Annotated in this window: 35 protein-coding genes (1 of these 35 running past the window's edge); 22 read left to right on the forward strand and 13 right to left on the reverse strand. The window is 42.7% G+C overall.

What is annotated here, in order from left to right:
- The 4 genes in view from CH373_RS09105 to CH373_RS09120 are tightly spaced (at most 19 nt apart) and all read left to right on the forward strand, a layout consistent with a single transcriptional unit that may run on beyond the window.
- Positions 1-630, forward strand: partial view of an ABC transporter ATP-binding protein gene (locus CH373_RS09105; RefSeq protein WP_100713933.1) — the 3' portion only. It extends 36 nt beyond the left edge of the window; only the last 630 of its 666 coding nucleotides appear in the window; the start codon falls outside the window, past its left edge; the stop codon is at positions 628-630.
- Complete coding sequence (locus tag CH373_RS09110; RefSeq protein ID WP_100713934.1) at positions 627-1,547, forward strand: ROK family protein; 921 nt, start codon at positions 627-629, stop codon at positions 1,545-1,547. Before CH373_RS09105 ends, CH373_RS09110 begins: the two co-directional genes overlap by 4 nt.
- Positions 1,544-1,894, forward strand: coding sequence for a histidine triad nucleotide-binding protein (locus tag CH373_RS09115; protein ID WP_100713935.1), 351 nt, complete (start codon positions 1,544-1,546; stop codon positions 1,892-1,894). Before CH373_RS09110 ends, CH373_RS09115 begins: the two co-directional genes overlap by 4 nt.
- Before the next feature lie 19 nt (positions 1,895-1,913).
- Complete coding sequence (locus tag CH373_RS09120) at positions 1,914-2,879, forward strand: lysylphosphatidylglycerol synthase transmembrane domain-containing protein (protein WP_100713936.1); 966 nt, start codon at positions 1,914-1,916, stop codon at positions 2,877-2,879.
- 77 nt (positions 2,880-2,956) lie between these two features.
- Here CH373_RS09120 and CH373_RS09125 read toward each other — a convergent pair whose 3' ends face one another.
- Positions 2,957-3,370 (reverse strand): LA_2478/LA_2722/LA_4182 family protein, encoded by a 414-nt coding sequence (locus CH373_RS09125; protein ID WP_100713937.1) that lies wholly within the window; start codon positions 3,368-3,370, stop codon positions 2,957-2,959.
- 577 nt (positions 3,371-3,947) lie between these two features.
- Here CH373_RS09125 and CH373_RS09130 point away from each other — a divergent pair.
- Both CH373_RS09130 and CH373_RS09135 read left to right on the forward strand, forming a co-directional pair.
- Positions 3,948-4,247: a hypothetical protein gene (locus CH373_RS09130; protein ID WP_100713938.1), complete on the forward strand. Its 300-nt coding sequence runs from the start codon at positions 3,948-3,950 to the stop codon at positions 4,245-4,247.
- Between the two features lie 143 nt (positions 4,248-4,390).
- A complete protein-coding gene (locus tag CH373_RS09135; protein ID WP_100713939.1) occupies positions 4,391-5,677 on the forward strand; it encodes a beta-ketoacyl-[acyl-carrier-protein] synthase family protein in 1,287 nt (428 codons plus the stop codon).
- 7 nt (positions 5,678-5,684) lie between these two features.
- On the opposite strand, the gene CH373_RS09140 is transcribed toward CH373_RS09135, so the two are convergent.
- The 4 genes from CH373_RS09140 to CH373_RS09155 all read right to left on the reverse strand — a co-directional run bounded on the left by CH373_RS09140 (position 5,685) and on the right by CH373_RS09155 (position 8,701).
- The gene (locus CH373_RS09140; protein WP_100713940.1) at positions 5,685-6,446 is read right to left on the reverse strand and encodes a PP2C family protein-serine/threonine phosphatase; all 762 of its coding nucleotides are present in this window, start codon (positions 6,444-6,446) and stop codon (positions 5,685-5,687) included.
- A 136-nt stretch (positions 6,447-6,582) separates the two neighbouring features.
- Positions 6,583-7,344 carry an SDR family NAD(P)-dependent oxidoreductase gene (locus CH373_RS09145; RefSeq protein WP_100713987.1) on the reverse strand — a complete coding sequence of 254 codons (762 nt, stop codon included), beginning with the start codon at positions 7,342-7,344 and terminating at the stop codon, positions 6,583-6,585.
- 23 nt (positions 7,345-7,367) lie between these two features.
- A complete protein-coding gene (locus CH373_RS09150; RefSeq protein ID WP_100713941.1) occupies positions 7,368-8,255 on the reverse strand; it encodes an acyl-CoA thioesterase in 888 nt (295 codons plus the stop codon).
- The gene (locus CH373_RS09155; RefSeq protein ID WP_207761468.1) at positions 8,252-8,701 is read right to left on the reverse strand and encodes an acyl-CoA thioesterase; all 450 of its coding nucleotides are present in this window, start codon (positions 8,699-8,701) and stop codon (positions 8,252-8,254) included. Before CH373_RS09155 ends, CH373_RS09150 begins: the two co-directional genes overlap by 4 nt.
- A gap of 325 nt (positions 8,702-9,026) precedes the next feature.
- Between CH373_RS09155 and CH373_RS09165 the strand changes: the two genes are divergently transcribed.
- The 5 genes from CH373_RS09165 to CH373_RS09185 all read left to right on the forward strand — a co-directional run bounded on the left by CH373_RS09165 (position 9,027) and on the right by CH373_RS09185 (position 18,309).
- Entirely contained in the window at positions 9,027-10,841 is a 1,815-nt protein-coding gene (locus tag CH373_RS09165; RefSeq protein ID WP_100713943.1) for a CoA-transferase, read from the forward strand.
- A 78-nt stretch (positions 10,842-10,919) separates the two neighbouring features.
- Positions 10,920-11,897, forward strand: a complete 978-nt coding sequence (locus tag CH373_RS09170; RefSeq protein WP_100713944.1) for a ketoacyl-ACP synthase III — start codon at positions 10,920-10,922, stop codon at positions 11,895-11,897.
- A gap of 77 nt (positions 11,898-11,974) precedes the next feature.
- A complete protein-coding gene (locus tag CH373_RS09175; RefSeq protein WP_100713945.1) occupies positions 11,975-17,347 on the forward strand; it encodes a protein kinase domain-containing protein in 5,373 nt (1,790 codons plus the stop codon).
- A 30-nt stretch (positions 17,348-17,377) separates the two neighbouring features.
- Positions 17,378-17,932 (forward strand): SiaB family protein kinase, encoded by a 555-nt coding sequence (locus tag CH373_RS09180; protein WP_100713946.1) that lies wholly within the window; start codon positions 17,378-17,380, stop codon positions 17,930-17,932.
- A gap of 2 nt (positions 17,933-17,934) precedes the next feature.
- Positions 17,935-18,309, forward strand: a complete 375-nt coding sequence (locus CH373_RS09185) for a DUF1987 domain-containing protein (RefSeq protein ID WP_100713947.1) — start codon at positions 17,935-17,937, stop codon at positions 18,307-18,309.
- Positions 18,310-18,345: 36 nt separating this feature from the next.
- Here the strand turns inward: CH373_RS09185 and CH373_RS09190 are convergent, their stop codons facing one another.
- Together CH373_RS09190 and CH373_RS09195 are read right to left on the reverse strand one after the other, a co-directional pair.
- Positions 18,346-18,804 carry a VOC family protein gene (locus tag CH373_RS09190; RefSeq protein ID WP_100713948.1) on the reverse strand — a complete coding sequence of 153 codons (459 nt, stop codon included), beginning with the start codon at positions 18,802-18,804 and terminating at the stop codon, positions 18,346-18,348.
- A 115-nt stretch (positions 18,805-18,919) separates the two neighbouring features.
- On the reverse strand, positions 18,920-20,002 hold the full coding sequence (locus tag CH373_RS09195; protein ID WP_100713949.1) for an endonuclease/exonuclease/phosphatase family protein: 1,083 nt from the start codon (positions 20,000-20,002) through the stop codon (positions 18,920-18,922).
- A 169-nt stretch (positions 20,003-20,171) separates the two neighbouring features.
- Here CH373_RS09195 and CH373_RS09200 point away from each other — a divergent pair, with 169 nt between their 5' ends.
- Positions 20,172-21,191, forward strand: a complete 1,020-nt coding sequence (locus CH373_RS09200) for a hypothetical protein (RefSeq protein ID WP_100713950.1) — start codon at positions 20,172-20,174, stop codon at positions 21,189-21,191.
- A 25-nt stretch (positions 21,192-21,216) separates the two neighbouring features.
- Here the strand turns inward: CH373_RS09200 and CH373_RS18745 are convergent, their stop codons facing one another.
- The 3 genes from CH373_RS18745 to CH373_RS09215 all read right to left on the reverse strand — a co-directional run bounded on the left by CH373_RS18745 (position 21,217) and on the right by CH373_RS09215 (position 23,191).
- A complete protein-coding gene (locus CH373_RS18745) occupies positions 21,217-21,402 on the reverse strand; it encodes a hypothetical protein (RefSeq protein WP_100713951.1) in 186 nt (61 codons plus the stop codon).
- 41 nt (positions 21,403-21,443) lie between these two features.
- Positions 21,444-21,791: a hypothetical protein gene (locus CH373_RS09210; protein ID WP_125169982.1), complete on the reverse strand. Its 348-nt coding sequence runs from the start codon at positions 21,789-21,791 to the stop codon at positions 21,444-21,446.
- A gap of 467 nt (positions 21,792-22,258) precedes the next feature.
- Positions 22,259-23,191, reverse strand: coding sequence for an alpha/beta hydrolase (locus CH373_RS09215; protein WP_100713953.1), 933 nt, complete (start codon positions 23,189-23,191; stop codon positions 22,259-22,261).
- Between the two features lie 177 nt (positions 23,192-23,368).
- Between CH373_RS09215 and CH373_RS09220 the strand changes: the two genes are divergently transcribed.
- Genes CH373_RS09220 through CH373_RS09230 form a run of 3 tightly spaced genes read left to right on the forward strand, consistent with a single transcriptional unit; the run spans position 23,369 to position 26,806 of the window.
- On the forward strand, positions 23,369-24,754 hold the full coding sequence (locus CH373_RS09220) for an MFS transporter (protein ID WP_100713954.1): 1,386 nt from the start codon (positions 23,369-23,371) through the stop codon (positions 24,752-24,754).
- Positions 24,755-24,763: 9 nt separating this feature from the next.
- Entirely contained in the window at positions 24,764-25,471 is a 708-nt protein-coding gene (gene mtnC / locus CH373_RS09225; RefSeq protein ID WP_100713989.1) for an acireductone synthase, read from the forward strand.
- Positions 25,472-25,525: 54 nt separating this feature from the next.
- Positions 25,526-26,806: a tetratricopeptide repeat protein gene (locus tag CH373_RS09230; protein ID WP_100713955.1), complete on the forward strand. Its 1,281-nt coding sequence runs from the start codon at positions 25,526-25,528 to the stop codon at positions 26,804-26,806.
- A gap of 8 nt (positions 26,807-26,814) precedes the next feature.
- Here CH373_RS09230 and CH373_RS09235 read toward each other — a convergent pair whose 3' ends face one another.
- The gene (locus tag CH373_RS09235) at positions 26,815-27,582 is read right to left on the reverse strand and encodes an ankyrin repeat domain-containing protein (protein ID WP_100713956.1); all 768 of its coding nucleotides are present in this window, start codon (positions 27,580-27,582) and stop codon (positions 26,815-26,817) included.
- Positions 27,583-27,965: 383 nt separating this feature from the next.
- Here CH373_RS09235 and CH373_RS09240 point away from each other — a divergent pair, with 383 nt between their 5' ends.
- From CH373_RS09240 to CH373_RS09255, 4 genes are all read left to right on the forward strand, one after another.
- Complete coding sequence (locus tag CH373_RS09240; RefSeq protein WP_100713957.1) at positions 27,966-29,297, forward strand: TolC family protein; 1,332 nt, start codon at positions 27,966-27,968, stop codon at positions 29,295-29,297.
- 161 nt (positions 29,298-29,458) lie between these two features.
- Complete coding sequence (locus tag CH373_RS09245) at positions 29,459-30,613, forward strand: heavy metal-binding domain-containing protein (RefSeq protein WP_243393330.1); 1,155 nt, start codon at positions 29,459-29,461, stop codon at positions 30,611-30,613.
- 19 nt (positions 30,614-30,632) lie between these two features.
- Complete coding sequence (locus CH373_RS09250) at positions 30,633-34,325, forward strand: efflux RND transporter permease subunit (protein WP_100713959.1); 3,693 nt, start codon at positions 30,633-30,635, stop codon at positions 34,323-34,325.
- A 2-nt stretch (positions 34,326-34,327) separates the two neighbouring features.
- Positions 34,328-37,009 carry a cation-translocating P-type ATPase gene (locus tag CH373_RS09255; RefSeq protein ID WP_100713960.1) on the forward strand — a complete coding sequence of 894 codons (2,682 nt, stop codon included), beginning with the start codon at positions 34,328-34,330 and terminating at the stop codon, positions 37,007-37,009.
- 28 nt (positions 37,010-37,037) lie between these two features.
- Here the strand turns inward: CH373_RS09255 and CH373_RS09260 are convergent, their stop codons facing one another.
- Positions 37,038-38,399: a phenylacetate--CoA ligase family protein gene (locus tag CH373_RS09260; protein WP_100713961.1), complete on the reverse strand. Its 1,362-nt coding sequence runs from the start codon at positions 38,397-38,399 to the stop codon at positions 37,038-37,040.
- A gap of 533 nt (positions 38,400-38,932) precedes the next feature.
- Here CH373_RS09260 and CH373_RS09265 point away from each other — a divergent pair.
- Together CH373_RS09265 and CH373_RS09270 are read left to right on the forward strand one after the other, a co-directional pair.
- Entirely contained in the window at positions 38,933-40,255 is a 1,323-nt protein-coding gene (locus tag CH373_RS09265) for a glycosyltransferase family 4 protein (RefSeq protein WP_100713962.1), read from the forward strand.
- On the forward strand, positions 40,252-41,493 hold the full coding sequence (locus CH373_RS09270; RefSeq protein ID WP_100713963.1) for a glycoside hydrolase family 57 protein: 1,242 nt from the start codon (positions 40,252-40,254) through the stop codon (positions 41,491-41,493). Before CH373_RS09265 ends, CH373_RS09270 begins: the two co-directional genes overlap by 4 nt.
- A 21-nt stretch (positions 41,494-41,514) precedes the next feature.
- On the opposite strand, the gene CH373_RS09275 is transcribed toward CH373_RS09270, so the two are convergent.
- On the reverse strand, positions 41,515-44,019 hold the full coding sequence (locus CH373_RS09275) for a glycogen/starch/alpha-glucan phosphorylase (RefSeq protein WP_100713990.1): 2,505 nt from the start codon (positions 44,017-44,019) through the stop codon (positions 41,515-41,517).
- A 279-nt stretch (positions 44,020-44,298) separates the two neighbouring features.
- On the opposite strand from CH373_RS09275, the gene CH373_RS09280 reads away from it, so the two are divergent.
- The coding region (locus CH373_RS09280; RefSeq protein WP_243393332.1) for an alpha-amylase family glycosyl hydrolase at positions 44,299-45,241 on the forward strand (943 nt) is incomplete at its 3' end.

Here is a 45,241-nt window from a genome sequence, read left to right on the forward strand (position 1 = left end):
GGCGCGATAAAGGCCGTAAACTCGGTCTCTTTTGATATCAACCAGTCCGATTATGTCGCGATTGTAGGCCCTTCTGGATCTGGAAAAACTACTCTTTTATCTATGATTACTGGAATCATCTCCAGTACGATTGGGGAAATTTCCTTCGATACGTTACGTTTATCCAATATGAGTACATCGCAACTCGCGGAGTTTAGAGCCCGAAACATCGGAGTGATTTTTCAATTTTCGGAGCTGGTTTCTCACCTCACTGTCGAAGAGAACATCTTGCTACCCGCTCTTCTGGTGAAAAAATTCTCCGAACAGGAATATCTCGAAAAATGCAACTATCTGCTATCCAGTTTGAAGCTGGAATCAATCCGCAATATTACTCCTACAAAACTTTCGGGGGGACAGATTCAGATGACTGCAATTGCGAGAGCACTCATCAACGAACCCGAAATACTTTTGGCGGACGAACCCTCCGGTGATCTAGACCCGGAAAATAGCGAACTAGTTCGAAATTTACTTTCTGATTTCAATTCCAGAGGACTCACCATACTTCTCGTAACTCACGACATGAATCTGGCCTTTGACGCAAAGACGATTTATGAAATGAGAGAAGGCAGCTTTACAAGAGTCGTTAAATGAATTCATTTCTGGGTGTGGACATAGGCGCCACGAGTATCAAAGCCTCGCTCTCCGACAGCGAGGGGAAAATCTACGACCAATCCTCTGCTCCTACCGGACCAAACACGGACAACGGAAGTTTTTTAGATTCTTTGGAAAAGTTGATCGAGAATCTGGTACAGAACAAACAAAAGACCCATCCTGATTTAGAATTATCAGGAATTGGAATAGGAAGCCCCGGACCCATCGACAGAGAATCCGGAATTCTCATCTCCTCTGCGAATCTACCCAAATTGAAACAGGTAAGAGTCGTAGACAGGTTAAAAGAAAAATTTAGACTTCCGGTATATTACGACAACGACGCAAACTGCGCAGCTCTCGGAGAGTACTGGTTTGGCCCAGGAAAAGGCTCCCCGAATTTATTAGTATTAACTTTGGGAACCGGACTTGGCGGAGGCTGGATTTACGAAGGTAAGTTATTTGAAGGATATAAAGGAAATGGAATGGAGGTAGGTCATACTACCTTAAAGCCAGCCGGAGCTTTATGCGGTTGCGGGCAAAGAGGATGTGCAGAAGCTTACTTTAGCGCGAGCGGTTTTTCCGCAAGAATGTACGAAAGGTCCGGCGGAAAGATAGAGAACGCAGAAGAATTTTTCGATCTGGTTACAAAAGGAGATCCGAATGCAAAAGAAACCCTGGAAGAAGGTGTACGGATTTTAGCGGAACTTTTGAGAAATATGATTCATACGATCAATCCTGAATGCATCGTTCTTTCCGGGGGCTTATCCGGATCCTATCACTTATTCGGAAAACAGCTTGAAAATAGGGTGCGTGAAATCATCTTTCCTGTATTCGTCGGTTACACTCGATTTGTAGCCGGAGGATCCGTTACAGGGACTATCGGAGCAGCCAGTCTCTGTATGGGGAAAAATCAATGAACGAAACGAATTGTATCTTTTGTAAAATCATTCGAAAAGAAATTCCGGCTAAGATCGCTTTCGAAAATGAAAATATATTAGCATTTCATGATGTATCTCCTCAGGCGCCGACTCACGTGTTGGTAATCCCTAAAAAACATATTGGTTCTCTGGATGAATTGAACGGGGACGAAAAAAATCTAATCGGCGAAATCTTTTTTCAAATCCAAGAAATGGCGCGAAGTCTTGGAATCAGTAAATCAGGATACAGAATCGTCAATAATACCGGCGCCCAGGGCGGCCAAACAGTTTTTCATTTACACTTCCATGTTTTAGGCGGAAGACAGATGACCTGGCCTCCTGGTTGATGTCAAAAAGGGGATTTTTTTGAAGCGTTACCTTTTCGGAGCCGCGATTAGTCTCACCGCATTAGCTTTCTTATTTTGGAATCTTGATTTATCCGAATTTAGGAGAATTGCAGAAAGATGGGAACCTATCTTTTTAGTTCCATTTTTCTTCGCGATCATTTGGGGACTTTCCCTATTTTCCTGGAGATGGTATCTGTTGCTCGGAAAAAAAGTTCCGCTGAAAACTTCCGTCTTATCCGCGTTTATCGGAGTCGGTGCCAACCAGTTCCTTCCTGCGAGAGGGGGAGATCTATTTAGGTTATATCTTTGTAAACAAGATTCGAACGCAAACTATCCTACTTTGGTGAGCGGACTTTTTATGGAAAAAGTCTTAGACTTCACGTTCATCTTTAGCGCCGGATTAGGAGCGTTTTTCTTACTCGGTTTAAAGAAAGAATCCGAAGGCTTTCCCTTTCTGCTCCCTCTACTGGGAATATTGGCGATACTCGCGAGCCTAGCCTTCGTTCGCTATTTTCACCGTACGATCAATCGATGGGGAGAGAAAATCGCTTCTATATTTAAACTGGAAAGTTTAGTACGGGAAAAAATCTCTCCGCAAATCACTCAGCTCAGCGAATTCTTAACGGCGAAAAATATCTCGAACCACGGAATACTGACGGCTTGCACCTGGATTTTAGGCTACGGAATACATTACACTTTGCTACAGTATTTGATCGGAATTCATCTAAGCCCCTTGGAGACCATCTTTATTATGTTTTGCGGAGCGGTCGGAGTCATGGTGCCCTCTGCGCCTTCCGGTGCAGGAGTCTATCACGCCTCGATTACTTCTGGATTTGTACTTTTGAATCGATCTAGTTCCGAAGGTTTGGTCTATGCTACGACCGTGCATTTAGGCCAGATGACAGCGCTCGGACTACTTACTGCGATTTTATATATCTATTGGGCGAGCAGGAAGTCGAACAAAAGTAATCTTGAGAATTCCTAATTTTTCGCAGAAATAGCGTATAGAATTCTGGTCGTCCGGCAAAGCGAACTTTCAGCCGGACGAATATTCAATTTTAATTATTTACTAAACTCTGATAGTTTTTCACAGCCAGGTATTGCTCCCCCCTTGCTATTTTTAAAGGCTTCGCAAGTGGTCTTTTCCATTGACGCCATGCAGGATTCGAACGCGTCCACCATTTCTGGAGTCACTTTTTCATTCCTTTCTTCTCTTTGCTTTTGGCTCTTGTCGAAGCTCTCTTTCATAAAAGCAGTGCAACTTTCCTTAGATTGCATAAATGCAGGCATCAGGTTTTTATATTCTGGCGGAAGTTTTGCCATCTCGTCTTTTGTACAATCGATCATTTTTGTACACATAACTTCTTGAACTTTTGGTGCAAGTTCCTTCAGCCTTTCTTCGGGCGATTTTGTTTTACAATCTGCTAAAAAACAAAAAGCTACTAACGCAGCCATCGACGCCATTAAGAGTTTCATTTCTATTTCTCCAGTCAAAATTTTCAGGCAAATTTAAAGATGTTTTTTCTCGTGGGAAATCATTTTTTTCCTTTTATTTGGGAATTGCAGGGTGCCCCACCCTGCTTTGGGTGGGGGGCTGGTGGCGGGTACCCCCTCCCCCCGTGAAAAGCCAGATATCAAAAAAGCATCGTTTCTTCAAGCATATCTTTTCCTGCTCAGCTCTGTAGGAGCTCCTACAAGGAAGCATCTTTCTTCCAAGTCGGAACCAGCTACATATCCAAGGCAATGAACAACATGTGAGGAGTACCATCCAATTTCCGAAATTCAAGCTACATCTGTATAATAACTCTCCTCCTCTTTGGAGAGCGAATCGTTATGAACTGCGATACGAATTATTCTCTGTTTCCCAGCAACCGCTTCTGCGAAGTGTCAGAATTTCTATATTCAATATTTGTAACTTTATTTCTCCAACTCGATCTAGACTTTGCCTTTGGTAAAAGCAGCGAGCGACCTTTTCTATCCTCTAGGAAAAGATGCCGTCGCTGTTTTTACTCTTTTTTGACTCATTTTATCACTATGAATTTAGGAGAGCAGCATGAGCGTTTATATTCATAAAATCAGAAATGTGTACATGGTTCGTGCCTCCTACGAGGACCGAAAATTTCATCTGTTTCACACTGTTGTTTTCTATGGAGACCAGACTCCAAGGTTCATGTTTTCTTTATGTAAGGGAGAAGATATTTTTTCCACGACTACCGTAGAAGGAGGAGTTTTGGATGAAGAAGGAGCAGCCAGAGCGACAGGATATTACGGAAAGAGAATTTGCGATCAGTGCACGGCCCATATTACAAATGACACAAGCCTTTTCCTAAACGAATTTGGAGACGAAGTCTGAATTCTTTTCTGCCGGAATTTCAATTCCGATAAGCGAAAAATGTTCCAAAGTGCCCTAAGTTTTTTTCGAGAAACACGATTTAGGAGTTTTTTTTAATTCCATTTTACTAAACTTGTAATACTGTCTATCCTCAGTTTTTGGGCATGGAAAAATCTAAAAACGGAAAAAATTCCCGAGTCGTAATTACCGGCATCGGAGTCATTCTTCCAAATACTTTTAATGTACCTGATTTTTGGACCAACCTAGTCCAGGGCCGGTCCCAGATGGAATTTATCACTAGATTTCCTACGGAGAATTTCCCCGTAAAGGTCGCAGCCGAAATGAATACTTTCGACTGGAAAAAACATCTTCCTAATCTCAGTGAAAAATACGCCAAAAACTATAATACGGAAACTTTCGCTCTTATGGCGGCTCTCGAAGAGGCGAGTAAGGATGCAGGAATCGAAAAAGATTCTTTAAATCCTTCTAAAGTAGGCTTCATAGATTCTTCCTCCCGTGCTTCGCTCGCTTGGTGGGAATTTGCATGGAGGAGATATATCGAGGAGAAAGATCACAATATATTTGATAGATATGCTGTGTTGACCTCGATGGCTTCGAATCCGACCAACTTAACCGCAATCAACGCGAATATTCAGGGATTCGTAACTACGATCTCCGCGGCGTGCGTCGGTGGACATCATGCAATCAGTCTTTGTTACCAAGCGATTCGCAAAGGAAGAGCAGAAGTAATGTACGCAGGCGGCCACGAGTTCCCCTTAATTCAACCACTGATGCTAATGTACTCGGATCCTTTGAGTCGGGTCATGTCTACGGAACATGTTCATCCTAAAAAAGGAATCAAGCCATATGACAAGAAGAGAGACGGCTTTTTACTCGGGGAAGGCGCGATCGTGCTAGTTTTAGAAAGACTGGATCGGGCCTTGCAAAGAGGAGCTAGAATTTATGCGGAGGTTCTCGGTACCTATAGTTACAACGAAGCGGATCACGCTATGAGAATGGATCTTACAGGCAAGAAGGCAGCCGCCGGGCTAAGGCATTTGCTGAAGATTAGTGGACTGCACTTAGGAGAAGTAGATTATTTCTGCGGCCATGGAACTGGAACTCATAATAACGATCTCGCGGAAAGTCGCGCCATCACTCTGTTATACGAGGGCAAACCAAGATTTCACTGGGCGCCCGTTGGGTCCATTAAGCCGATTTACGGTCATACATTCGGCGCCGCCGGAATTGTGAATGTAGCAGCCACTGCACTCATGCTCAGAAACCAGATGATTTGCCCGACAATTAATTTGGACGAACCTGATGTTGAGTGCGATCATGATCATGTAGCAGAAGGTGCCCGCAAGGCAAAGTTGAGATACGCGATATCTATGGCATTCGCGATCGGAAGCCAATCTTCCTTCGTAAGTTTAGCAGGACCTGATATTTAGAATCCGATTACCCGTAAATGTGAATAAGAACCACTGTGTGGTTATCTCTAGTCAATTTTAGATTCGCTTCTTCGGAAAGAATCAAGCATTGTTCCTTCAAACTTCCGTGACCTTTTAGAATTTGCTCCATATGATCGATCGTCAAGACTTCGCTAAGGCCATCCGAACAAAGAAGAATTCTATCACCTTCGTGCAGTTTGCCGGTCAAATCGAACAAGTCGGCTTCCATATCCTTTGTGCCACCGCCGATACAACTAGTTAATAAATTTCTGCCGTAACTAGTTCCAAGCTCCTCGCTGATCGAATGATCCACCGTTATCTTATGTAATCCCTGTTTGTTTAAATGATAAAGCCTGCTATCTCCTATATTAAAAACCCATGATTTTTTTCTTCCGAGCAAACAGCCGACCAAAGTGGTTCCCATTCTTGGCTTTCCGATGGTTTGGCTGTAAGAAATTACTTCTTGATTGATTTTTCGAAATAGGTTTTTCCAACCCGAGGCAGGCAACTCTTCAATAGGCTGGATAGCTCTCTCCATCCAGGCCAACTTTTCCAAGGCAACTCGGCTGGCGATTTCGCCTGCTTCGTGTCCACCTAGTCCATCTGCGAGTGCAAACAATGCGGGACTGACTTCGGTATCAATGCTTCGAATCCCATCTAGTTCTCCATGGACCAATCCGCAGATCAAATCTCCATTTGCGTAAAACGAATCTTCATTATGAGAACGGAAATTTCCTTTATCGGTGATCCCATAATAACGGATTTTCATGACTTGACCTGAGACTCCAGAAAGAACGGTATCGGAATCTTTGAGAAAGATCGACGCAGATTTTTCTTTCTACAAGAAAAAGAAATTATAATACACTCAATTTGATCTGGGAATCAAAACCGGAAAGCGCAGTCAACTATTTCGCGGTGTATCCGCCGTCTACTGGAAGCGCTACCCCAGTAATAAATGATGCCTCATCCGAAGCCAACCAAATTGCTGCTTTGGCAACTTCTCCGGGTTCTGACAATCTATTGATCGGATGTAACCTAGTGATAGCTTTTTCCATCTTTGTTGCATCAGAAGAGGATTTGAACAATCCCTCAAGCATATCGGTTCGGATAAAACCGGGACATATCGCATTCACTCGAATTCCAGTTTCTGCGTATTCCAGAGCCGCAGATTTTGTTAAGCCAATAATCCCATGCTTCGCTGCAGAATAAGGAGCCACTTTCCAATCAGCACCTACGATTCCTGCAACCGATGAAATATTCACGATGGCGCCTTTTCCTCTTTGGAGCAAAAGTGGAATCTGATATTTCATGCAAAGCCAAGTTCCCTTCAAATTTACCGAGATGACCCGGTCCCATACTTTTTCCGGGTATTCGTGCAAATGAGCAGATAGCCCTCCGATTCCGGCATTATTAATCGCGATATCAAGACCGCCGTACAGTTCCACCGCTTTTTGCGTGAATTGTTTTACGTTCGCATCTTCCGAAATATCGCAAGTATAGAACTTGGCCTCTCCTCCTAGAGAATGAGCTTCCTTCTCTACGGCTCTTCCCTCTTCTTCTCTACGTCCGCAAAAAATGACTTTTACACCCTTAAGAGCCAGTTCGAGAACGATGGATTTTCCGATGCCTGCGTTTCCACCAGTTACGATTGCTATTTTATCTTTCATCTCGGAGGAATTTACGTTAGAACTCATATGCTTCGCACCTTACCGCTTCTTATTCTGCCCAAATATTCTTTGAGATGCGCATTGATTTTTGTGAGATCTTCCAACAGAACACTCGGATCGCTTGCGCCTAAATCAGAAATCAAAACTAAGATATAGCGAATCTCTTCCAGATGCACTTTTGCTTTGAGAATATTTCTGATCCTTTCGGAACGCGCCCTGCTCGCCCAGGCTCCTGCGATTCGAATCGGTAGCAAAGATCCTACTTTGTGCAAGTGCGTTAGGATGGAATGATCCACTCTTTGCTTCCAAAGTTCGGAAGTTCGATGTAAGTCCAATACGAAACTATGCGAAAGCCTCCAGACCTCGAGCTTTTGAAATCCAATTTCTGGGCCCCAGCTTTTTTGTACAAAATCGGTTTTGCGCGATTCGGCGTTTCCAATCGGGATCGTTCTCTGGGGCTTTATTTTTTTATAAATAAACTTTTCCTTAAATTCTTTCGGGATAGGAACCACTGCTCTAGTTTTATAATCAAAAAATAATACACGAATTTTTACTAATGCTACCTTGATGGATCTTTTGTTCTTGGACAATCTGAAATATAGATCGAATGATTTTTGTCCTAGTTTATTCAAGGAGACATCGATAATTACTTTATCCTTATATACTAACTCTCCTTGATAAAGGATCGAAGCGTTTGCAAAAATAATACTCATCCCGTGTATATCTAACACAGAGTATCCGAGATACTGAAAGAATTGAAGATGGGCTTCCATAACCAAATCTAAAACACTCGCAAAGGATACGTGAAGATCCATGCTTAGATCGATTCTTCGAATCGGAATTTCTGTGGAAAAATAAGTGAGAGCCGGAAAATCAATTTCCGGATTCCCCGACTTAGATTTGATTTTCATTTACTAAATTTGCTCCGGAAAATCTGCGGGATCTCCAAAGTGCTTTTTGCTTTGTAATCATAAAAGACTAACGAAATCTTAACGAGTGCAACTGCTTGTCCTCCGCTGGATTGCGAGACATGAAAAAATAAGTCGAAAGATTTCCGGCCCAAATTCTGGACAGAAACAGCAAATTCCAAAATATCTCCCGCCTTTGCTTCGGACTTATAATCAACTTCCATTCTAGGTATAATTATATTTGCGCCTGCAAGATCAGCTTTAGACCATCCATAGTTCTCTAAGAATGCGTCGAAAGCCTCGTTGATCAAAGGGATTAAAGTTTCGTAGGTAAGATGGGAAACGAACAAGCCACCGACTACGGTTGCGCTCCTAGTATCAGATCTGCGCACCGGGATTTGGACTCGAAAATCAAATTTCGTAGGGACAGGAATCTGATCTCCGGACATTGGATCCTCTTTCTTGTTGAATGCTTCTTTATTATTTTCGACAAGAGAGACTTAGTTCTTGAAAGCTATCTCTTAAATGACAGTTTTGCATCGCACATTTAATGCTTCTAAATCTGGAAAACTTTTTTTCTTGCTTTTGTTCGATAACCTGAAATGTCTTTGCAGACGAATTGGGATAAGAATCTGGAATCCATCATAGATCCGCCATTTTCATCCATAATTAAACTCAATTTACGTATGAATTCTTTCTTTTTTCCGTCGGAAGTATCATCTTTCGAGAGTTTGTCGCTCAAGTAGCGGAATGAAACTTTCCTTGTGAGAGAGCATGCTCAGAGAGTCTTTCCACCCAGAGCCTACTAAGATATTGCCCGACCCGGATTCGCTTGTTCGCAAGTTCGTGAGACCTGGCATGTATCTGCATCTGGCAAATACCATGTCTCGACCAAACGCTCTAATATACGCGCTTGCTAGAGTCTTTGGAGGAACCAAACCGGATTTTACAATCAGCGTAGCCGGTTTGCATTCGAGCGCACATGCTCTCGCTCTCTCTCAAATCGTAAAAAAGGTAATCACTGGTTTTGCGGGAGACAATTATCCTAAGCCGGGACCCAACTCTCTATATCAAGATTTGCTAATGGGCAAACCTTTCGAGTTGGAACTTTGGTCTCTACTCACATTGATCCAGAGATTGATGGCTGGAGCGATGAGACTTCCTGGAATCATTACGAATTCCTTAATCGGTTCGGATCTGATTGCAGACAAACTCGGCAAATCCGCCTTTTTGTACAATAAACCTCTATCAGGAAATCCTTTTGGACCGGCTCCTGAACCTCACCTATCTACAGAAAACAAAGGTTCAAGAAATAAAGACATCGTCTTCTTACTTCCTTTGAATCCAGAAATCACCTTGGTACACGGAGTCGTCGCAGACGAAGACGGAAATATTGTTTTGTGCCCGCCTTCCGGAGAAGGACCTTGGGGTGCACTCGCGGCTCAAAAAGGAGTGATCGCAACGGTAGAAAAAATCGTACCACGCGGAGCCCTTCCTCCTGAGCTAGTTGTAATTCCAGGTGGAAAGGTTTTAGGAATCACAGTCGCAAAATTCGGAGCACATCCGCAATCACTTAGAGTTCACGGTCTTCAGGATTTGCCTGCCTTTGAGGGAGTGGAGACCTATATGGACGATTACGAATTCCAAAAGGAAGCGAATCAGTCCGCAGGAATTCCTGCTAAAGCGGATAGATGGTACAAAGAGTTCGTTTCTCTTGCAGGAGGACATTCGGAATATTTGGAGCAGCTTGGTTCTGTTAGGCTAAGGCGCCTAACAATGACTCCACCGGAGCACAACCTACGAGTTCCGGAAGATCCAAAAACAGTGAACGATTCCGAGCAGATGATTATTTTGGCCGCTAGAGCCATCATGGAAAAAATAAAGACTCATAGTTACAAAACTATTCTGGCGGGAATCGGCGCCGCGCATATGGCTGCTTGGACTGCCTCAAAACTTTTAGAAAAAGACGGAATTAAAATCAGTGTAGTCTCTGAACTCGGCTTCTACGGGATGAAACCGTTCCGAGGCGATGTGTTTCTATTTAGTCAACTTCATACGAAGGAATGCTCCATGTTATCCGATGTTCCGAGTATTCTAGGTACGATCGTACCTGACGAATGCCTTGGAGTAATCGGAGCTGCGGAAGTAGATTGGTTCGGAAATATCAACTCAGTAATAGACTCCAATGGTAAATTCTTAGTGGGCTCGGGAGGAGCAAACGACATTGTATCAACTTCGAATACTATAGTCGTTGCAAAAGCGAATCGACATAGATTTGTAAGAAACGTAAAACATGTCACTTCTCCTGGTGAAAGAGTTGTAGAGGCAGTCTGTCAGTTCGGAAGATTCAAGCGCCAGGAATTTTCAAACCACCCTTTTGAATTAGCGTCCTGGATTCCACCATCTTCGGATGAAGAGATGGAAACTTGGGAAGCGGTTAGACGTTATACGCAATGGCTACCTCCTGATGAAGATATTCCTACACCTGCTGAGCCGCCGATTACGGTGAGTGAACTTACAATTTTAAGAGAACTTGATCCTGAACGTATTTACACAGAACAGTTTATGGTTTACACTCACTTGCCTTAATCGCTGAGACATTCGGTCTGCGGTGATGCAAATGATTATTACTGGAAATTTCAAAAGCCTTGGGAGAATTTAGAAGGAATGGCATCGAATGTATCATTAAAATCTAACGGAGTTCGCCTAACAGGCTTCGGTCACTATCTCCCGGAAAGAATCGTGACCAATGAGGAAATCCGATCTAGATTAAAATATCCTGAAATGCATCCAGCAGAAAAAGCGGTCATTGGAAATATCGGAGTAGAAAAGAGACATAGAGCAAATGAAAAAGAGACTGCGATGTTCATGGCTGCGAAAGTCGCAGAGATGGCCCTACAAGATGCAGGCAAAAAACCCGAGGAAGTGGATCTTTTTATTTTGGCAAACTGGACGGATCGATATTTTGAACCGGATCTCGCACCTCAGGCATCGAAGCTCGCCGGGACAAAAAACGCACTAGCGTTCGATGTCAGCACCGCTTGCACAGGCTTTATTCACGGGGTTCAGACAGCTTCGGCTTATTTAAGAAGTACTAATATAAAAACTGCTCTGGTAATCGGCAGTGAGAGATTTTCGGTCCGAACAAAAATTGGTGGATATGGTGAATTTACGGCCGGAGACGCAGCCGCGGGAGTTGTCTTGGAGTATACTGAAGACAAGGAACATGGAGTTATCGATTCTTTCCTAAAGGATAACGGTGATTTGGCTGGAATCATCATTGTAGGACCTCCCCCACAAAGTTACATTAAAAGCTTTCCGGAACTGGTTCCTCATGCATCTGATTTGACTCTTTCAGCCATGGACGATATTTTAGCGAGAAACAATCTCACAGTTGACGACATCGATTGGGTGATTCCTCATCCGGGAACCGATATGGTAGTTCAAGAAATATTAAAACGGACCAAGTTTCCTAGGGAAAAGATTCTGATGAATTTCGATCAGGTGGGGAATACTTCAGCGGCGTCTATCCCGATCGTTCTTTCCGAATATTATTATAAAGGAAAATTTAAATCAGGGGATTTGTTTTTGACTGCCGCTGTCGGGGGTGGTTTCTATTGGGGAGGACTTCTATTTCGTTTATAAATAGCGCAATAGAACAATCCTGCAAAGATGATTATCGTTAAATCAGAAAATATAAACTAAAAGGTGAAGACTGAAGGATGATCGCAAAAGGCTTCGAACTTAAGGAAAGATTGAACTCAGAATCTGCGTCCGAAGTATATAAGGCAATCAGACAGTCTGACGGCAAGACCATTATTATCAAATTCATCCCAGTATTGGACGAATTACACCCCTCAGTCGTAAACCTTCGAAATGAATATGAAATATTGAATATTCTTCTCTCAGACCATTTCGTGCACCCTTTTCACTTCGAGAAACTCCAAGACGGTTATGCACTTTTCATGGAGTACATTCCAGGCGGATCCCTAAAACAGTTTATCGGGAAAAAACCTATACCCTTATTCGATTTCTTTCACTTGGCCATTCAGTTGGCCGAAAGGACCGCAGACATACATCAGAAAAAGATTATACACAAAGATATCAAACCGGAAAATATCTTAGTAAACGAAAACAATAAGGACATTCGGATCATAGACTTCGGAATTTCCACCCGGTTAAACAAAGAAGAAACTTCCTGGTCAGCGCCGAATATATTAGAAGGATCCATTCATTACGTTTCGCCGGAACAAACGGGTCGGATGAATCGAACGGTCGACTATAGAAGTGATTTTTATTCTCTCGGAGTTACTTATTACGAAATGTTGACGGGCAAACTCCCGTTTGAAGGCGACGATTTACTCCAGCTCGTACACTCACATTTGGCAAAGACACCCGCTTCACCAAAGCAATTGAGACCTGAAGTCCCCACATCACTCTCAAATATCATAATGAAGTTGCTAGCCAAAACCGCCGAGGACAGATACCAAACCGCAAAAGGCCTGCAAGCCGATTTAGAAAAGTGCTTTCATTCCTGGAAAGAAAATGTCGATTTTCCGGAATTTGATTTAGCTCAGAACGATCATTCTCATCAATTCAAGATCCATCAAAAGCTTTATGGACGAGAACAATACATTAGAATTTTATTAAGTGAATTCAGAGATGTAGCTCAAAAAGGCCGATCAAGAATGATTCTGATCGGCGGATATTCCGGAGTAGGCAAATCTTCACTTGTCAGGGAAATAAACAGACCTTTGACAGAGTCAAAAGGATACTTTATTTCCGGAAAGTTTGATCAGTACAATCGAAATTTACCATTTTCCGCGGTAATACAAGTTTTCTCCAGCCTGGTAGAACTGATACTAACCGAATCTCCGGAAAAAATCGAGGCATGGAAATCTAAAATTAAGCAATCATTAGGTGGAAATGGAAAAATCATCACCGAAGTAATTCCCGAACTGGAAATCATCATCGGAAAACAGGACCCTGTTCCGGAATTGGGCGCACAAGAAAACGCAAACCGTTTTTACGTAGTATTTCAGAATTTTATCAAGGTATTCGCAGGTCAAGAGCACCCTCTCGCAGTATTTTTGGACGATATGCAATGGGCCGATACAGCTTCTTTGGAACTTCTCAAGAACCTAATGGAAGACGTAGCAGTAAATCATCTTTTTCTAATACTTGCATATAGAGACAACGAAGTCGACGGAGCTCATCCGTTCCAAATGATGATAGATACTCTGCGCAAGGACGGACAAGACCCTCATCATGTTGTGCTCCAACCATTAACTCTCGAAAATGTAAACGAACTATTGTCGGACAGTTTGTATCGCACTCCTCAAGAAACGGTAGAATTGGCCGAAGTCATTTTTGCAAAAACGGGAGGGAATCCTTTCTTCATCGGAGAATTGCTGAAGCAATTGTCCAGGGAGGATTTGGTTTATTTCGACCTTGGATCCGGTAAACCGGGTGAAGGCAAATGGAAATGGGAACTTGCAAAAATCAAGGACACCGAAATTTCGGACAATGTAGTAGAGCTTTTGATCAATAGAATCAAAAAGCTTTCGCCTCAAGTCCAGGAAACACTTAGACTCGCGGCATGTATCGGAAGCAATTTCGACCTAGCCCTGCTTCGCAACATATTAGGATCCTCTTATAAAGATGCACTGAACTCAATACAGGAAACTATCCATGAAGAATTGATCGTTCCAATTGGAGAAAGCTACAGATTTGCGGAATCTTTCCAAGAATCAGAGGAGAATAAGGAGAAAAATCTCCTAATTGCAAAGACCATCTTCTTTCGCTTTCAGCACGACAGAGTGCAACAAGCATCGTACGAGATGATCCCTGATGCAAAAAAGAAAGAGATCCGCCTGAAGATCGGAAGAATCCTACTTTCCGGAACGGAAGGAAAAGAATTAGAGGATAATATTTTCGATATTACGAATCACTTAAATATCGGATCCGAATTGATCGAAGATGTAAGGGAGAGAAGAAAACTTGCTGAGCTAAATCTAATTGCAGGTAGAAAAGCAAAAAATTCGACGGCTTACAATCCAGCTCTTGCTTACATCTCAAAATCAAGAAATCTTCTTTTTTCTCTGCCCGAAGCAAATAAGGGAGACGATGCCCTTTGGCAATCGAACTACGAACAATGTTACAATGTTCACAAGGAATTGGCAGAAACCCAATACCTGACTGGGAATTTTGAGGATTCCCAAAAGACCATAGATCTTTTGCTTAAGCATGCTAGAACCGGAGTGGAGAAAGCGGAAGCCTACAACTTGCTTATGGTACAGTATTCTGCTCAAGGCAAATTCGACCTGGCCCTGCCTACCGTAATCAAAGCATTAAAACCGCTCGGAGTCGACATACCTGAGAAGGATTTCGAGAAAGCAATCGGGGAAGAGATGCAGCTGGTAAACAAAGCTTTGGAAGGTAAAAGCATAGAATCTCTCATCGACCTACCGTTAATGAAAGAACCTGAACACATAATGGCTGTTAGTCTCTTAATCAGTGCTGTCCCCACCGCTTACAATTTAGCTCCTGCCTTGTTTCCTTTGATCAGCTTGAAAATGGTGAATCTATTCTTGAAATACGGAAACATGTCCGATAGCTACGGCTACTCCATGTACGGGGTAGTACTAGCGAGCGGATTTCAGGAGTATAAAAAGGCTTATGATTTGTGTGAGCTCGCAGTAAAGATCAGCGAGAAATATAAGAATCCGAGCGGAACGGCCAAAGCAGCAAATATATTAGCGAACTATGCGACACCCTTCGTAAAACACTTAAAATTCTCTGAAGAAATCAATCAGAAATGTATCCAAACGAGCTTGGAATCCGGGGAGTTCCTGCACGGTGGGTACGGAGCTATGAACGATTCGATCAATGTAATGATTCAATCCAAAAGTTTAGAGCTCGTAAAACCTAAAGCAGATAACCTGCTGAGCTTTACACGAAAACTGAAAAACAATCTCGCGATCGATACGGTTTTGGGCTCGGAGTTGATCATCGCGAATTTAAGAGGAAAGACTACCTCTCACTTGGAATTTGCAACGGAAGAAATGACCGAAGCAAAATTTTTAGAATTATGCAACGACCATCAAAGTCTTTTTCCCGTATGCTTATTCAAGATTCTAAAATCGAAACTTCTACTGATCTATGGAGAAAGCCTACTAGCTCTACGAGAATTGGATGAATCCGAAGGTATGCTTGCATATATTTCCGGGCAAGTCTCGGTGGAAGAACATTCCTTTTTACACTCTCTCGCGATGGCGGCCAACTATAAAGTTTCTTCCCAAGAGCAAAAGGCAAAGTTCATAGAGAGAATCAAAAAGAACCAACAAAAACTGAAACTACTTGCGGTCACGGCGCCCGAGAATTTCGAACACAAATATCTGTTAGTCGAAGCCGAATTGGCCAGATTGGAATATAAGAATTGGAAGGCGGGCAAAACGTACGAGCAGGCGATTCATCTCGCAGGCAGAAACGAATTTTGGAATGACGAGGCTTTAGCCTGCGAATTAGCGGCGAGGTTCTGGCTGTCAAAAAGCAGCATAAAAGTCGCCTCACTGTATTTAAACGATGCGTACCAAAGGTATGGTCGTTGGGGGGCGGTTCAAAAACAAAATTTACTAAAGGCCAAGCATCCAGAATTTATTAGAGAAAGAGCCGGAACGTATCGGACTACAAGGACCTTCGGAAGTTTGACTACTCGAACCATGTCTGCGACCGAAGTCTTTACCGGGCAAACACTCGACTTTCAATCGATTCTCAAAAGTTCTACAGCTATTTCCGGAGAAATCAAACTGGAGAATTTGTTGGATAAACTCATGAAGATTTCCATCGAAAACGTAGGAGCTCAAAAAGGGATCTTGATCCTAAAAAGAGATGGAAAATTGTTTGTCGAAGCTGAAGGCAGCATCTGGGAAGATGAGGTAAAAGTAATGCAAGACATTCCGTTACAGGAAAGTCGAAATATTCCGATCAGCGTAATTTATTACGCAGAAAGAACAAAGGAAGAACTAGTATTAAAAAATGCTTATTTAGACGAGAAATTCAATAAGGATCCTTATATTCGGGAGCAAAAAACCAAATCGGTCCTTTGCGCGCCGATATTAAAACAAGGTGAATTATTAGGAATTCTTTATTTAGAAAATAATCTTTCTGAATCTGCTTTTACTTCCGATCGGCTTCAGATTATTTCTATCTTATCCTCTCAAGCCGCCATATCCATCGATAACGCATTACTATACGCCAACTTGGAAGACAAGGTGGCAGAACGGACCAAAGAACTGGCAGCGGCTAATGACGACTTGGCACTGAAGAACAGACATATAACGGATAGCATTACGTATTCATTAAATATTCAACAAGCGATACTGCCCGGACCTGAAATTTTGGGAAGGGGACTGAAAGAATATTTCGTTTTATTCAGACCAAAAGATATTGTATCGGGAGATTTTTATTGGTTCTCGAGACAGGAAGACGCGACATATCTTGCCGCTGTCGATTGTACCGGGCATGGAGTCCCGGGAGCATTAATGTCGATGATCGGTAACACACTTTTGAATCAGATCGTAAACGAAGCAGGAATTTCCGACCCAGGTACAATACTGGAGCATCTGAATCGTAGCGTCAGGCAAGCTTTGAAACAGGATATGGAACAAGCGAATTCCTCAGACGGAATGGATGTTTGCTTTATCAAAATACAGAACAATAATTTATTCTTTGCGGGAGCCAAGCGCCCGATATTTATTGGGAGAGGAGGCGAATTGTCTGAAATCAAGGGCGATAAGCACTCTATCGGCGGAAGGCAAAAAGAAGAGACTAGAAAATTCACCACTCATACAGTGCCACTTGTCGCTGGAGTGCGAACAAGCGTATATCTAACCACAGATGGATTTATGGATCAACCGGATCCTGATCGTCAAAAAATTGGAACGAAAGGATTTTTGAACTTCTTAGGAGGAATTGAACACCTCCCTTGCAATGAGCAAAAAGAAAGATTGGAATCCTACCTGCTGGCCCACCAAGACGGAGAATCCCAACGGGACGACATAACCTTAGTCGGCGTAGTCTTGGAGGGACGATGAGGGAGAAGTTTCTGAAAAAGGAAAATGCTGATGATGGACAACGAAATCGTTAACCTTTATAAAAGTTACCAGCAAGCGAACGACTACACTCTTCTTGTATCGTTCAAAGGCAGACTATCTCAGGAAGTTCTCACGGAGTTGGGATCTATGATTCGTACTTCTTTGAGTTCCGAATTAAAAATTAAGAAGATATTTGCTGTCTTTATAGAACTCGCACAAAACATGCTTCATTATTCTGCAGAAAGAAAAGTAAATGAAGAAATGAAAGATGCAGGAGTTGGTATATTAGTCGTTCTGGAAAATTCAGTTGGCTATCATGTATCCTCCGGAAACCTTGTCCAAGACGAAAAAGTAGAATTTCTTACGGAAAGAATCCAAAAGATTAATTCTATGAATAAGGACGAGCTAAAGGCCTTCTACCAACAGCAACTCAGAGCGGAAAGACCTGATGATAGCAAAGGGGCTGGCGTAGGTTTGATCGACATCGGACGCAAATCTGACGGACCTTTAAAATTTCACTTTGATAAAGTGGATAGCACTCAATCTTTCTTTACAGTCTCCGCATACTTTACGAAGGAAAACTGAGAATGGAATCCTTACATATCCAGCAAACGAAAACATCCCCTGAAATAATTTTAGATTCCAAGAGAGGACTCGCGGAAGTGATCGGAGAATCCTATCCCGAAAATGCTATGGCTTTTTACAAACCGGTATTCGAATGGCTGACTTCTATGGAATCATCGAGCCATCAAATTCAGTTTAAATTTCAAATGGACTACTTTAATACAAGTTCTTCTAAAGTAATTATGGATATTCTCGATCGACTTCAAAAGTACCACGATAAGGGTGGAAAAGTAGAGGTAGAATGGCTGTTCAAGGAAGACGACGAAGACATGCAGGAAACCGGAGAAGAATTTTCCTCAGACCTGAGCCTTCCTTTCCGGATGAAATCCTACAAGTAAAAATAGCCCAATCGCAAAAGTGATTTACAGATGAAGTTAAGATAGAGCCTTAATTACGTCCTCTGGGGCTTGCACCAACTCGATTAATACTCCTTCTCCGCAAAGTGGAAACTCCTCATTTCCTTTTGGGTGAATAAAGCATACTTCGTATCCGGCAGCTCCTTTTCGTATTCCACCAGGTGTAAAACGAACTCCCTTTTCGCCGAGCCATTGGACTGCTTTGTGAATATCATCCACCCAAAGCCCGATATGATTCAACTTTGGATCGTTTACCTTAGGGCTCTTGCTCGGATCGACAGGCTCCATGATATCCACTTCTACGGCAAAAGGTCCCTTGCCCATCCTCAGAATATCTTCGTCCACGTTTTCTTTTTCGCTGCGAAACGTTCCGGTCTTTTCCAATCCGAGTATGTCTACCCAGAAATTCCTGAGCTTGTCTTTGCTATCGCCGCCTACCGCAACTTGCTGGATTCCAAGGATCTTAAAAGGTCTCATTTCAATATTTATTCCTAATATTTTCCACCAATTTCGGATATTGATCCGCCTTGGCAAGCTTTCGCTTTCAAGTTATTGGCGCGATCAAAACCAAACGAAGGAAGGATCAAATCGATCAATCCGAAAGCTTGAAAGTTCCTACAATCGGAAAATGGTCCGATGTGTGACCAGCAACTCCGTCTTGAAGCACCTTGTAGGAAGATTTAGAGATTTGATTGGAATAGAAAAGGTAGTCGATCGTACGATCCGCTTTTCCGATCGCAGGATCATTCGCGAAGTACGTATAATATTTGCTCTGCTCTTTTCCATTTAACTCTTCGACGCTCGCCCCAGGTTTCCATTTATTAAAGAGAGGCTTCATTTCTTCCTGATCGCTATAGAAAAAAGCGCCATGAGGATGCATCGAATTCCTCGGAAATTTTGGAGGGAGCAGATTGAAGTCTCCGGCCAAAATCCACTCCTCTTTTCTTTCATCCAAGGTCGTTAGAATTTTTGAAATCGTGTCCACCTGCTTTTGCATAGTGTCCGTTCCCATAGAAAACGCATCCAAATGCGTATTCAAAATAGTAAACTTGGTTCCATTTGCAGTAGAAATCTCCGCTTCTAAAATGGCTCTCTTTAGTTGGAATTGCCTGCTCAACATGTCTGCGGGAGGAATCGGAAGCTGTGTTCTGACCGCGGTGGTTATTTTATATTTACTTAATGTAACTAGTTTCATGCCAGCAGAACCCATCACCTTAGGATGCGGTACAAATCCTGCCTTCCAATAAAAAGCTTCCGTCCTACAAGGATAGGCGTCATGTAACAAGGGAAGCAATCTCTCTGTCTGGTCTTCTCCGAACGTTCTTTTGGAACCGTCGTCCACTTCTTGCAAAAGTATGATATCCGGATTTTCTTTGGTAAGAACCAAAGCAACTTTTCTTAGAGTATCCTGGACGTCCTCTTTAGAAGGAGCGGTGTCCGGTCCGGACTCATCCGGTACATCATACCAAAATACCCGATTTTTTCCCGCAAAGTACTGCACGTTCCAGGATAGTACCTTCAGCTCTTTTGCTTTATCTAAACTCGGGGCACCCTGGGTACAAACGATCTTCATTTCCTCTCTTTCGGAGGGATGAAATGTGATCAGGTATATCGTAACGAACAGAACTGCGAAAAATACAAGTAGGGAAACAAGGATAGCTTTCAGAATTTTCAAAGAATTTCTCCTCGGAGTTGACCTGGTTTTGGGCAACCGATCACTTGCGAAGCAACCTTAGTACAACTTTCTATGCATCCGTCCACAATTTTCGCATATAAGAATGAATTAGATTCTTTGCTAAATGGTTTCCATTTTCAGCAGGCTTCAACAACATGGAAGCTGACTCATGTTCTCTAAAAGTATCAAACTTGCCTTTGCCCTTTCGATCTTGCTTTTTACCTCTCAAATCTTTTCGGAAGAAGTAGAGCTAAGGGTTATCCTCAAGAACGGAACGACTGGTAAGGAAGGCTCTGCAGAACAGATCAAGCTTTTTGCTTTAGAAAGAGCTATGATGCCTTTGCCGATCGGGGACTTAAAGTCCGTGCAAGGAAGTTTTAGGCTACCGAAGGTGGATGCCCCAGACGGGCTGCCACTTTTATTACAGATCACATACCAAGGCGTAAATTATAATAAGATTATTCCTCCTGTGCCGACAATGAGAACCCAGCCGCAAGAGGTAATTGTCTACGAAAAGACAAAAGACAGGTCGGTTGTGAAGTCCAAATCATTGCTCCAAATCACGAGATCCCAGGACACTTTGATCGTTTTTAAAGTATTCATTTTATCTAATAATGCCATCCCACCTAGAAGTTTTCAGAGCGAATCTGAACCGATAGAAATTTATGTTCCTTCTGAAGCAAAAGATATCAGCGCTCAGTTAACCCAGGGAGCGGGGATGGGAATTCCACTGCAGTTACGACAAGGCAAAAGCGGATGGATCATGGATCGTCCGATTCTTCCGGGATCGTCTCAGCTGTACATTTCGTATACCATTCCTGCTTTCGATCTAGCTCCAATTTCATTTAAAGACAAACTAATCTTTGAAAAAAACGAGGGAGATAGAATCATTTTTGCAAAACCAAAGGACATGCAAGTGTCTGTCGGAGGTGCCAAAAATGTACAGCAATTAGAACAGGATATTCCGGAAGATGTAAAGGCATACTCCGTTTCTTATCCAGCACCTCAGTACGAAGTCGCGATCTCTGTCAAAGGAGGGGAGCCAATTCCGATGATGAGCGGTGGTCAAGAAAGGAGCGTTGTAAACGGAAAAATTTTCACATCATCCGAGGAAACCTTGCTCGGAGTTGTCGCAGTCCTCGGCCTTTTGTTCACTCTTTCTTTTGTGCTAGTTTACCGTAAAATTTAAGTGGGTCCCAACTTCGAAGAAAAAACTATTTTGAAATAATCGCGTGGATCCTGCCGCTTAGACCGGTGTTAGTTAGCTGCCAGTCGGCTGCAGTACTAGGCGAGTGCGCACTCCCGATCATCCCTGACACATCCTTTCCAACTGCGACAAACAAGTCTAAGGTGGCATTATAAGCTGCATCTGCCCAGTCCGTCCTTGTGCAACCATTCATTGTTGCAGATGTTGACCAGCTTGCTCCGTCATCGGTTGTTCTTACCCAATCCCACAGTTATTAGAGCGCGTACTGTAGCTTGCGGTAAGAGTTCCTACAGCAACATACACTCCATTTCCAAAAGCAAGATCATAAATAGAACCACCGCTGCAACCTGGAAATGGGGTTTGGGCACCTTGTAAAATAGTCCAATTCACTCCGTCATCCGAAGAAAGATAAGAGCAATTGTCGCCGACCGCCATCAACTGAGGTCCGACAGAAAAGTTTGCTAGCGCAAAATCAAAAAGTAACCCGATCGGGCTTTTGGAGGCATCTATATCCAGCGCCTTGGCTTTATTGCAATTTATCATAGCAAGGACTACGAATATCCAAACGAAACGGCGGTTCATTCCACTAACCTCTAAATAAATAACAAAAGGAAATTTACTCTCCTTCGGTATTTTCTAATAAATAGAAATTTTTTTCCATTAAAAGACAGTGAAATTGCTAGATAAACAAATTTCATTCCCTACTCTGAATTAAGGAACGACGGAAATTTTACTGTATCACCCGCTACAATACACCAGGAATGATCATTCAGGGAGAAGGCGAATCCAACTTTAAAAGAAGTGAGCTTTGTTCGCTACGGAAAAGCGTTAGGTCAAATCTACTTTTGGCTCTGGTACCAAGGTAATCTGGGAGCTGGTTAGTCGTGCTCGATTGCAGATTTTTGAGGGCCCCACCCTCTTTAGGGTGGGGGCCGGTGTGGCGGAAGTACCGAACCGCTTTTTCACAAAAATTCGATTTTTACAAACGGTATTTTCTCTTGGTTGCCCGTAGGAACTCCTACAGCGACTTCAAGCTTTCCCGCAGGGTCTTATTTCTTTTTGGAAGGTGCTTTTTTCTTAGGAGCGGGCTTCTTTTTCTTCGCCGCTTTCTTTGGTCCGGACTTTTCCGAAACGAGAGAATCTATAAAGTCCTTGATATCTTTCAGCACGAGTTCCTTATCCGGAGATAGTTCATTCATTAGTTCATGAAAGCACCCCGGATACGTTTTCATTCTTTTGTTTTTATATATTAGATGATTATAAAACTCTAAACTCCCCGAAGGATCTGAAATTCCATCCTTTTGCCCGTGCAAAATCAATATCGGCGTGCGCAATATCCCTGCTTTCTTGTTTGCGATCTTTCCTTGCTGAAACAACTCGTACCCCATAGAAAGGGATATTTTACCATGCACAAGTGGGTCCTCAGCATACGCTTTTACTACTTCTTGGTCTCGACTTAGCAAACTTAGATTCAAATTTGCATCCAGAGTGGTCGCCGGAGAAAGCTTGCGTAAAAAACCGGCGAGCGAAATTTGAAATTTCTGAAACGGATTGGTCGGGATTTTCAACGCAGCAGCAGTTGTAACCAACGCATACAGGTAATCTTGATTAATTCCTTCAAGAGCATACCGAATTGATACGACTCCTCCCATAGAATGCCCGACCAAAAATATCTTTTCCTTATGCTCTCGTTTTCTTACTTCTCGGATAAAATGAGCAAGATCGTCTACATATAGATCGAAAGAGTCCGCATGGCCCCTTTTCCCTTCCGATTTGCCGTGTCCGCGCAGATCCATAGCATAGAAATTCACGTCACTGTCCTTGAAATAATCGAGAATGTTAGAGTAGCGTCCGCTATGTTCACCGAACCCGTGTTGGACGACGATGACTCGATGGGCTCCGGGCTTTATCCATGCTTGGCAATAAAGCTTTGTATTATCACGAGAAGATCGAATAAAGAATTCTTTGTGTTGATAAGCCATCTATAAGGACTCCGAAATATGGCATGGGCTTTCATCCCAATTTCCGACTGACCCTATTCATCCAAGAACAAAGGGTCAAGTAATTATTAATTAGAGCCGTTCAACATTTTCCTTGCGGTTTCGTTCCAATCATCGAACTTGTCTCTTTCAATACATAGAGAATTGAGAGGATTTCGGATGTCCAAGGTAGAACCCAAAAAAGGTTATCTGTACTATTTCGGCTTAGGCGAACTATCGACACAGGGAGCAAACGCCATCTTGGCTTTCTGGATGATTCTTGGAATGGCATTCTTTCTATTCGCGGACCAAAACCTAATCGCTCCGAATCTGCGTAATATTGCTCATTCTTTCGGAATCATTGAGCAGTCTACGATCGACTGGAAGTTCGGAGGGGAGATTCCTATCTTCTTTTTCATCCTCGGTGGTTTCATTTCAGTTAACATGGGATATCTAACGCAAAGGTATTCCAGAAAAGTTCTGATCGTCGGCACCGTATTTCTCGGAGAGATTCCGTGTATGCTCTCGGGCCTTGCTACGAACTACAATGAATTCCTAATACTCAGAACATTGACCGGATTCGGACTTGGAGGTGCTTTCCCACTTCTATTTTCCATGTTAGGCGACTATTTTTCCGATAAGTCCAGATCTACTGCCGCTGGTTATCTATCTCTCGCGATGGGCTTAGGAATCGGAATCGGCCAACTCGTCGGAGGAAACTTAGGCGCCGCAGATCCGATCAATGGCTGGAGATTGAGTTTTATTTATATGGCCGCTCCTTCCTTTGCGTTTATGGCGATCTACGCGATCTTTTGCAAAGAACCTGTAAGAGGCGCAAGTGAAAAAGAATGGGCCGGAATCGCTTCTGAAATCCCTGAGTCAGAAGTTCGGTTAGGTTGGAAAGATATAAAGCTACTCTTCTCGAACAAAACGAATATTGGAATTTTTCTGCAGGGAATTCCGGGATGCGTTCCTTGGGGAGTATTCTTTGTCTATTTGAATGACTATTATGAATTCAATTATCATATGCCAAAAGACAACGCCGCTGCCCTGGTCACGTTTGCAGCAGTAGGAATCTTCATCGGAACTTTCTTTGGTGGGATTCTAGGGCAAAAATTATACGATAAGAACAAGTCTTATCTTCCTATTTTTTGCGCATCGATGATCTTACTGGGAGTATTTCCGACAATTTACCTTTTACACGCGGACTCGATCGCAAAATCGCCGTTATTCGTTTTAGTCAATATCGTTACTGGAATGATTATCTCCGTAACCGGACCGAACGTTCGCGCTTTGATTATAAACGTGAATCCTCCTAAAAATAGATCTACGATGTTCGCGCTTTATAACTTAACTGACGACTTGGGTCGCGGTTTAGGTCCTGCATTGGCCGCGGTGCTATTGACCTTTATCGACAATAGGACTATGGCATTCACTTGGTCGCTTCTGTTTTGGATTCCCTGTGGATTGCTCTGGCTCATCATCCTGAAGAATTTTAGACAGGACGAGTTGAGCGTACATAAAATCCTGTCGGAAGAAGCAGCAAGGATTCGCAGGAGCGCTTAAGTGCCCGAGATAGACGCAAAAGTATTTTTATTTGATATAGAAGGTACCACTACACCGATCGAGTTTGTTCACAAAGTTTTGTTTCCTTATTCGACCAAGAGATTTCATTCTTACTTTGTATCTCCGGGAATAGAACCGGAGCTCGCCGAGGAATTGATCCGCGCTTCGCAGAATGAACCAGATTATGCGAAGCCGGTTCAAAACAACCCGAACTCACTTGCAGACTTTTGCGAATTCCTGGTAACCAAAGACAGAAAGCTTGGTGCTCTAAAGGAGGTCCAAGGTAGAATATGGAAATCCGGGTACGAATCCGGAGAACTCAAAAGTACCATCTTTTCCGATGTTCCTCACTTTCTAGAAGTGCTAAAGAAAAATGGAAAACGACTGGCTGTCTATTCCTCTGGAAGCACCGAAGCTCAAGTGCTCATCTACAAATATTGCGAAGCAGGAGATCTGACCAAATACTTCGAACGATATTTTGACACCTCGGTGGGCGGAAAACGGGAGTCGGAAAGCTATCTTAAAATCGCGGAACAAATGCTGGTCTCTCCCGGTGAAATCGCCTTTTTTACCGATATCAAAGAAGAAGCGGATGCAGCTCAAAAGGCCGGGATCTTGCCGTATATACTCGATCGGCCGGGAAATAAACCGCAGCCGGAGCATACATATCCAATTCTTAAAACCTTCGATAACCTGGTCGCTGAGAACTTCCCCTAAAATCCGTGCAAAATAGAACTGGAGAACCTGCGAGTTTAGGTCGAAACTCGTACTATGGTCTCTTGTCTGCGTCAGATATTCTTCGCAATATCGATTGCGCTTTTCTGTTCTCCTATTTTTTCCAAAGAAGTCATCTACGCATTCCGCGATATCGGAATGCCCAAAAATTCCAAGATAGATAATAATCCTCGCAAAGAGAAAATGATCCTCATCGGGGAAACCATGATGTTCGACAAAGTAAAACCGGTCGAATACGAAGGAAAATACAAGAATGTGGATATAGGCTATGATACTCGTCCGGATATCGTAACCGTAAAAGTAAATTATGATCCTGGAATACGTCCCGGGCAAATCTTGTATTTAATCGAAAAGGATTTCGACCACAATACTTACAAGGACGGAAACATTGTAGGACAGATAGAAGTAAAGTCCGTATTTCAAACAGCATTCATAGGAAAACAATTAAGAGGAATCGGATTTCTTAGCATGGCAAAAGAAAAGATCCTCTCGGTAGCCATTCCTCTGATCTCGGAACAATCCGGACCAGCTCTCGTCGAACGGAAAAAAGGCGATTATCATTGGAATCGAAACGAAATACCGGAAGCAATCCAAGCGTACCGAAAAGCGATTCGGCTCGATCCATCTTCTCCTGATGCACATTTTCAACTGGGTTTATTGTATCTAAAAGAAGCTGACTCCGAGATCGGAACCTGCTCCGGAATATTACCGATGAGCGCAGGCGCGGAGTTTGCTTCGGCCTGGGAAAAAAGAGCCAGATTCGATTCTGAGCAAAGTATAATACGATTTGCACGTGAATACGTTTCCTTCTTGAACTGCAAATCACAGCAAGCGCCTAGTTTCAAAAAAGGTAATCCAGTTCCGCTAGAATTAGAAAGAGCACAAGAAGTGGCTCGGGTCGGATTTCAGGTAGCTAAAGAAGATTATGAATTACTAATTCGAAGTGCGGAATCCTACTTGCAACTTTACTTAAGTTATGCGCCTAAAAAAACAGGCGCTACTTCATCTGAGAATGTGGACGCCGCATCTTCCATGAGAAACAGGCAAGAGAAAGCGTGGGAGATTTCCGAAAAATTGCTAAAAGAAGCGAGCAGGTTTTCCCTGACGGACTATAGATTCCATAAATTGAATGCTCTTTTGTACGGAAAAAAATTTCAATCCATGGTTTCTGGTGCCCAGACGTCCAATATGACTCCGGAAGCAAGCCTGTTCCGCTCCAAAACTCTCGAAGCAATTCAATCCTATAAAGAATATCGCCCAAAGAATATTCCGGGAGATCGGGATATTTTAGTTCTGGAAAAGGATTTGGGCGGCTGACCGTCTGACTACTTCAAGAGCTTCATTACTTCTTCCTTATATTTTATATAGGGTTCAAATGTAGCCGTACGCTCCGATTTAGCCAAATCGAAAGCAGTCTTTCCTGCTTCATTCTTAACTTTTTTATCAGCTCCTTTTTTCAAAAGGAGCTCGATCAGCTCTGGTGCACTTGGTCCGGAAGCTGCGTACATCAAGACGGTAGTTCCTTCACTATCTTTTGCGGTTACGTCCAAACCTTTGTCGAGAAGGTAATGGATTATATCTACCGAATCATTTTTGCAAGCAAGCATAAGTGGAGTTTTTCCATTCTTGCCCTTCACTTTCAAAGATGCACCCTTTGCTTCCAATGCTTTTATAATATCTAAGGAAGTGGTACTTCTATCGGAATGATATATAACTGCATCCCTATCTTCATTATCCTTTGCCTTTACATCTGCTCCTTTTTCCAAGAGTAGGTTCACGACTTCTATCCAAGCTGCTGTCATTAAAGGAGTTTCTCCGTCCTTATCTTTTGCATTGATATTGGCTCCTTTCTCGAGAAGGTATTTAGTGACTTCCGTCTTGGTACTCGTAACCGTGTAGTGCAAAGGAGTTTTGCCAAATTCATCCTTTGTGTTAGGACTCGCTCCCTTTGAAATCGCCGACTTTATTTTTATCAAATCCGCTTTCCAGGCCGCATCCAGTAGATCCTTATTGGCATCCGCAGAAAGCGAAAAAGCAGCGAAGGTCGTTCCCAAAATTATCGAAAGAAGGAATATTATCTTTTTCTGATTCATTTAATCTAAATCCTGTTACCTAAATTTTGAATATTTAACTCTTGCGAATCACGCAGATACGAAGAGAAATTGGAGTGGGATTATAATGAAAATCTGCAATTTGAGCAAAATGGCTTGATTCCTCCAAATGAGGTTTCGTTCCCATTTCAAAAGCAGAGAAGTACATCGACCAAAACCAAACTGATTGGGCGAAGAGACAATGGGGCGGCTCTGCGCGCGTTAGTCGTTTAATATTTCAAAATTCCAAATTCTTCTAAGGAAGTTTTGACAATTATCACAAGGGAGATGGTGTCTCAAAATCACGAATCTATTTGACCAAAAACTAAAATATAGTCCAATTGAATGGATGTTCGGGACCTCCAAACAAGGAATAGGCGAATAATATGAAGCAGACTCTACTAGGTCTTCTCCTATTCTTTTTCTGGACCTGCTCCCTTCCTGAATCTTCTCCTGAATTCAAGTCTTCTCAAAAGAATGTACGGGAAGTAGGCCGAAATTTTGAAGTCGATGTTAAAAAACGAATTGAGGCACTTACAAAAGAAAGCCCCTTGCAAGACTATTTGGAACTCGGAGTCTCCAATCAGCCCGAAGTCGCTGCCGCTTATTACGAATGGAAAGGTTCTTATTTTAAATCGAAAGTAGAGAGCAGCCTAGAGGATCCGCGGCTCACGTTTCAGGCGGATATTAAGACGATGGTAATGTCTTTTATGCCCGGTCTGATGTTCGACATTTTCGGTCCTGGAAAACGAGTCTTAAGGCGAGACGTATCCTTGGCGGAAGCCGACGCAAATTATTATCGTTTCAGAAGAACCGTCCTGAACGCTCTCCATTCTCTGTTCGAGATCTACTATAGATACCATATGATCTCGCGTAAGATCGCAATTCACCAAACCACTCTTAGAATTCTCGGGGATGTAGAAAAGATCTCTCGTGCAGGATTCGAAGTCGGACGCCTAACGCTAATCGACGCTCTTAGATCGCAAGTGGAGCAATCCAGAATAAAATTAGAAATTCGTAATCTTGAAGATTCTAAAAATCCTTTGCTCTCGGCGTGGAGCGCCTCACTGGGATTGGATCCACAGAAAGATAAATCTACAATGCCTGATTACACATTTTCTAGATCGGAATTTTTCGAATCAGCGCAAATATACGAAGTCGCTTTCGAGAATAATCCGTCTTTAAAACAAATGGAAGCCGAATTAAAAATGGCAGAAAAGGCATTAGAATTAGCTAATAAATCTAAAGTTCCGGATTTTGCAGTAGGCTTAATGACAGATTTTGCGGTTCGACCTACCATGTTTCGCCCTGTCGGCTTTGTAACTCTACCGATTTGGCGAGAAAAAATCGAAGCAATGATTGAATCCGCAGCCTCGGCAAAAGAAGGTGCCAAAAGTAAGTACAAAAAAGAATCGATCCAGCTCGCGGTAGATTTCGCCGAAAAATTGTATTCCTACCGCGAGATCGAGAGGGGATTGAACTCTTTAAAAATTGATTTCCTACCAAAATTAGAGAAAACTTTGGAAGTGGGCCTAAGCGGATACTCTGCAAATAAAATCGATTTTATCACTCTTTTGACGATCCAACGGGAAGTACTAGAACTCCAGATTTCGGAAGTGGAATTGGAAGTAGAAAGAGAAATCCTGATCGCAGAAATCAAACACCTTCTTATGGGAATTCCTCTTGGAAAGATCGATGAAAGGGTTCTAAGGCAATGATGAATTCAAATCAGAGAAAAACTTTTACTTTTTTCTTAATAATTTTATTTCTGTTCATTCATTTTTTTGAATGTAAAGATTCGAGCGGCGGCCAGTCCGAACACCTGGGTCATTCCGAACATTCGGAACATTCCAACCATGCTGACCTTCAAGCAGGAGAAATGCAATTATCTGACAATCAGATGAACAAGCTGGACTTACAAACTACGCAAGTGAAACGAATGGAACTTGCGACAAAAATCGAAGCAGTCGGCAAAGTGCAAGTAAACGAAGAGTCGATTTCGGTGATTACAAGTCGCTTTGATGGATACGCGGAAAAATTGTACGTCAACTATGTGGGACTTCCAATCAATAAAGGCGATCATATTCTAGATGTTTACAGCCCCGAATTGATTTTGGCAGAAAGAGAATTCTTACTCGCTCAAGAAGTCGATTCTCTTTCCGGGTTAATGAGTTCTGCAAAGACAAAACTTTTACGTTATGGATTGACTGAAGCGCAAATTGCACAACTCCAAGAATCCAAGACAGTCCAGGAACGAATTACGATACGATCTCCGGTAAAAGGAATCGTTCTAGAAAAATCAATTTTAGAAAAAGGGACGATCAAAACCGGAGATGCTCTTTATAAACTTGCGAATTTGGAATCCGTTTGGGTGTATCTGGAGCTGTACGAAAACGAGTATCCCCTAATACGGTACGGCCAGGCAGTAGAATTGGTCGCGGATGCGTTTCCAAACGAAAAATTTCGCGCTAGAATTTGGTTTGCTCGTCCCGAATTAAACGAAGAGACGAGAACTCTTAGAGTATTAGCAAACGTTGATAATCGAAACTTAAAGCTAAAACCGGGAATGTTCGTGCACGCAAGAATCGAAGTGACCATTCTTTCTGATGGAACTCCTGCACCCTCCGGACTAGAAGGAAAATATACTTGTCCGCTTCACCCGACAGTGATTAAGGCTAAGCCTGGGACCTGCCCGATTTGCGGGATGGACTTAATTCAGATTCCTGCCTTCGATAGCGGAAGATCTTCCAAAGCGGAACGGCTTTCTTTAGCAGTCCCTACGCAAGCAGTCTTAGATAGCGGATTAAGAAAAGTTGTCTATGTAGAAAAAGAAAAAGGGATCTACAGCGCAAGGCCCATTGTAGTCGGTCCCAAAGCTGGAGAATTTTATCCTGTTCTGAGCGGACTTACGGAAGGGGAAACGGTCGTAATCAAAGGTGGATTTCTTTTAGATAGCCAGTTTCAGATTAACGGGCTTCCGAGCATGATGAACGAAAAAGAGACAGCTACTCCCGTCAAGGTCCATTCACACTAAGGTCGAAAGAGGTTTTATTATGGTTAATAGACTCATTCGATTTTGTATCGAGAATGGATTCATCATAACAATCGCTATTATAGGAATTGTGTTTTTTGGACTTTATTCCATTTCCAAAACTCCCGTAGACGCCATTCCGGATATCGGAGAAAAACAAGTTATCGTATTTGCGGACTGGCCCGGACGCTCGCCCCAAGACATCGACAATCAGGTCACATATCCACTGACGATCAGTTTGAGCGGAACACCAGGAGTAAAAAATATCCGCTCCATGTCAGGGTTCGGGTTTTCCATGGTTTTCGTAGTATTCAAAGAGGAATTCGATTATTACTGGGCTCGATCTCGAGTCATAGAAAGAATCAATGTCGCTCAGCAAAGATTACCCTCCGGAGTGGTTCCTGTACTTGGTCCGGACGCTACAGCGCTAGGACAAGTATTCTGGTACACTGTCGAAGGAGAAGGCTATGATTTAGCGGAACTTCGATCAGCACAAGATTGGTTTATTCGTTATCAATTGAATTCCGTAGAAGGAGTGTCCGAAGTTGCTTCTATCGGAGGATTCGTCAAACAATACCAAATCGATGTAGATCCCGAGAAGCTTAGAGTATTCGGAGTCTCTCATGTAGACCTTTATGAAGCCGTAATGAAGTCGAATATAGACGTCGGAGCAAAGGTAATCGAGAAAAATGGAATCGAATATTTCATTCGAGGGGTCGGTTTCATAAAGTCGATTTCAGATATAGAAAACATCGTTCTAAAAGAGATGGAAGGCGTTCCAATCTATATTAAGAATGTTGCAACCGTTTCCTTGGGGCCTGACTTTAGAAGAGGATCCCTGGATAAAGGAGGACAAGAGGCGGTCGGTGGAATCGTATTAATGCGTTACGGGGAGAATCCGCTACGTGTTATCGAAAGAGTAAAAGCAAAAATATCTACCATCCAAAACGCGCTTCCCAAGAAAACTTTGGGCAACGGAACTGAATCTCGAGTTAAGATCGTTCCATACTATGATAGAACTCAAATCGTAGAAGAGACTTTAGACACTTTAAAGGAGGCTTTATTCGAAGAGGCATTACTTGCTGGAGCAATCATTTTAATTTTTCTAATGCACTTCAAAAGTTCTCTTTCGGTGATCGCGACTTTGCCTTTGAGCATATTGTTATGTTTTATCCTTATGTATTTCTTCGGGGTGGATTCGAATATCATGTCCTTGTCTGGATTGGCAATCGCGATCGGAGACGTCGGCGATATGGGAATCATCATGACCGAAAACATCTATCGTCATGTAACGAACAAGGATGATCCTAAACCCCACTTGGAAAAAGTTTACGAAGGAGCTGCGGAAGTATCCGGTGCGATCGTAACCGCGGTGACGAATACGATCGTTTCTTTTATCCCGGTTTTCTTTTTGACCGACCAAGAAGGAAAGTTGTTCAAACCTTTGGCGTTCACCAAAACCTTTGCCATAGGCGCTTCGGTCGTACTCGCGCTGACGGTAGTTCCCTTTCTTTGTTATCTACTCTATAAGCCGCGTTCGATTTCTAGGTCGAGGGCTCTACTCCTTTCGTCCTCCCTTGTGATCTTAGTGACCGTGGCCGTAAAATTGATTCTGAATCAGTACGTGACGGGTACGGGTGTTGGATGGACAACTTCCTTTACGGCCGGAGTGATTGTAGGGTTATTCACATATCGCGCGTTAACCGAAGAATTCATTCCCTTAGAGAAAAATCATGCCTCTCGTTTCATTATCAGAATCTATGAACCGGCACTGAGATGGGTTTTAGAAAACAAAAAGAGATTCATGGTATTACCACTCGGTATCCTGGTCAGCGGCATAACGGTATGGCTCGGTATAGGAACCGTTCTGAAACCTTTGGAGCTTTTTGTAAACCTGTTCAGTTTTTCTGAGGCCTCCCCAGAACTAAAGCATTCTTTGTACATACCGCACGATAAGCCATACAAGAGACCTTTATTAGAACTTTCTTATATGAAGTTTTCTTTTTTGCAGAATCAGCACGACAAATCCTCTAAATTCCACTTCTATCTACGTAGACCTGATCCTAAAGATCTAGAAGCAGACAAAGCGGAAGGCTGGGAGGTAACCTCGGAGGCAAGAGTACTTCCAGGAATCGGAAGGGAATTCATGCCACCTTTGGACGAAGGTTCCATCTTATACATGCCTTCGCTTTTGCCCCAAACTGCTCTTTCCGAAGTGGTCAATATCAACAGAAAGCAGGACGAAATCATTGCATCGATTCCGGAAGTAGAATCGGTCGTAGGAAAACTAGGCAGATCTGATTCCGCCCTAGACCCTGCTCCGATCGGAATGATAGAATCGATTATCTCATTAAAGCCAGAAACAGAATGGAGAAATGTAAGTATCGAAAGGTTCTACTCCAGTTGGCCAAAGTTCCTACAATTCCCTTTCCGGTTTCTATTTCCGGATTCCAGGCGAATCACGAAAAAGGAAATACTGGAAGAAATACAAGCAAAAACGAATATACCTGGAGTCATCCCCACTTTCTTACAACCTATACAAACAAGACTCATCATGTTGCAGACAGGATTTCGTGCAATGATGGGAGTCAAGATCTACGGAACGGATTTAAAGAAGATTGAAACACTTGGATTGCAAATCGAAGAGATTTTGAAAAAGGTCCCTGGAGCTACGGATGTGGTAGCTGATAGAATAGTAGGAAAACCTTATATAGAATTAGTCATCGATAGAGAAAGAATCGCGAGGTATGGAATCTCGATCCGAGACGTGCAAGATGCCATCGAAATAGGAATCGGAGGGATGAATATCACCGAAACGGTGGAAGAAAGAGAAAGGTACCCTGTAAGAGTCAGATATTTGCGAGATTACCGCGAAGACATCCCGGAACTAGGCAAGGTTTTAGTTTCCGGAATGAATAAAACCCAGATCCCATTATCACAACTTGTTTCGATTCGAACCGTTTTAGGTCCCCAAGAAATAAAAGGAGAAAAAGGTCTACTTGTCGGTTACGTGACCATGAACACGAGAGACCGAGACGAAATAAGCGTTGTAGAAGATGCGGAAGCGACTTTGCAAGACGCCTTAAAATCCGGTCATTTAACTCTTCCTGCAGGTTGCTTTTGGGAATGGTCCGGTCAATTCGAAAATCAGCAAAGAGCAGCTAACACAATGAAGCTGGTGATCCCCGTCTGCCTGATGATTATGTTTTTACTTTTGTATGCGGGATTCAAAAGGAAGTGGATCGCATTCATTGTTTATTTCGGGGTTTTGGTATCGGTCTCCGGGGGTTTCATTTTCCTTTCCGCATGGGGAGCCAATCTCTCCGTTGCAGTTTGGGTGGGATTCTTGGTACTCTTTGGAGTAGTAGATGACGATGCAGTAGTGATCTCTAGCTATCTCGAAGATATCTTTGACAAAGAAAATATTCTTACAGTGAAAGCAGTTAGAGAAGCCGTCGTGCAAGCCGGAGTGAAAAGAATTCGTCCCTGTATCATGACGATTTCCACGACTATCTTTGGTTTGGCTCCTATCTTTCTAACAAATGGACGCGGATCGGATGTAATGCAACCGATGGCGATCCCCTCAGTAGGAGGAATGACCGTTAGCTTGATTACGTTGTTTATTGCACCTTGTCTTTTTTGTGCGATAGAAGAGTGGAAATTAGGAAATCGGCCGCAGCAGGAAATCCATACAGCAGGACGGAAGTTTAAATAAACATGAGTAACGCCACATCGACAAACGAACTAATTAAAGAAAATGGAATGTACAATTTAAAAGCGGAGGAGGTTTTCACACTTTTTGATACAGATTCAAAGGAAGGCCTGAGCTCTCAAAACGCTAAGAGTCGCCTAGAGAAATTCGGAAGAAACAAAATCAGGGAGGAGAAAAAGAGAAGCAATTTTTTGATTTTGCTCGACCAGTTTCAGAGCCCGATCGTCTATCTTTTGTTATTCGCGACCGCGCTATCATTCTATTTTAAAGAATGGTTAGATGGCTTTGCCATTTTCGTCGTAATACTTATCAACGGTTTGATTGGTTTCTACATGGAATTCCGTGCTGCTAAATCCATGGACGCATTGAAGAGGCTTACTCGAATCACCTGCAAGGCCAAACGAGATGGCTTTATCCAAGAATTAGATTCGGAGGAAATTGTCCCAGGGGATATCGTATATTTCGAAGCTGGAGATATTGTATCTGCAGATGCTCGAATCTTTGAATCCACGAGACTACAAACAGACGAGTCTGCTCTGACCGGAGAATCTACGCCTTGCGATAAGAACACCAATCTTTTACCGAGCAATCTCCCCTTAGCAGAAAGATCGAATATGTTATTCAAGGGGACATTTATTCTAAAAGGAAATAGCTTTTCCGTAGTCACTCATACCGGAATGGACACAGAAATCGGAAAGATAGCAGAAATGTTGCAATCTGCAAAGCCAGGTGCCACCCCCTTGGAGAAGAAGCTTTCCGAATTTAGTAAAAGATTAATTCAAATTACTGTAGGCTTGGTAATTTTAATTTTCTTTGTCGGACTATGGACGGGTCAGCACTTCTTAGAAACTCTCGAGACCTCCATTGCGCTCGCAGTAGCCGCAATCCCTGAAGGACTTCCAATCGTAGCAACTTTAGCCTTGGCTCAAGGTATGCTCAAAATGGCCAAACATAACGTAATTGTAAAGAAGCTTTCCGCCGTCGAAACCTTGGGCGGCACTAACGTAATTTGCACGGACAAAACCGGAACACTGACTCAAAACAAGATCGAAGTAGTGGAATTGGTGACATCCGAAGGTGTTTATACCTTTGATGGTGAATGGAAGGGGTTTGAAGGAAGGGTGAGAGATCTGATCGCGCAAGCCTCGATCTTGTGCAATACTGCAGAATTGGATTCCAATTCAGGCTCCGAAAATGAAATCGGAGACCCGCTCGAAACAGGACTATTAAAATTTACTAAATTAATTGGTTTTGATATTTCAAAAGTAAGAGATCAAAACCCTAAGATTTCCGAAATGCCTTTCGATTCGGATCTAAAGATGATGGCGACAATTCATGGGAATAAAGAAGGCTTCACTATGTTCGTGAAAGGAGCGGCCGAATCGATTATTGAAAGGAGTTCCTTTATTCTTTCTCAAAGTAATGAACGCCAACTAAACAATACCGACCTAAACCGCTGGCTTTCCGAGGCGGACCGTTTGGCTTCATCGGGAATGAAAGTAATAGGCATTGCCTACAAACAGACGAAGGACTCGAACGCAGAAAAAACAGAAGGCCTCGTTCTTTTAGGATTGCTTGGGATGATCGACCCTCCTAGACCCGAAGTATTTTCAGCTCTGGCAGATTGCGACTCGGCAGGGATAAAAGTGATGATGATCACGGGAGATCATCCATCCACGGCTAAGAACATAGCTTCGCGTTTAGGACTCACGAAAACCTCCGAAGACAAAATCATTATCGGATCCGAAATGCCATCCATTGGCGATTTATCTCAGGAGAAAAAAGCAGACTGGATTCAATCACGCATTTTCGCGAGGGTTACTCCCAAACAAAAATTAGATTTAGTCACGGTTTTGCAGGAAAAGCACTATATAGTAGGAATGACAGGAGACGGAGTAAACGATGCTCCTGCATTAAAAAAAGCCGATATAGGAATTGCGATGGGGGAAAGAGGAACTCAGGTCGCACAAGATGCGGCGGACATGATTCTTAAAGACGATTCTTTTGCCTCGATCGTGGTAGCCATTCGGCAAGGGAGAGCGATTTTCGACAATATTAGAAAATTCGTAATCTATTTGCTCTCTTGTAATCTTAGCGAATTAATTATAGTTGCTACAGCATCCATTTTGAATCTGCACTTTCAATTATTTCCGTTGCAGATCCTCTTTATTAATTTGATTACCGACGTTCTACCCGCACTTGCATTAGGAGTGACCGAAGCAAGCCCCGGAATCATGAGCAGGCTCCCTAGGCCTTCTGATGAAGCGATCATAGACGCAAGAAGATGGAAAACTATTTTTGTGTATTCATTTTTCATTTCTGCCTCTTCTTTAGGGTCCGTTTTCATCAGCCATTTCACTCTGCACAATACAGAGGATTGGAATCCTGCACTTTGTAATAATATACTATTCTTCACCTTGATTCTCGCGCAGCTATTTCATGCATTTAATATGGGATCGTCGGATTCTAGGTTTGGGCATTCGGAGATTATCCGAAATCGTTATTTATGGCTCTCCACGTTCGTCTGCGTCGCTATGCTATTTATTGTGAACTCGGTCCCGGTACTGGAGCAAGCTCTTAAGCTCTACAGTTTATCTCTAGAAGATTGGCTCTTGGCTATCGGATGTGCGATTTTCGGATCCATATGCATACAACTGACCAAAAAGGCAAAACTTGTATTTCAATAGAGATTCATACGATCGCAGAATATTTGGTCTATAGCCTCTTAGCTGCAACTTCTTTATAAGGTACTAGAATCGGAGATTTTCCAGCAATCGTCTTCGGAATGGATTCTACGATTTCAATCGAAATTGTGGGTATGATCGCCCCGACCTGCATTAACGCACTTCTCAATTCCTCTCTTATCAGATCTACATTGAAGTTCGAGGCTGGACTGGCGACTAACACGCGCATACTGTCCCTCTCCTGTCTCAACTGCCAGGCACCCGCAGGAATTTTGTCCAGTACTTTGTGGAATAGTACCGGATGTATTCTTAAGATTCCGCTTTTCCCTGGAATGGAAAAAATATCTTCCATTCTTCCTTCAATATTGGAAATTAATCGAAAAGGCCTTCCGCAATCGCACATCTTTTCGCTCACACAAATTCGATCGCTCATTTCATATCGGATCAAGGGTTGAGTTCTAGAAAAAAGAACACTGACCAAAACCTTCGCACCTAACGTCCCCGGCTCCACGGGGCGATTATTCTCATCGACTACTTCCGTGATGACAAGGTCTTCGAACATATGCAATCCAGTATGCAATTTACATTCGCATCCTAAGCCTGCAGTTTCAGTGGCAGGATAAACGTTAAATGGCGCTATTCCCCACGCTTTTGTTGCCAACTTTCGGGTCTCTTCGGTCAGAACTTCCGAAGAACTGACTACTGCCTTTGGATGAATACTCAACCTTTTCTCCAATTGCTCCACGGCTAAAATTCGGACCATCGAAGAGTAGGCGATCAAACTCTGCGGTTGAAATTGGTTCAAGCCGGCTACGATTTCACTCAGTGGCTCCGCGGCGCTTAAGCGAATGGAAGGGACCCAAGGACTTTTCACAGTCATTCCAACCCTGGCGGACTGGTGCCAAGGAGCGGTCGAACTAACTACGGCCATTCGCATAGGATGAAATAAATCCACTCGAATACCCGACCATTCATTAGCTCTGGAATAAGAAGCGATTACATTCATCCACTCGTTATAGTCAGAAAGGATGATGCCCCTCTTCCCAGTACTTCCGGAAGTTGTGCTTACCCAGTATTTGTTTAGAAATTTAGAATCTGATTTAAGATCGGAAAGATAGGATTCCACTTCGCTTAACTTCACGTTTCTGTCCGTAACAAAATCGTCAAAGTTCTCCATCATATCTTTTTTGGTGATAACGGGTAGTTCCTCCAAGGGTTTTTCAGTTAAACCAGAGTGAAGCTTACGATAGAAAGGTGATTTGCTAGTTGCGAATTCTCGTAACTCCCGTAGTCCGGCTGCTCTATACTGGTCCAGCTTTTCACGACTCCAACTTTCTCGAGATCTTAGCGTTCTTCTTCTGCGCAAAAGATCCATCATCATGAGGAAATTCATAGCTTCAACCTTTCGCCGTCCTCGGCAGGAGGACAATTTTAGGATTCATTGATCCAACTAAGAAAAGTGACCTTTGAACATTCGAATTTCATGATATATCCAATGATTATTATCAACATCATCCCTGTCTTGGAATTTCGAAAGGTCATCGATTCACACGAAATTATGTAGCATTCCTTTTACTTTGGTGAATCTGAAACAGTTTCAAACTTGCTTTCGCATTGATAATCCTTCTCTTTATATACATCGTAGTGTACGATAGCAGTTAACAGCTGTTATTGCTAATGGCAATGCTAGGAAAGGCTCAATCGTTAGCACTCGCCGGCAAAGAAAACACATTACGGTTTGCTCAATTTTTCAGCTAATATTTCATCCTGCAAATTCACCTCTTCTATTGCCATTTCGCATTTCGTCCTTACCGTCCTTGACCATTCTTTATCCGTACGTGATAATCCTTTCCCAAAAGGTAACATCCACCAAGCGACGCTTCAATTTTCCGAGAGGAAATGGATGTTCAGAATCAATCGAAGTCAATGAGAAATATTCGCATATTTATGATAGGCTGGGAGTACCCTCCGCATATCTCAGGCGGACTGGGGGTGGCGTGCAAAGAGATCGCGCAGAATCTCGCGGATGCCGGCAATGAAATTCTGTTCTTAGTACCCAAACTGCACGGAGGAGAAGAGTCACACGAGGGAGTTCATTTAATCGACATTAATAAAGGATGGGAATTGTTAAGCGCAGAAGAAAAGATCTTACTACTCGAGAAAGAAGCCGAGTTTCCAGAAGTCATTGCTCAAAGTCTTTCTTTTTCAGCTTATCAATCCAAGTTTTCTGAACGTGCACTGCAGTATGCGACTGTAGGGGAAGGCATAGCAAACATAGAATCTTCCATAGAGAATCTAGAGAAGATTCCTTCCTTAAAAGGCGGTTACGGATCAGATGTTTTTCGCGATATTCACAGATACGCATATTTTGCTTCGTTAATCGCAAAAAAATTCAATCCGGATATTATCCACGCTCACGATTGGATGACATTCCCCGCTGCGCTGAGCGCAAAGCACACTACAGGTGCGCCAGTCGTACTACACGTTCACGCGACCGAATACGATAGATGTGGGGAAAACGGAAATCCATACATTCAAGATATTGAAAGGAACTCTTTCGACTCTTGCGACGCAATCATTACAGTAAGTGAATATACCAAAAACATTATCAGACGAAGATATAATATATTACAAAATAAGATATTCGTAGCTCATAACGGAATTTCCGAACACTTAGAAGCGATGGCACCGGAGAATGACGTTCAAGAAAGCGGAGTTGAGGACCCTATCGTTTTATTTTTAGGTCGAATCACTTTTCAAAAAGGTCCAAATTACTTTATCGAGGCGGCTAAAAAAGTAATCCAGGAAGTCAAGAACGTAAAGTTCGTGATGGCTGGGCACGGGGACTTGTATCATTCCATGATAGAGCTGGCAGCCGATCTGGGACTAGGAAAATATTTTCATTACACAGGATTCTTAAATAAAGAAGAAGCCCACAAAATCTACGGAATGAGCACAGTCTACATTATGCCTTCCGTTTCGGAGCCCTTCGGGCTCACCGCCTTAGAGGCGATGTCGCATAATCTACCAGTCATTCTATCCAATCAAAGCGGAGTAAGCGAAGTAGTATCACAATGTATAAAAATAGACTACTGGGATACTGACGCGTTGGCCGAAAAACTCATTTCATTTCTCAAACACAAACCACTCAGATCTGAAATGAGCTCAAAAGCAAAAGACGACGCTTTGAAAGTCACTTGGAAGGAAACAGCCCAAAAAATTCTGGAAACCTACAGGAGTATATTATGATTTCCGTATGCTTTTACTTTGAAGTTCACCAGCCGTACAGAATCAAACCTTACAGCTTTTTTCAGATCGGAAAAGACCCGTTCTATTTGGACGATCAAAAGAACTATGCGGTGGTACGCAAAGTGGGCGATAAGTGTTATCTCCCCACGACCCGAGTACTTTTAGATTTGATCAGAAAATACGGACAGGAATTTAAAGTCACTTTTTCGATTTCCGGAACAGCGATCGAGCAATTCAGACACTGGTATCCGGAAGTTTTGGATCAGTTTAAGAGACTAGCGGACACAGGCTGCGTCGAATTTCTTTCAGAAACCTATTATCACTCTTTGGCGAGCTTGTTTTCCGAAAAAGAATTCTCGAGACAGGTCGCCCAACACAAAGATCTAATTCGCAGAGAATTCGGAATAATTCCTCAAGCGTTTCGTAATACAGAGCTGATCTACTCCAATCATATCGCGAATCTAACCAAGAAAATGGGTTACAAATTGATGTTGATGGAGGGAGCGGATAAATTATTGGGCTGGAGGAGTCCAAACTTCCTGTATAAAGCAAAGTACGAACCGGAAATGAAAATTCTATTAAAGAATTATAAACTAAGTGATGACATTGCATTCCGATTTTCGGAAAAGTCATGGAAAGAGTTTCCGCTCAGCGCAGATAAATTTTCAAACTGGGTTCATTCCAGCGCTGGAAACGCGAGGGTGATTAATTTGTTTATGGATTTTGAAACTTTTGGAGAACACCAATGGGAGGCCTCCGGTATCTTCGATTTTCTAAGACACCTTCCGGATCATATGAACAAGCACCCGGATTTTCATTTCAGAACTGTTTCAGAAGCGGCGAATCGCTCGGAGACAGTTGGAGATATAGATACTCATGAGCCGGTTTCCTGGGCAGATACTGAAAGAGATCTTTCTGCTTGGCTGGGAAATTCTATGCAAAAACAGGCTTTAGAGTCTATTTATGAGTTGGAAACTAAGGTCTATTCGTTCTGCGATGAGGACATGCTCGATATTTTCGGCAAACTACAAACCTCGGACCACTTTTACTATATGTGCACGAAATACTTCAACGATGGGGACGTGCATAAATATTTTAGTCCTTACAATTCTCCTTATGATGCATATATTTATTATATGAATGTTCTTCAGGATTTTCGCCAAAGACTTTCCAGTCGAAAAGATTACAGCTATCGAGTGCAACCGAACCAAACTATTAGCGCTAAATTCGTTAGCTGAATTATCAGGAAAGCCACGACTTCAAACAGCTTTGATTCGTGGCTCTTTTTGTCGAACTGGAGAAATTTCCCAAATTTCTTTCGCGTATTCTTGCACGGTTCGATCTGCGGAAAACCTGCCGCTTCTGGCCATATTGATGATCGCTCTTCGGTTCCAATTGAACTTGTCTTTGAATTCGATAGCGACCTTTTCCTGAATCGATAAATAGGATTCGAAATCCGCTAATAAGAAGTAAGGATCTCCGCCTTTTGTCAAAGAAAGGAATATATCCTTAAACAAATCTTTTTTTCCACCATAAAATTTACCAGTCATGATCTCGTCTAAGACTGTCCGAACCATTGGATTCGATTCGTAGATCCCAGTCGGAAAATATCCTGCTCGTTTCAGCTCTTCGAGTTCCTCAATCGTTTTTCCAAAGATAAAGATGTTATGGTCCCCCACTTCCTCATAGATTTCAATGTTCGCACCATCCATCGTTCCAATCGTGAGGGCACCGTTTAACATGAATTTCATGTTTCCGGTACCCGAAGCCTCAGTTCCGGCGGTCGAAATTTGCTCCGATAAATCTGCGGCCGGAAAAATCAACTCCGCGAGGCTCACTCTATAATCCGGCAAGAAAACAACTTTGAGTCGATCGCCGATCTGCTTGTCATTGTTAATTACGTCCGCAATAGAATGGATTAGCTTTATGATTAGCTTTGCGAGATAATAACCCGGTGCTGCTTTTCCCGCAAATATCACAGTTCTAGGAGTATAGTCCAGACTAGGGTTTTCCTTAATATTATAATAATCATGAATCAGTCGGAGTGCGTTCAAATGTTGTCGCTTGTATTCATGGATCCTCTTCACATGCACATCGAACATAGAATTCGGATCCACAGTTACATCACATTTGGACTGAATCACGGTTGCTAATCGAACCTTATTCTCTTTCCGAGTGATCATCCATTCTCTCTGAAAACTCGGATCTGCAGAAAATTCCTCTAATTTAGAAATTTTGGATAAATCGCTGTACCATTTATTTCCGATCCTGCGCGTAATTACTTCAGACATTCGCTGGTTTGCGGTAAGAAGCCATCTCCTATAGGTGATTCCATTCGTCTTATTTTCGAACTTATGAGAAAAGATCGAATGAAACTCCGGAAAAAGTTTTTTCTTAATAAGTTCCGTATGGATTCGAGCCACACCGTTCACTTTTTTTGAACCAACAATTGCAAGGTGGGCCATCCTAATTTTCTTAGGAGTCGATTCTTCCACGATGGATAATCTTTTGATCACATCTTCGGAAACTCCTCGTTTTCTCAGTCCTTCCAGGAAATTGTAATTGATCGCATAAATAATTTCCAGGTGCCTTGGTAAGATCCAACCGAATAAATCTATACTCCAAGTTTCTAATGCTTCCGGCATAATCGTGTGATTCGTATAACCAAAGCATTGCGTTGTGATCGACCAAGCTTCTTCCCATTGCAATCCGTGTCTATCGATCAGTAACCTCATGCATTCTGGAATTGCCAAGGTCGGATGAGTATCATTCAGCTGAAAGAAAACTCTTTCGGGAAATCTTTCCCAGCAGGTTCCTTCTTCCTCTAGGAAAGTTCTCATCGCATCCTGTAAGGTTGCGCTAACCAAAAGATACTCTTGCTTCAGACGAAGTTCTTTTCCTTGTAGGATATTATCGTTCGGATAAAGTACTTTGGTGATGTTTTCGGATTTCTCCTTATCCTCAACTGCTCTTAGGTAATCTCCATGGTTAAAATAATCGAAATTGAATTCTTCTCCCGACTTCGCTTTCCAAAGCCTTAGATTCGTAACTGTTCTAGTATTGAACCCAGGAACCAACATATCGTAAGCTTGAGCAATGACTGTTTCACCCGGAACCCAAATCCATTTGCTAGATCCATCCAGAGAAACTTTATCTTTAAGGTGTCCATAAAAATGAACTGGATAGCTAAGATCCAATCTTGAAATTTCCCAAGGGTTTTCATGACTCAACCAGTTGTCCGGAGCTTCCTTTTGATACCCATCTTGAATTTGCTGGTGAAAAATTCCGTACTCGTAACGAATCCCGCAACCTTGAGACGGAAGATCCAAGGTGGCCATACTTTCGAGAAAGCAAGCCGCCAAACGGCCTAAGCCCCCGTTCCCCAAAGCAGCGTCGTGCTCTTCTTTTGCGATCATCTCTAGATCGTAACCAAAATCTATCAGAGCTCCGGTAGCAATCTCTCTCATTCCGATATTGACCAGATTGCTCTCGAGCAAAGTCCCCACTAGGAATTCCATAGAAATATAATAGATTCTTTTCGTCTTTTTTAGCCGATACGATTCCTGAACTTCATTCCAACGATTGATCAAGGTATCGCGGATTGTCAGAGCCAGTGCTTGGTAAATATCCGAGTTCTTAGTATTCCGCTTATATTTTCCTACATCATATTCTAACCTTCGAATAAAATTCAGTCGAAAAGAGCGCAGACCGATCTTTGGATCCAAATCATAAAGTTTCCATAATTTCTCATGCTTCCCTAGCATACCATCACCTATCACTGATAAAATGAGTCGAAAGTTAGGGTTACATCCTACTCTAACTGCGCTAAACGAATCAAGCGAAACTGCCTTAGAAATAGTCTGAAATGTTTTCGCCATTTGACATTTATCAAAAGGATGACCTCGACTCTGTTTGCAGTCGGTTTTACTAAAGCGCAAAAATTGATTTAAAGTTGAAAATCACCGAAAGAAAATGACTTGGAAAAATATTTATGTGCGAATATGCCTTCTTGATCTAAGCTGTTTACACAGGAGAGCTTATCGGTGAGAATCCTACCGGGAAAACCATACCCCCTCGGAGCTACTTGGGACGGAATGGGCGTAAACTTTGCGATCTATTCAGAAGGAGCAACTCGAGTTGAACTTTGTTTTTTTCCAACCCTGCAAAGCACGAAAGAATCTCATCGGATTCAAATCATTGAAAGGACTGACCAAGTCTGGCATTGTTATATTCCGGATGCAAGACCCGGTCAATTGTACGGGTACCGACTAGACGGACCTTATTCCCCGAAGAGCGGACATAGATTCAATTTTTATAAAGTACTTTCGGATCCACATGCGAAATTAATTTCCAGACCTCCCATTTGGCATCCTTCCTTATTTTCCTACAAAAGAAGCGACATAGATATTCGGTTTGTGAGCGAAGAAGAAATTTTGCAAATCGACCCGAGAGACAACGCGCAATATGCACCTTTGTCAGAGGTTGTTGATACAAGCTTTACTTGGGGAAACGATACGCAATTAGGCATACCTTGGAGTGAAACGATCATTTACGAAGTCCACGTAAAGAACTTCACAGCAAAGCATCCAGAGATCCCCGATGATCTTAGGGGCACCTTTGCCGGATTCGGAAAGGAACCAGTCATACGTCATTTGAAAGAGTTAGGCGTAACAGCGGTGGAGCTCCTTCCAGTTCACCAACATGTGGATAGCCAAAGATTGTTCTCTCTTGGCCTGACCGATTACTGGGGATATAACACTCTCTCTTATTTTGCACCCGATATCCGATTCGCTCGAAAAGGATATCTATCCGAAGTGGTCAGAGACTTCAAAATCATGGTCAAGACATTGCACAATGCCGGAATAGAAGTGATTCTAGACGTAGTCTATAATCACACTTGTGAGGATGCTTACTTCGGACCGAATCTTTCCTTTCGCGGAATCGACAACGACCGCTACTATAGATTAAAACCGGAAAACCAAATAT

This window comes from Leptospira perolatii (assembly GCF_002811875.1).
In the GTDB taxonomy this organism is placed as follows: domain Bacteria; phylum Spirochaetota; class Leptospiria; order Leptospirales; family Leptospiraceae; genus Leptospira_B; species Leptospira_B perolatii.

Coding starts and splice junctions, on each gene's coding strand:
- CH373_RS09110 (WP_100713934.1), top strand. CDS start 627: ATGAATTCATTTCTGGGTGTGGACATAGGCGCCACGAGTATCAAAGCC.
- CH373_RS09115 (WP_100713935.1), top strand. CDS start 1,544: ATGAACGAAACGAATTGTATCTTTTGTAAAATCATTCGAAAAGAAATT.
- CH373_RS09125 (WP_100713937.1), bottom strand. CDS start 3,370: ATGAAACTCTTAATGGCGTCGATGGCTGCGTTAGTAGCTTTTTGTTTT.
- CH373_RS09130 (WP_100713938.1), top strand. CDS start 3,948: ATGAGCGTTTATATTCATAAAATCAGAAATGTGTACATGGTTCGTGCC.
- CH373_RS09135 (WP_100713939.1), top strand. CDS start 4,391: ATGGAAAAATCTAAAAACGGAAAAAATTCCCGAGTCGTAATTACCGGC.
- CH373_RS09140 (WP_100713940.1), bottom strand. CDS start 6,446: ATGAAAATCCGTTATTATGGGATCACCGATAAAGGAAATTTCCGTTCT.
- CH373_RS09145 (WP_100713987.1), bottom strand. CDS start 7,344: ATGAAAGATAAAATAGCAATCGTAACTGGTGGAAACGCAGGCATCGGA.
- CH373_RS09150 (WP_100713941.1), bottom strand. CDS start 8,255: ATGAAAATCAAATCTAAGTCGGGGAATCCGGAAATTGATTTTCCGGCT.
- CH373_RS09155 (WP_207761468.1), bottom strand. CDS start 8,701: ATGTCCGGAGATCAGATTCCTGTCCCTACGAAATTTGATTTTCGAGTC.
- CH373_RS09165 (WP_100713943.1), top strand. CDS start 9,027: ATGCTCAGAGAGTCTTTCCACCCAGAGCCTACTAAGATATTGCCCGAC.
- CH373_RS09170 (WP_100713944.1), top strand. CDS start 10,920: ATGGCATCGAATGTATCATTAAAATCTAACGGAGTTCGCCTAACAGGC.
- CH373_RS09175 (WP_100713945.1), top strand. CDS start 11,975: ATGATCGCAAAAGGCTTCGAACTTAAGGAAAGATTGAACTCAGAATCT.
- CH373_RS09180 (WP_100713946.1), top strand. CDS start 17,378: ATGATGGACAACGAAATCGTTAACCTTTATAAAAGTTACCAGCAAGCG.
- CH373_RS09185 (WP_100713947.1), top strand. CDS start 17,935: ATGGAATCCTTACATATCCAGCAAACGAAAACATCCCCTGAAATAATT.
- CH373_RS09190 (WP_100713948.1), bottom strand. CDS start 18,804: ATGAGACCTTTTAAGATCCTTGGAATCCAGCAAGTTGCGGTAGGCGGC.
- CH373_RS09200 (WP_100713950.1), top strand. CDS start 20,172: ATGTTCTCTAAAAGTATCAAACTTGCCTTTGCCCTTTCGATCTTGCTT.
- CH373_RS18745 (WP_100713951.1), bottom strand. CDS start 21,402: ATGAATGGTTGCACAAGGACGGACTGGGCAGATGCAGCTTATAATGCC.
- CH373_RS09210 (WP_125169982.1), bottom strand. CDS start 21,791: ATGAACCGCCGTTTCGTTTGGATATTCGTAGTCCTTGCTATGATAAAT.
- CH373_RS09215 (WP_100713953.1), bottom strand. CDS start 23,191: ATGGCTTATCAACACAAAGAATTCTTTATTCGATCTTCTCGTGATAAT.
- CH373_RS09220 (WP_100713954.1), top strand. CDS start 23,369: ATGTCCAAGGTAGAACCCAAAAAAGGTTATCTGTACTATTTCGGCTTA.
- CH373_RS09230 (WP_100713955.1), top strand. CDS start 25,526: ATGGTCTCTTGTCTGCGTCAGATATTCTTCGCAATATCGATTGCGCTT.
- CH373_RS09235 (WP_100713956.1), bottom strand. CDS start 27,582: ATGAATCAGAAAAAGATAATATTCCTTCTTTCGATAATTTTGGGAACG.
- CH373_RS09240 (WP_100713957.1), top strand. CDS start 27,966: ATGAAGCAGACTCTACTAGGTCTTCTCCTATTCTTTTTCTGGACCTGC.
- CH373_RS09245 (WP_243393330.1), top strand. CDS start 29,459: ATGCAATTATCTGACAATCAGATGAACAAGCTGGACTTACAAACTACG.
- CH373_RS09250 (WP_100713959.1), top strand. CDS start 30,633: ATGGTTAATAGACTCATTCGATTTTGTATCGAGAATGGATTCATCATA.
- CH373_RS09255 (WP_100713960.1), top strand. CDS start 34,328: ATGAGTAACGCCACATCGACAAACGAACTAATTAAAGAAAATGGAATG.
- CH373_RS09260 (WP_100713961.1), bottom strand. CDS start 38,399: ATGAATTTCCTCATGATGATGGATCTTTTGCGCAGAAGAAGAACGCTA.
- CH373_RS09265 (WP_100713962.1), top strand. CDS start 38,933: ATGAGAAATATTCGCATATTTATGATAGGCTGGGAGTACCCTCCGCAT.
- CH373_RS09270 (WP_100713963.1), top strand. CDS start 40,252: ATGATTTCCGTATGCTTTTACTTTGAAGTTCACCAGCCGTACAGAATC.
- CH373_RS09275 (WP_100713990.1), bottom strand. CDS start 44,019: ATGCTAGGGAAGCATGAGAAATTATGGAAACTTTATGATTTGGATCCA.